The sequence below is a fragment of the Staphylococcus sp. URHA0057 genome (assembly GCF_000620265.1).
Lineage (GTDB): Bacteria > Bacillota > Bacilli > Staphylococcales > Staphylococcaceae > Staphylococcus > Staphylococcus pasteuri.
In genome coordinates this window covers 57,672-106,519 of sequence record NZ_JHVS01000010.1, presented here as the reverse complement: position 1 = coordinate 106,519, position 48,848 = coordinate 57,672, and the positions used below count along the sequence as shown (strand labels likewise).

General features: G+C 31.2%; 43 protein-coding genes and 1 pseudogene (1 of these 44 only partly in view). 24 read left to right on the top strand and 20 right to left on the bottom strand.

All coding sequences use genetic code 11. The features are described from left to right. Positions 1-282 (top strand): IS3 family transposase (locus tag N524_RS0107490; RefSeq protein WP_029056153.1); only part of this gene is annotated, 282 nt, incomplete at its 5' end. Between the two features lie 104 nt (positions 283-386). Here the strand turns inward: N524_RS0107490 and N524_RS0107485 are convergent. Further along, positions 387-767, bottom strand: coding sequence for a GtrA family protein (locus N524_RS0107485; protein ID WP_017637712.1), 381 nt, complete (start codon positions 765-767; stop codon positions 387-389). Between the two features lie 2 nt (positions 768-769). After that, a complete protein-coding gene (locus N524_RS0107480; protein WP_029056152.1) occupies positions 770-2,302 on the bottom strand; it encodes a hypothetical protein in 1,533 nt (510 codons plus the stop codon). A gap of 190 nt (positions 2,303-2,492) precedes the next feature. On the opposite strand from N524_RS0107480, the gene N524_RS0107475 reads away from it, so the two are divergent. The 3 genes from N524_RS0107475 to N524_RS0107465 all read left to right on the top strand — a co-directional run bounded on the left by N524_RS0107475 (position 2,493) and on the right by N524_RS0107465 (position 5,788). Then, entirely contained in the window at positions 2,493-3,638 is a 1,146-nt protein-coding gene (locus N524_RS0107475) for a glycerate kinase (RefSeq protein ID WP_029056151.1), read from the top strand. A 36-nt stretch (positions 3,639-3,674) separates the two neighbouring features. Beyond that, on the top strand, positions 3,675-4,358 hold the full coding sequence (locus tag N524_RS0107470; protein WP_017637587.1) for a hypothetical protein: 684 nt from the start codon (positions 3,675-3,677) through the stop codon (positions 4,356-4,358). Positions 4,359-4,582: 224 nt separating this feature from the next. Then, positions 4,583-5,788, top strand: a complete 1,206-nt coding sequence (locus N524_RS0107465; RefSeq protein ID WP_029056150.1) for a multidrug effflux MFS transporter — start codon at positions 4,583-4,585, stop codon at positions 5,786-5,788. Between the two features lie 70 nt (positions 5,789-5,858). On the opposite strand, the gene N524_RS0107460 is transcribed toward N524_RS0107465, so the two are convergent. Beyond that, the gene (locus N524_RS0107460) at positions 5,859-6,335 is read right to left on the bottom strand and encodes a GyrI-like domain-containing protein (protein WP_017637585.1); all 477 of its coding nucleotides are present in this window, start codon (positions 6,333-6,335) and stop codon (positions 5,859-5,861) included. Positions 6,336-6,500: 165 nt separating this feature from the next. Here N524_RS0107460 and N524_RS0107455 point away from each other — a divergent pair, with 165 nt between their 5' ends. After that, complete coding sequence (locus N524_RS0107455; RefSeq protein ID WP_029056149.1) at positions 6,501-7,118, top strand: C39 family peptidase; 618 nt, start codon at positions 6,501-6,503, stop codon at positions 7,116-7,118. A 54-nt stretch (positions 7,119-7,172) separates the two neighbouring features. Here N524_RS0107455 and N524_RS0107450 read toward each other — a convergent pair whose 3' ends face one another. Next, complete coding sequence (locus N524_RS0107450; protein ID WP_029056148.1) at positions 7,173-7,982, bottom strand: metallophosphoesterase; 810 nt, start codon at positions 7,980-7,982, stop codon at positions 7,173-7,175. A 349-nt stretch (positions 7,983-8,331) separates the two neighbouring features. On the opposite strand from N524_RS0107450, the gene N524_RS0107445 reads away from it, so the two are divergent. After that, positions 8,332-9,735, top strand: coding sequence for an amino acid permease (locus N524_RS0107445; RefSeq protein WP_029056147.1), 1,404 nt, complete (start codon positions 8,332-8,334; stop codon positions 9,733-9,735). Between the two features lie 133 nt (positions 9,736-9,868). Next, a complete protein-coding gene (locus tag N524_RS0107440; protein WP_029056146.1) occupies positions 9,869-12,067 on the top strand; it encodes a cation:proton antiporter in 2,199 nt (732 codons plus the stop codon). Between the two features lie 61 nt (positions 12,068-12,128). On the opposite strand, the gene N524_RS0107435 is transcribed toward N524_RS0107440, so the two are convergent. Further along, positions 12,129-13,958, bottom strand: coding sequence for an APC family permease (locus N524_RS0107435; protein WP_029056145.1), 1,830 nt, complete (start codon positions 13,956-13,958; stop codon positions 12,129-12,131). Positions 13,959-14,211: 253 nt separating this feature from the next. Here N524_RS0107435 and N524_RS0107430 point away from each other — a divergent pair, with 253 nt between their 5' ends. Then, on the top strand, positions 14,212-15,711 hold the full coding sequence (locus N524_RS0107430; RefSeq protein WP_029056144.1) for a serine hydrolase FLP: 1,500 nt from the start codon (positions 14,212-14,214) through the stop codon (positions 15,709-15,711). 151 nt (positions 15,712-15,862) lie between these two features. Next, positions 15,863-16,675 carry a membrane protein insertase YidC gene (yidC, locus tag N524_RS0107425; RefSeq protein WP_029056143.1) on the top strand — a complete coding sequence of 271 codons (813 nt, stop codon included), beginning with the start codon at positions 15,863-15,865 and terminating at the stop codon, positions 16,673-16,675. Between the two features lie 75 nt (positions 16,676-16,750). On the opposite strand, the gene N524_RS0107420 is transcribed toward yidC, so the two are convergent. From N524_RS0107420 to N524_RS0107405, 4 genes are all read right to left on the bottom strand, one after another. Continuing rightward, entirely contained in the window at positions 16,751-17,602 is an 852-nt protein-coding gene (locus N524_RS0107420; RefSeq protein WP_029056142.1) for an NAD-dependent epimerase/dehydratase family protein, read from the bottom strand. Positions 17,603-17,643: 41 nt separating this feature from the next. Continuing rightward, on the bottom strand, positions 17,644-18,117 hold the full coding sequence (locus N524_RS0107415; RefSeq protein WP_029056141.1) for a DUF1440 domain-containing protein: 474 nt from the start codon (positions 18,115-18,117) through the stop codon (positions 17,644-17,646). A gap of 171 nt (positions 18,118-18,288) precedes the next feature. Further along, positions 18,289-19,221: a 2-dehydropantoate 2-reductase gene (locus N524_RS0107410; protein ID WP_029056140.1), complete on the bottom strand. Its 933-nt coding sequence runs from the start codon at positions 19,219-19,221 to the stop codon at positions 18,289-18,291. A 163-nt stretch (positions 19,222-19,384) separates the two neighbouring features. Beyond that, the gene (locus tag N524_RS0107405; protein ID WP_029056139.1) at positions 19,385-20,788 is read right to left on the bottom strand and encodes an MFS transporter; all 1,404 of its coding nucleotides are present in this window, start codon (positions 20,786-20,788) and stop codon (positions 19,385-19,387) included. 592 nt (positions 20,789-21,380) lie between these two features. Between N524_RS0107405 and lrgA the strand changes: the two genes are divergently transcribed. Continuing rightward, positions 21,381-21,827: an antiholin-like murein hydrolase modulator LrgA gene (lrgA, locus tag N524_RS0107400; RefSeq protein ID WP_017637574.1), complete on the top strand. Its 447-nt coding sequence runs from the start codon at positions 21,381-21,383 to the stop codon at positions 21,825-21,827. Between the two features lie 2 nt (positions 21,828-21,829). Next, positions 21,830-22,531 carry an antiholin-like protein LrgB gene (lrgB, locus tag N524_RS0107395; RefSeq protein ID WP_017637573.1) on the top strand — a complete coding sequence of 234 codons (702 nt, stop codon included), beginning with the start codon at positions 21,830-21,832 and terminating at the stop codon, positions 22,529-22,531. Between the two features lie 75 nt (positions 22,532-22,606). Here lrgB and N524_RS0107390 read toward each other — a convergent pair whose 3' ends face one another. From N524_RS0107390 to N524_RS0107375, 4 genes are read right to left on the bottom strand one after another with little or no spacing between them, the layout of a single operon-like run. Continuing rightward, positions 22,607-23,296: an ABC transporter permease gene (locus tag N524_RS0107390; RefSeq protein WP_017637572.1), complete on the bottom strand. Its 690-nt coding sequence runs from the start codon at positions 23,294-23,296 to the stop codon at positions 22,607-22,609. A gap of 2 nt (positions 23,297-23,298) precedes the next feature. After that, the gene (locus tag N524_RS0107385; protein WP_029056138.1) at positions 23,299-24,252 is read right to left on the bottom strand and encodes an osmoprotectant ABC transporter substrate-binding protein; all 954 of its coding nucleotides are present in this window, start codon (positions 24,250-24,252) and stop codon (positions 23,299-23,301) included. Positions 24,253-24,273: 21 nt separating this feature from the next. Further along, complete coding sequence (locus N524_RS0107380; RefSeq protein ID WP_029056137.1) at positions 24,274-24,909, bottom strand: ABC transporter permease; 636 nt, start codon at positions 24,907-24,909, stop codon at positions 24,274-24,276. Next, the gene (locus N524_RS0107375; protein ID WP_029056136.1) at positions 24,909-26,183 is read right to left on the bottom strand and encodes a betaine/proline/choline family ABC transporter ATP-binding protein; all 1,275 of its coding nucleotides are present in this window, start codon (positions 26,181-26,183) and stop codon (positions 24,909-24,911) included. Before N524_RS0107375 ends, N524_RS0107380 begins: the two co-directional genes overlap by 1 nt. A gap of 494 nt (positions 26,184-26,677) precedes the next feature. On the opposite strand from N524_RS0107375, the pseudogene N524_RS12810 reads away from it, so the two are divergent. Beyond that, a pseudogene (locus N524_RS12810) lies at positions 26,678-27,457 on the top strand ((S)-acetoin forming diacetyl reductase). Positions 27,458-27,544: 87 nt separating this feature from the next. Here the strand turns inward: N524_RS12810 and N524_RS0107365 are convergent. Further along, positions 27,545-28,147, bottom strand: coding sequence for a YdeI/OmpD-associated family protein (locus N524_RS0107365; protein WP_029056135.1), 603 nt, complete (start codon positions 28,145-28,147; stop codon positions 27,545-27,547). Between the two features lie 178 nt (positions 28,148-28,325). On the opposite strand from N524_RS0107365, the gene N524_RS0107360 reads away from it, so the two are divergent. Continuing rightward, a complete protein-coding gene (locus N524_RS0107360) occupies positions 28,326-30,026 on the top strand; it encodes an APC family permease (RefSeq protein WP_029056134.1) in 1,701 nt (566 codons plus the stop codon). 122 nt (positions 30,027-30,148) lie between these two features. Next, the gene (locus N524_RS0107355; RefSeq protein WP_029056133.1) at positions 30,149-31,504 is read left to right on the top strand and encodes a carboxylesterase family protein; all 1,356 of its coding nucleotides are present in this window, start codon (positions 30,149-30,151) and stop codon (positions 31,502-31,504) included. Between the two features lie 43 nt (positions 31,505-31,547). Here N524_RS0107355 and N524_RS0107350 read toward each other — a convergent pair whose 3' ends face one another. Together N524_RS0107350 and N524_RS0107345 are read right to left on the bottom strand one after the other, a co-directional pair. Continuing rightward, positions 31,548-32,717, bottom strand: a complete 1,170-nt coding sequence (locus N524_RS0107350) for an MFS transporter (RefSeq protein ID WP_029056132.1) — start codon at positions 32,715-32,717, stop codon at positions 31,548-31,550. Positions 32,718-32,852: 135 nt separating this feature from the next. After that, positions 32,853-33,077 (bottom strand): hypothetical protein, encoded by a 225-nt coding sequence (locus tag N524_RS0107345; protein ID WP_029056131.1) that lies wholly within the window; start codon positions 33,075-33,077, stop codon positions 32,853-32,855. Positions 33,078-33,446: 369 nt separating this feature from the next. On the opposite strand from N524_RS0107345, the gene N524_RS0107335 reads away from it, so the two are divergent. Both N524_RS0107335 and N524_RS0107330 read left to right on the top strand, forming a co-directional pair. Then, entirely contained in the window at positions 33,447-34,124 is a 678-nt protein-coding gene (locus tag N524_RS0107335) for a response regulator transcription factor (RefSeq protein WP_029056129.1), read from the top strand. Positions 34,125-34,221: 97 nt separating this feature from the next. Next, a complete protein-coding gene (locus tag N524_RS0107330) occupies positions 34,222-35,586 on the top strand; it encodes a HAMP domain-containing sensor histidine kinase (protein ID WP_225880637.1) in 1,365 nt (454 codons plus the stop codon). Positions 35,587-35,674: 88 nt separating this feature from the next. Here N524_RS0107330 and N524_RS0107325 read toward each other — a convergent pair whose 3' ends face one another. Next, positions 35,675-36,463, bottom strand: a complete 789-nt coding sequence (locus N524_RS0107325) for a CPBP family intramembrane glutamic endopeptidase (protein ID WP_037555644.1) — start codon at positions 36,461-36,463, stop codon at positions 35,675-35,677. A gap of 34 nt (positions 36,464-36,497) precedes the next feature. Continuing rightward, positions 36,498-37,253, bottom strand: coding sequence for a CPBP family lipoprotein N-acylation protein LnsB (gene lnsB / locus N524_RS0107320; RefSeq protein ID WP_029056126.1), 756 nt, complete (start codon positions 37,251-37,253; stop codon positions 36,498-36,500). Between the two features lie 207 nt (positions 37,254-37,460). On the opposite strand from lnsB, the gene N524_RS0107315 reads away from it, so the two are divergent. The 3 genes from N524_RS0107315 to arsB all read left to right on the top strand — a co-directional run bounded on the left by N524_RS0107315 (position 37,461) and on the right by arsB (position 40,766). Next, on the top strand, positions 37,461-39,038 hold the full coding sequence (locus tag N524_RS0107315; protein WP_029056125.1) for an FMN-binding glutamate synthase family protein: 1,578 nt from the start codon (positions 37,461-37,463) through the stop codon (positions 39,036-39,038). A gap of 121 nt (positions 39,039-39,159) precedes the next feature. Further along, a complete protein-coding gene (locus tag N524_RS0107310; protein ID WP_029056124.1) occupies positions 39,160-39,477 on the top strand; it encodes an ArsR/SmtB family transcription factor in 318 nt (105 codons plus the stop codon). After that, positions 39,477-40,766 (top strand): arsenite efflux transporter membrane subunit ArsB, encoded by a 1,290-nt coding sequence (gene arsB / locus N524_RS0107305; RefSeq protein ID WP_029056123.1) that lies wholly within the window; start codon positions 39,477-39,479, stop codon positions 40,764-40,766. The genes N524_RS0107310 and arsB overlap by 1 nt, the downstream gene beginning before the upstream one ends. A gap of 49 nt (positions 40,767-40,815) precedes the next feature. On the opposite strand, the gene N524_RS0107300 is transcribed toward arsB, so the two are convergent. Then, complete coding sequence (locus N524_RS0107300; RefSeq protein ID WP_029056122.1) at positions 40,816-41,283, bottom strand: YehR family lipoprotein; 468 nt, start codon at positions 41,281-41,283, stop codon at positions 40,816-40,818. Positions 41,284-41,442: 159 nt separating this feature from the next. Here N524_RS0107300 and N524_RS0107295 point away from each other — a divergent pair, with 159 nt between their 5' ends. Together N524_RS0107295 and N524_RS13570 are read left to right on the top strand one after the other, a co-directional pair. Continuing rightward, positions 41,443-42,519 (top strand): M42 family metallopeptidase, encoded by a 1,077-nt coding sequence (locus N524_RS0107295; RefSeq protein WP_029056121.1) that lies wholly within the window; start codon positions 41,443-41,445, stop codon positions 42,517-42,519. 24 nt (positions 42,520-42,543) lie between these two features. After that, the gene (locus tag N524_RS13570; protein ID WP_183998749.1) at positions 42,544-42,714 is read left to right on the top strand and encodes a hypothetical protein; all 171 of its coding nucleotides are present in this window, start codon (positions 42,544-42,546) and stop codon (positions 42,712-42,714) included. A 72-nt stretch (positions 42,715-42,786) separates the two neighbouring features. Here the strand turns inward: N524_RS13570 and N524_RS0107285 are convergent, their stop codons facing one another. Continuing rightward, the gene (locus tag N524_RS0107285) at positions 42,787-43,605 is read right to left on the bottom strand and encodes an SDR family oxidoreductase (protein ID WP_029056120.1); all 819 of its coding nucleotides are present in this window, start codon (positions 43,603-43,605) and stop codon (positions 42,787-42,789) included. Between the two features lie 247 nt (positions 43,606-43,852). On the opposite strand from N524_RS0107285, the gene N524_RS0107280 reads away from it, so the two are divergent. The 3 genes from N524_RS0107280 to N524_RS0107270 form a co-directional block, all read left to right on the top strand. Continuing rightward, complete coding sequence (locus N524_RS0107280) at positions 43,853-45,391, top strand: AbgT family transporter (RefSeq protein ID WP_029056119.1); 1,539 nt, start codon at positions 43,853-43,855, stop codon at positions 45,389-45,391. 243 nt (positions 45,392-45,634) lie between these two features. Further along, entirely contained in the window at positions 45,635-47,167 is a 1,533-nt protein-coding gene (gene ppx, locus N524_RS0107275) for an exopolyphosphatase (RefSeq protein WP_029056118.1), read from the top strand. Between the two features lie 58 nt (positions 47,168-47,225). Further along, a protein-coding gene (locus N524_RS0107270; RefSeq protein WP_029056117.1) for an RNA degradosome polyphosphate kinase crosses the window boundary here: on the top strand, positions 47,226-48,848 show its 5' portion. The gene runs 543 nt beyond the window's last position; the window shows 1,623 of its 2,166 coding nt (coding positions 1-1,623); it begins with the start codon at positions 47,226-47,228; the stop codon falls past the right edge of the window.

The following is a 48,848-nucleotide window of genomic DNA, read 5'->3' as shown; positions in this document are numbered from 1 at the left end:
TGGCATTATCAAAATAGAAACTATATTGAGTCATTAAAAGAACATGATGTATTTCAAAGTATGTCTAGAAAAGGAAATTGCCTAGATAATGCCTCAATGGAAAACTTCTTTGGGTTATTAAAACAAGAAATGTATTATGGACAATCATTTGAAACATTCCAAGAATTAGAACAATCTATTCATAAATATATCAATTTTTATAACAATACAAGAATTAAAGCAAAATTAAAAGGCTTGTCTCCTAAGCAATATAGGAAACAAACCTTTAAAATAGTATACTAAACCAGAGTACAACTTTTGGGGTTCAGTACAAAATAGGTCATCTTAGTGCTTTTTATTTCGGGATTTATGTCCGTCTATTTTAATTATGTATTTCATTTTTAGCATTAATCTTTTAATATCCATTTAGATAAAATAAAGGTTATAGGTATCGTAATGATTAATCCCGCAAATGGTGCAATTTCTGACGGGAAATGAAACCACTGTACAAAAACATATAATAGTAAGGTTTGCATTCCCATATTCACAATTTGTGTCAGTGGAAAACTTATAAATTTACGTAATGTTGGTTTCACTTTATACACAAAATAACAATTTAAATAGTAAGAAATGATGAAACTAACTAAAAATCCAGTAATATGACTAATTAAATAATTCACATCTAGTAATTTTAATAATAGTAAATAAACGATGTAGTAATTTAATGTGTTCAAGCCACCGACTATTATAAATTTAATAATCTCAATATGCGTTTGAGTTAATTTCATACTTAATCTCCTTCAAGTCTCGCCAAGCTTGAACCATAAGGTACTATTTTCAGCTTAACATTCTGAGGTATATCATAATACATTTTAAATGATTTGTGTTGCATATTAGAAGTTGGTGTTGCCTTATTTAAGATATTTTCAAATGGTAACCTCTCTAACACGACAACATGTTTGTATCGATGTGTATCAAGTTGTTTGTTTATCACATCAATGCGTTGAATATTATTAAAATATATCACACTCATTGTAACAATAAAAATAAATGCCAATGCTATAGAAAATCCTTTTAAACCAATCCATATTGACTGACACTGTATTTTATATTGAGAAATTAATAATAATAAGTACAAACACCACAATACATAAATAGTATAAAAATTACCTGCCCCTAATGGAGATACTAATAATAACGGCAATGTTACCAGTGGTATCGATCCAAGTGCATAATAACCTAGATTCCTTATAACTTGTTCTTTAAAAATAAAACGAACTGAAATTACTAATGCTATAAAAAACCATCCACATATGAATGTGTTTAGCAACGCAACCGCTAATGAAACTTTTAATAGATTAAATTGAAGAAAATCATAAACAAAAAGTTTATAAAAAGGCAATATCGCTATACTTAATATTAGAAGTATCTTCCAATATAATTTCGTATGAGCAAACAACTGATTTTTAATAAGAAAACCAATTGTGATAAATCCAATCATACTTACAATTAAAAATTGATCGATAAATATATATTCTGGTATTTGCTTTAACAATGTATAACCTATTTTATGCTTTAACCCGAGTTTATCTGAGAAACAAAAATAACTATCTCCTCCTCGATAAATGCTAATGTAAATAGGATTGATAAACATTAACATGGCACCAATTAAACTCAACATAAAACCTATAATTAAATAATAATTAAAATTACGATGTCTTATCATAAATACAATATTACCAATAAGTAATATCAATATATTGTAAAGGGTTATATTTTCTACAAAAAATTGCCCTATCAATGTACAAATCAAGAATAAGACTATCCATTTTGTTGATAGCATTTCTAATTTATATATCGTTAATACGACAATAAATAATATAAATACAGAGATTAAAGTACTTGGCACATATCTAAAAAACCCATCAAAGCCCCCGTATGTTTCTCTGTAAATCACTCTTGGCATTATTAATAGTAATATAAATGATACTACGATATAAAAATTGAAGTGTTGCTGTTGTTGCTGTTGTTGCTGTTGTTGCTGTATTAGTGCTAGTAAATAGACAAGTCCAAATGAAATAATCGCATATAATATGTAGCGTAAAATATTAATCTTCATAGCTGTCATTGCTAATAAATGACATAAATACCTTCCATCCGTATATTCAATCATTTCTCTATAATTAGATGCTTTATTTACAACAGACCATTTAAAATCATCTGCTGACAAAGGCGTTAATATACTGATTAATAAATAAAATAAAAAAATGAAAATACATCCAACGTATAATTCATTCATTCTAAACTTTATCATGTTGTACATTTCTGGTTGTTCTCCCTACTCCTAATAATTACTAAGTTATTTTATTATACTATTATATAATAAAATTTTCATATAGACGTTTCCATAGTAGCAACGTTATCTCATATATAAATACTTATATTTTGTCTTTTGTTTTAACCTGACCTCTTATAAAATAAAGATAAATAAAACGATGAGGAAGTGTTGATTCATGAAAATAGTCATCGCACCAGATTCTTTTAAAGAAAGTATGTCTGCAAGACAGGCAGCCGAAGCTATACATCAAGGCTTTTCAAAAGTATTACCATCTTCAACGGTTTATGATCTGATTCCCATGGCCGATGGTGGTGAAGGTACTACTGAAGTTTTAATGGAAGCATTAAAGGCAAGTACTATTGAAGTTGATGTTAAAGATCCACTCCTTAGAGATATATGTGCACGGTACGCTTATGCACAACACAATCAAACTGCGATCATTGAAATGGCAGCCGCTTCAGGGTTAGATTTATTATCTACGAATGAGAAAAATCCAATGACAACTAGTTCTTATGGTACTGGACAACTTATCAATCATGCTTTAGAACAAGGCGCTAAAAAAATTATACTTGGCATTGGTGGCAGTGCTACAAATGATGGTGGTGTCGGCATGTTACAAGCATTAGGCGTAAAATTTTCAGATTCAAATCATAATAGTATTGCCCCAGGAGGCATTCATTTGCTTGATATAGATAATATAGATATTTCACAGTTAAATCCAAAACTTAAAGACGTTGAAATTAAAGTAGCTTGTGACGTCACTAACCCTTTACTAGGAGACAATGGGGCTACTGCCATTTATGGCCCTCAAAAAGGCGCAACTGCAAAGATGATACCAAAGTTGGATACCGCATTAAGTCATTATCATGATAAGATAAAATTACAACTAGAAAAAGATGTCAAAGATGTACCTGGTGCAGGTGCTGCTGGCGGTATGGGGACTGCATTACTGGCTTTCCTAGATGTAGATTTAACTAAAGGCATTGATGTTGTCTTAGAAGAAACCCGTTTTACATCTAGAATTGAAAATGCCAATCTTGTAGTAACTGGTGAAGGAAAAATTGATAATCAAACAATATTAGGTAAAACGCCTATTGGTGTTGCTCAAGCGTCAAAACAAATCAATATTCCAGTTATAGCCATTGGAGGAAGTTTAGGAGAAAACTACGAAGCTGTTTATGATTATGGTATTGATAGTGCCTTTAGTATTATGAATCAACCCAGCGACCTTAAAAATGCTTTAGATAACGGATATGAACTTTTAACTAAAACAGCCCACAATATAGCCCGTACACTAGTGTTAAATTTGCCATTAAATTAATAATCCAGAAATGCCATTAAAAATGAGGTGGACAGTATGAAAAGAACTGATAAGTATAAAGATTCTTATCGATATGATGATCAATATCAAAATCATCGTAGACAAAGTGAAGAACGAGATTATAGAAACCAAAGTCAATATGATGATCGACGTGAATACAATGAAAACGAATATGAACAAAATCCAGAACGCTATTACAACGGTAGAGATTATAGAAGAGAACAAGAGCTACAGGAAGAAAATCAAAAAACACGTAAATCTAAAAAATGGTTGATAGCCATTATCGTTATTCTGTTAATTATTGTAGCTATCTTCGTAACCAGAGCTGTATTAAATCATAATAATGATAAAGTTAGTAATGATCCTGACGTATCACAAAACTATAAAAAAGAAGTCGAAAGTCAAAACGATGATATTAATAATAAAGTTGACTCAGCTAAAAATGATATTAAACAAAATAAAGATAGCCAATCACAAATCAACCAATTACAACAAGACATCAATAATTTAAAACAAAAAGAAGAAACAAACGCAGATTCTAAACTGACTAAATTTTATCAAGATCAAATTGATAAACTGAAAAATGCTAACACTGCTCAACAAAATAATGAAAATCAAAGTAAAGTAAACAGTATGTTACAAGATATTAATACAAAGTTTGATAGCATTAAATCTAAAATTGAAGAATTAATAAATGGCTCTAGCTCAAACGGTCAATAAATAATGTTGTAATAATTTAAAACCAAAATAACAGGCTTGTATTCCCTAATTTGATAGGTATATACAAGCCTGTTAGTTATTACATTTATATTCACTGCACGCTTTAAAAGCAAAATTTTCCCCTTATAAATAATATTGATGATATAAAAAGTGAAATAACTACATACAAATATGTGTAAAACGTATATAATTTGTTCTATAAATTCTTAAAAAGGAGAACGCTTATGCAAAATTCAAGTGCCAAGCACTTTCCATTCATATTAATTATCATTTTTGGGGTGATGACGACTTTTGGTCCCTTATCAATTGATATGTATTCACCATCATTGCCAAACGTTCAACATGACTTTGGCTCAACAACTTCAGAAATTCAATTAACTACATCGTTTGCGATGATTGGCTTAGCACTTGGGCAATTCTTCTTTGGCCCGTTATCAGATGCTTTTGGTCGCAAGAAAGTCGCATTAACCATTTTAGTTATATATTTACTTGCATCTTTAATTGCTGTTTTTACAACTAGTCTATATTTCTTTTTATTCTTAAGATTAATTCAAGGATTAATGGCAGGCGGTTCTATAGTTATAGCCAAAGCTTCAGTTGGAGATAAGTTTAGTGGTGACGAGATGGCTAAAATGTTAACTTCACTTATGGTAGTTAATGGAATTATTACAATTATAGCGCCATTACTTGGCGGTTTTGCTTTAACGATATCTACTTGGAGAAGTATCTTTATCATCTTAACTATTATTACACTTATCGTCATTATTGGTGTATTTATGAAGATGCCACCATCAAATAAAGCTGAACAGACTACATTAAACTATTCACGAATATTTAAAGACTTTGGTACATTATTAAAAAAACCATCCTTTGTTATTCCAATGTTGTTACAAGGTTTAACTTATGTCATGTTATTTAGTTATGCATCTGCATCACCATTTATTACGCAAAAAGTTTATAATTTAACACCTCAACAATTTAGTGTTATTTTAGCCGTTAACGGTATAGGTTTAATTTTAGTAAGTCAAATCGTAGCATTATTAGTAGAAAAATTAAGCCGATATACTTTACTTATTTACTTAACTGTCATTCAAATTATAGGTGTAATACTGATTATTATTACATTATCTATGCACTTACCTATTTGGTTACTTATCATAGCATTTTTCTTAAATATAAGCCCTGTAACGTCTATAGGACCTTTAGGCTTTGCATTAGCTATGGAAGAAAGAACTGGAGGTAGCGGTAACGCTTCAAGTTTGTTAGGATTATTCCAATTTATTCTTGGTGGTGTTATTTCTCCTTTAGTTGGACTAAATGGCGAATTTGATCCGACACCGTATTTAGTTATTATTTCAATCACAGCAATCTTGTTAGTGTTATTACAATTCATTTATTTCAAACTTAATCCAACAAAATACCGTTCTTAAACTAAAAACGCAAATGTAAGGCATTAGTCAGGTTTAATATCTATTCTATGCCAAACACTTGCGTTTTTTATTATTTATTTTGCTCTATTGGTAACCAAAGTTCAGTTACATAGTTATCGTCTTGAGTATCGCCATTAGGATACAATTCGAAAAATGGCGCCTGTTTTAACTGAATATGTTCCTTAGGCAATAACTCATTATGAATGTGACGCATCGCATGTCTAATAGAATAAGGCACTTTACCTACTGCATTAACAACAAGATAGTCATTATCCTCTAACTGGTACGTTTCTAATCCATCATTAGGTGTTTTGTCACTAGGAACACCAATCATATAATTCATTTTTCCATCCTGTTGTGGTATACATAGACCAACTAAGCCTTCAAATGATTCATCACTTTTCTCTGACAATCTACAATCTAAACCTATTGTCGTCACATCTTCCCAAAAGTCCGGGATATTACTTTGTGCATGTCCCCCACTCTTAAATTGGCGTTTTACACCAATAAGATTAATAGCTTCCATACTTTTTATTTGATAATTCATTTTTGACTCCCCTTAAAAAATTCTGCTTTCTACTATTTATAACCTTTCTGATTCTGAAATAACATTAAAATGAACATTTCCAAACAAATAATTATCCAAAATATAAAGACTCAGTATATAATATTGAATACTATATAAACGTATATCAGCTTAAGGAGATTACCGATGAACAAAACGATTCTACCTGTTAAACCCATTAGCCAATTGTTTCCTATCCCTATGGTCATGGGATGTGAAGGCGTATCTGCTTCAATGATGTTTCAATTTAATCAACAGCCTATTAAAGCAACTGACATAATGAAAAATTGGCCAACACACCCAAATAACCCTTATAAAGGTTATGTAGGCAATCATTTGCTAGTTAAATTTGGCTACCATCAAACCATTTTTCCAGAGGCTTTTGTTCCATTTTTACAAAAATATAATTCAAATGTCATTAACGGTACAGGTACAAGTTTAGCTGAATTGGAAAAAATTATTGACCAACAACAACCAGTAGTCATGTATCATACGAGTTTAGGCGCTAAACCAATGCGTCGTAGTTTTAAATTTGATGGTTATAAAATTCGACTTGTATCAAACATTCATGTCACACTTCTTATTGGCTATGATAAAGACAATTATTACTACATCGATCCACTTTGGAGTCATATCAGTAAAGGAATTGTATTCCCTGCTATTATTCCAAATAGTAAACAAATCATTAAAATCAAAAAATCAAAAATGGAACGAAGTTTTAATGCACCAGGCCGTATGTGTCTATATATTAAACCTAATAACTAAATCTCCTTAATTTATACCGTCATCATATTTTCATATAAATAGATTGACGGTATTTTAAATGATAAAGTCAACCAAAGTATGATTTATTTCCTGAGAAATATCATCTGTACGCCATTGACGCGGATAACCTAAACAAGGACAAATATATTGTATGTTATTTTCAATTAAATTTTTTCTAAAATGAACATGCCCCATAATACTATACTGAATATTGTTTTGTTGATAAATATGGTTAAAATCACTTGTTCCAATATATGCATTAAAGAAATCAAAAATGCGATGAGGTGTTGGCACGACAAAGGCTGGATGCGTAACGATATGAGTAACTAGAATAACTTGTCGATCGCCTATTGCTGCTATATCCTGTTCAACTTGATTAGCAGCTTGTAATGAACGCTCTCTATCTGATAGATTACAATCTATTCTTACTTTATCTTGCCAAGTTGCACCATAATGTTTTCCCTTTTGTAATTTTTCCTTTGAAAATTTTGTATCGGCAAAGGAATAATCGTACCATCCTGTATGACCAACAATTGCCCAATTTTCATTAATCATATAAGGGCTCTCGATTAAACAATCTTCTTGTTGTTTAAATATTTCAAAAATCTCTTTAGAACTTTTATCTGTACTATCCGACCATAAATCATGATTACCTGGTACAAATAACACAGGCATTTCAAGTTTATTTTTCAAATCTTTAATAAATTGGATAGATTGACGATAATCATTTGAAATATCACCTGCAATAATAAGCAATTCGATTTCTCTCTTCATTATTACATTTACTAATGTTTCAAAATAATATTGTGAATTTAATTTTGGGTTTCGATCAACATGTAAATCAGAAATAGCCCCTATTTTCATTTTAGATTCCTTCTTCATATATTTTTCATTGCTATTCATTATTACACATCCTCATTTATATTTAAAATGACATTGTTTGGAACTTAATTTCACAAATCATTTCAAAAATGATTGACTTATCATTATAATAGTTATGTTTTCCGTAATTAATAACTAATGGTACTACCCCTGATTTACAGAATAATGTGATTTTTCAAAAAATATAAGTAATAATTATCATACAAAGCTTAATAAATGTATTTACTTATATTTTAAAAATTAATTGCTTTATTCCAAATAGTTCTATAGTATTAATTTAAAGAAAACGCTTTCATAAATTGTTTATTTTGCTTTCCTGAGGAGGAAAATTATGGCAAGACAACTGCATAGAGAGTTGAATAATAGACATATCCAATTAATTGCAATTGGGGGAGCAATTGGTACTGGACTATTCTTAGGTTCCGGACAAACGATTGCATTGACCGGACCTTCACTATTATTCACGTATATGATTATTGGAATGATACTTTTTGCATTTATGCGTGCTTTAGGGGAATTATTATTAAGTGGTACACACTTTAATTCTTTTGTAGATATAGCTAATGAATATATCGGACCTTTTGGTGGTTTCGTCATTGGTTGGACCTACTGGATTTGTTGGATTGTTTCAAGTATGTCTGACCTAACAGCAATGGGGCAATATTTTGCTTTTTGGTATCCACAAGTACCCCATTGGTTAACCGTGTTATTCATAGTTTTAATCTTGATTTCATTTAATTTATTAGGTGCTAGATTATTTGGTGAACTAGAATTTTGGTTCTCTATTATCAAAGTTGTAACTATTGTAGCCATGGTAATTGTAGGTTTAGTATTAATCTTCTTTTCTTTCAAGACACACTACGGGCATGCGTCTTTTACTAACCTAGTTAAACATGGTGGTATGTTCCCGCATGGTATATTTGGGTTCTTAATGTCATTCCAAATTGCTGTCTATTCATTTATTGGTATTGAGTTGATTGGGGTTACGGCTGGGGAAACTAAAGATCCTCAAAAAACGATTCCAAAAGCAATCAATAATGTACCTATTCGAATTTTACTATTCTATATTGGCGGTCTACTTGTCATTATGTCTGTCATTCCGTGGAATGGTATTGATCCAGATAGCAGTCCATTCGTGAAGTTATTTACATTGATTGGTATCCCATTTGCTGCCGGTATTGTTAACTTTGTAGTTTTAACTGCAGCAGCTTCTGCAACGAATAGTGGTATTTATTCAAATAGTCGTATTCTATTTGGTTTATCTAAACAAGGCTTAGGACCGAAAGTGCTAAGTAAAACAAATTCAAATGGTGTTCCATATTTATCTATGTTCGTATCATCATTTACTTTATTAGTTGCAGCATTACTTAACTTCATCTTTCCAGATGCCATTCAATTATTTATATATGTCACTACACTATCAACAGTATTATTCTTAGTAGTTTGGGCAATGATTATTGTTTCTTATATTATTTACGTTAAAAAGAATCCTCAAGAACATAAAAATAATAAATTTAAATTGTTCGGTGGACAAGCAACTGCCTATGTCGTATTAGCATTCTTTGCATTCGTATTTATATTATTATTCTTTAGTGATGATACTAGAGCGGCTATCTTTATTTCACCATTCTGGTTTATCTTCTTATACTTTTATTATAAAAAGTACAAAAATAATGCTAAAGAATTAGCTGAGAAACAAAAATCAGCTGATAAAAAACATACTGAAAACCTATAATCTTAAGATTAATATAGAGTTAGCAAAGTTGATTTTGCTAACTCTATTTTTTTATATAACTTTGAAATTTACAAATTTTAAATGGGATATTTCATGTTAAAATAATACTTATTATTGATATAAGGAGATTAAGATGGAATTACTTGAAGCATTTTTAATATTTATATTTGCTGTTATATTAAGTGCAATCATTAATAATCGTTTTCCTAAAATTCCCACAGCGTTTATTCAGATTGCACTTGGTGCAGCCATTTTCACCTTACCTATTCCTATTCATTTTGACTTTGATTCTGAAGTGTTTATGATGGCTGTCATTGCACCATTATTATTTGTAGAAGGTACTCATATTAAAAGATCAAAATTAATGGAATATAGAACACCTATCATATTGATGGCAATGGCATTAGTATTCACAACAGTTATCGGTGTCGGCTACTTTATACATTGGATTTGGCCCGAGCTACCAATGCCTGCCGCATTTGCAATTGCAGCAATACTTTGCCCAACTGATGCTGTAGCCGTATCTGCTATAACTAAAGGAAAGATTTTACCAAAGGGAGCAATGTCTATTTTAGAAGGAGAATCTTTACTTAACGATGCTGCTGGTATCATTTCTTTTAAAATTGCTGTTACTGCCCTTGTTACTGGTATGTTCTCGGCAGTCAGTGCAATTGAACAATTTATAGTATCAACAATTATAGGGATATTAGTTGGTGTCATTCTTGGTATTTTAGTAGTGCAGTTACGCGTCTTTTTAACTGCAAATAAAGGTTTTAAAGATAATAATACTCTCACTTTTATTCAGTTACTTACACCATTCGTTATATACTTTATTGCCGAAGAATTACATGCCTCTGGTATTATTGCAGTTGTGTTTGCCGGATTAGTACATGGTTTAGAACGAGATAGATTACTTCGTGCTCAAACAGAATTACAAATTAACTATTCCCAGATTTGGAATACATTGAGCTATGCATTAAACGGTTTTGTATTCGTCGTTTTAGGGTTTATCGTACCTGAAGTAGTTATAGAAATTGTGAAAGTTGAACCAGATAATCTTAAATTTTTAATCGGTATTACATTGCTTATTTCATTAGCTATTTATAGCTTCCGTTTCATATGGGTCTTCTTATGGTATAAAGATTTTTATTATCCTAAAAATATACAACGTTATATTGAAGATGAAGAATTAGCAGAAGAAAAGCCACCAAACCGAATACTTTATTCATTTATCATGACTATGTGTGGTATTCATGGGACGATTTCTGTATCAATGGCTTTAACCTTACCTACAATGATGAGTCACCATCAAAACTTTGTATATAGAAATGATTTATTATTTATCGCATCATTAATGGTTTTAATTAGCCTTATACTAGCTCAAATCGTCTTACCTCTTATTACAAAATCGGAAACCAAAGATACTAAACAAGGTATGACATATCAAGCGGCTAAAATACTTATCATTCAATCTGTCATACAACAACTGAAAAAGAATGCTAAAGAAAATGAAAACATTGATTATAGACCTTTATTCAATCAATATTTCACTGAGCTTTCGTTCTTAATTAATGTAGAACCAGATAACAAAGATACTAAAGAACTACACAGATTAACCAAAATTGCTGAAGAAGAAGAAACAGCAACCTTAGAACGTCTTATTAATAAAGGGAAAATTACATCTCAAGAATTATCTAATTACCGAAATATTGTAGAGTTGAGTAAATCCTATAAAGAAGCATCGTTTATCACAAAATTCTCACGTTTCTTTAACATGATTTATTTAAGATTCAAAGCGAGAAAGAACTATAGAAAACACGCTGCCCATACCCTTTCTTCAGAAGTGCAAAATAAAAATAAAGATAAAGTTAACTCAACTCATCATGAGAAAATATCAGTTGAACAAAATAATGAAAGACACAAACCTTCAAGAGATCAAATTGAAGAAAGACGTACTGAAATGTTGAAGTCCTATAAAAATGAACTAAAAAGTGTACAAAAAATTATGCGCGTGGTGAATCATCAAATCACACTTAGATTACACAAAGAACAAAACAGTTCAAATGTGCTTGAAACATCACTTGTTGTGAACCAATATTATAATTTGATACGTACATTACGTAAAAGACAAAGTACCACTCAAAGTAGAAACAATAATGCAATAACTAATTTTTCTTCAGAAACACAATTGTCTTTACGTTTACACGCAATTTATACCGAAAGAAAATTTTTAGATGAATTAATTAAGCAACAAAAAGTCACATCAGAAATTGCTAAACAACTAAGAGAAAATATTAACTACAATGAAATTATTATTGCTGAAGAATCATAAATAAAAAAACCACAATGACTATTTATTCACTTATCTGAATATCAGTCATTGTGGTTTTTAATTATTTTTTAAGTTTAAATGGAATTGTACAGAGGATGACGTTTTTCTGATAAATCAAATGCATTTTTAAGCGTAAGCTTGTTTGGTTGTGTAATAGATGATGCCATGGTTTCTTAGGTATAAATTCTGGCACAACAACCGTGATTAAATAATTTTGATTTTCTGCTTTACGGTGAATTTTATCGATAAATCTAGAAATCGGTCGTATAATACTTCTGTATTCGGAATGTAAAATAATAAGCCGTACATCTGGATAATGTTGTTTCCATTTTTCTTGAAATGCTTTTTCATCCTCATCACCAAATGATACATGCACTGCAATCACATCATTATTAGCTAACATTTGAGCGTAATAAATAGATTTGTCTACTACAGTCGTAATACTCATAATAGGTACAATGGCTAAACTACGATCTACAACTGGTACATCGTATACATCTTTATCTGATCGCAATTGTTCAGCGACATTACGATAATGCATTTTAATTCTTACAAAGATTGATACAAAGAATGGTAAGAACAATAATATTGGCCAGACATGTGTAAATTTAGTAATTAAAAATATCATAAATACAACAAATGTAATTGTTCCACCTAGTGTATTGACTGCTAGTTTCGCTTGCCAACCCTTTGGTCTCTCTCTAAACCATTTTAATACCATACCAAATTGAGCCAGTGTGAATGGAATAAATACACCAACTGCATATAATGGAATAAGATTTTCAGTTTTACCTTTGAATAAAATAATTAATATAATAGCAAAAATTCCTAATACTAAAATTGAATTAGAATAACCTAATCGGTCACCTCTGACTGTAAACATTCTAGGCATATACTTATCTTTTGACATAGACGCAGCTAACATTGGAAATGCAGTAAAACCTGTATTAGCAGCCAATACTAAAATCATTACAGTTGTTGCTTGTACAAAATAAAAGGCCACATTATCACCAAAAATTTGTGATGCTAATTGTGATAATACTGTCGTTTCAGTTTGCGGCATAACACCATAAACATAAGCTAATCCTACGATACCAACTAAAAGGAATGCTAAAATACTTCCCATCGTTACTAATGTTTTGACTGCGTTTTTAGCAGCTGGATCTTTAAAATTTGTAACAGCATTTGAAATAGCCTCTACCCCTGTTAAAGAAGAAGCCCCTGAAGAAAATGCTTTTAATAGTAAAAAGAGTGTTACACCATGTACTGATGTTCCAATTGACGATTGCATATGTGGTTGTATATCACCAGTAGCAACACGCCATGTACCTATCACTATTAACACAACTAATCCTATGATAAATAAATATACTGGGTAGGATAATAAAGTCGCTGATTCAGTTAACCCTCTTAAGTTCAATATCAAAATAAACAAAACTAATAGACAAGCTATTAATACCTTATGATGATATAAACCTGGAAATGCAGCTACAAATGCATCGGCTCCAGAAGAAATACTTACAGCTACGGTTAAAATGTAGTCAACCAGTAAGGAACCTCCAGCAAGTAATCCCCACTTCTCGCCTAAATTCGTTTTTGACACCATATATGCTCCGCCACCTTTAGGGTATGCATATATAATTTGTCTATACGATAATATAAGTGCTGCTAATAAAATCAATACACCTGCAGCAATTGGTAATGTATACCATGAAGCGACTGCCCCAACGACTGATAACGTAATTAGTATTTGCTCCGGCCCATATGCAACAGAAGATAAGGCATCTGATGATAATATCGCTAGTGCTTTGAATTTAGTAATCTTTTCATTTTTTAAGTCCCTATTCTTTTTAGGACGCCCAATTAAAAGTCTTTTAATTTGATTAAACATAACTCCAATACCTCTTTGTATGTTGATGGATAAACTATACTCCCAACACAGTCAGTTGTATAGATTCTCCCTTAATATTTTTAAGGTTTATATACAACATAATTGTTATATTACACTTTTATTTATGTGTATTCTAATGATTAACCATTTTTATTGCAAGCACTTTAACTCGCTAAAATATTTCTAAACCTGCTATAATAAATTACAATTAATAAAACTTTATGCAACATATTTTAAAAAGGGAACTCTAACTATGAAAAAAAGGCCATTTATCATCACTCTCATTTTTACGATAGTTATACTTATAATCGTTATTATTACGAAACATTTTTTAGCTTATAATAAAAGCGAAACATTACTAACGAAATCATCACAAAACTTTATTGATACAATTGTACAATCAGACATGAAAGCTGGAGATATTCCAGGTGCTTCAATTTTAATAGTGCAAGATAATAAAGTCTTTTTAAATAAAGGATATGGCTATGCAAATGTTGAAAAGAAAATAAAAGCAAAACCAACAACAAAATATGAAATTGCTTCTAATACAAAAGCTTTTACAGGGTATGCCATATTAGATTTAGCACATAAAGGAAAGCTTCATCTCAACGATAAAGTATCCAAGTATATACCTGGATTCTATATGACATATAATGATAAAAAATATGATATCACTATCAAGCAACTTCTGGGGCAAAAGAGTGGCATTCCTTCGAACATTACTAGTGAGGATCAAACCGAGCAATATGGTGATTCAATCAACAATTTAGTTAATAGTATCAAAGGAAAAGAATTAAATCATAAACCTGGAGATACATTTGAATATTCAAATATGAATTACGATGTATTGGGGTTAGTTATACAAAATGTTTCTAAGGAATCTTATCAAACCTATATTAAAAAGAATATTTTAAAACCGCTTCATATGAATCAAACATCATTTAAAACTACAAATACAAAGCATAAAAATGAAGCAGTTGGCTATGAACAAGCCAGTGGAGTTATTAAACAAAGTGCTCCATCGTTCAATATTGGAGACACACCTTCAGCTTATTTAATGTCGAATACTAGAGATTTAGAACATTGGGTTAAAATGCAATTATCACCTTCTAACAAAACAAAACGTATTGTTAATCAATCACATCAAACTATCAATGAATCAAGAGGTGAAGATAATGCAAATGGTTATGCTGCAGGTTGGTTTACCAATTCAAATAATAATTATGTATATCATATTGGGACGCTAGATAACTATTCCTCAATTATATTACTCAATCCTAAGAAGTCGTACGGTATCGTTATTTTAGCAAATTTAAAATCTACCAAAGTATCACAACTAGCAGATCACTTGAATGCACAAGTCATGAACCATAAACATTATACGACTATCGAAACTAAGATAGAACAAGCGTATGACATAAATATTGTTATTACTATTTTATCGGCATTAGGTATTTTAATTAGCTTATATTTTATTTTTAAACGTTTATTTGCTATCAAAAATGGCTTATATAAAGTTCAAAGAAGTAAAGCTTCTCTCTATGCCTTTATAGCATTAATGTTGGTATTCGTATTAATCAGTGTAGCTATTTATTTAATTCCTTATTTTGTATTAGGAAATAATAGTTGGTCATTTGTGATGACATGGTTACCTACCCACGCCAAATTTGCACTGTTTAGCTTTTACGGTTGTGTTATTTCAATAACTATTTTACTCATTATTATTATTTTAAGTAAAAAATCCTATAAATAAGTGACACACTTACGTTCAAATAGTTAACAGTTACGAATAATTTGATAAAACGCCCTCTTATTTCTGTTATATTAAACATAAAATATTTGTGTTATTGCAAAAAGTTCATACCTTTACACGAAAGCTATATTTTATAAAGAGGAAGTCATTTATGGCCAAACGTATATCAATATTATTAGTTGTAGTTTTATTTTTAACAGGTTGCGATTATTCAAAATCTGACAATCGTGCTGGTGTTTTTTATAATACATTCGTCCAACCTATGGATAAGTTACTGCATTTATTAGGTAGATTATTTAACGTGAACTATGGGCTAGCTATCATAACAATAGTACTCATTGTACGTTTTATTCTATTACCATTTATGCTTATTCAAGTTAAAAATATGCATATCATGCGAGAAAAAACGAAAGTAGTTCAACCACAAATAGATAAAATTAGAGAAAAAATTAAAAATGCATCTTCTCAAGAAGAGCGTAATGCAGCTAATCAATTATTAATGAAAAAGTATAAACAATACGGTATTAATCCATTTAAAAATGTCGTTGGTTGTTTACCAATCGTGATACAAATTCCTATATTAATGGGACTATATATGAGTTTGAAATATGCCAGTAGTGATGGTATTACTAAATATCCACATTTTTTATGGTTTAATTTAACAGAGCCGAATATTGTGATGACTTTAATTGCTGCTTTAATGTATTTTATTCAGCCATTAGTCAATTCTATTCATTATCCTAAAAAAGAACGCAAAACCTATTATGTCATGATGGTGTTATCTCCTATATTTATTACTTATGCATCTTTAACATCTGCATCTGCTTTAGGCCTATATTGGTCTATAAGTGCTGCATTTTTAATTATTCAAATGCATTTTGCCCATCGTCATTATTCAAAAGTAGGACAATTAGAAGCTGAACAACTTAGAAAGTCATTAAACACTAAAAATGATAACCCTTAAATAACTAATCAAAAAATAAAAGCGACTTAATGTCACCTATATAAAAGGTAACATTAAGTCGCTTATTTTAAATTACTATTTGATAGGATTCATACCATCTTTCCAAGTTGAATAAATTAATTTACCACCTTGGGCTTTAAATTTATCATTTGTGATACCACGTTCAAATGGTTGTGCTGGTTGAATATCAATTTCAGGATCAACATTTAATTGTTGTTTATACCATTCAGCAAAGTCAGAACCTTTAACTGGTTCGTCATCAGCAACGTTATAAATACCATTATCAAAGTTTAACGCTTGAATTGATGTTTCAACTGCATCATCAAGATGAACAAATGAAGTAACGCCATCTGACAATGTTACTTTACCATCGATAAATTGATTATAAATCATTCCGTCTTTTCCATACCAAGTACCTGGTCCGTATAACCAACCAAATCTTAATACGACATATTCGTCCATGCGAGATGTTTCTTCTTCAAGACCAATAACACCATCAACTGTAATTTTACGATCACCTGTTGAATCTAAATCTAATGATGTTTCTTCAGTTGCAAGACCTTCACCTGCTTCATAAACGAAACCAATACTTTGTGCAATGACTTTTTTCACATCATATTTTTGAGCAGCATCAATTAAATTTTTTGATCCTTCAACACGTACTTTAGTATTCGCAGACATATCAACATTTTTTAAATCTGTGATTTGATTGATAATGATTTCTGGACGGAAATCTGCAATAGCACTATCAATAGTATCGTATTTTAGAATATCTCCAATATATGCTTTTACATTAGATGATTCTAATTTTTCTTTACCATTTTCAGATGTAGTAAATCCAGCTACATCATGTCCTTCTTCGATTAATCTTTTAGTTAATTTTGTTCCGATTAAACCTGTCGCTCCAGTTACAAAAATTTTACTCATATTCTCACCTTTTCTTTATTTTTTCTATTAGGGGGATATTTTTACTTGTTAGATGAGTGTACAAAATCTATCGTATTCATCCAAATAATATGCCCAAGTAATTCAGATAATCTTTCTTCTTTAGGTAAATCTTCCACTTTTGGTGTCAACGATAATTTAGGTAATAAGTATTCATGGAATGCTATATTAACTATTATGCCAAAAATAGAACCGTTTAAAGCTTTCACTTGTGGACACTTCTCAGCAATCAATGTATAGCTTATTGCATTTACAATGGAAAAGCCATAATGCACACCCATAATTGTTAAAGGTATGTCATTTCCGTTGTAGTGATAAGTAGCATTTTTAATGTTTTCGGGTAAGCCAAGTTGATTCAATAATGTCATTGGTGGCGGTTCTTCATCACGTTCAGGTGTTCTAGGTGGCATTAATGCTTCCCAGCCCATTTTGACAGCTCCACCTAAGAAACCACCAACAATACCAGTTATTAATACATTTTTATATGAAATATTCATATATGCATCTCCTTAATTCAACATTTTAATTTATTTACCCTATCATGATATTTTAAGTCATTCATCATCAATTATTTCAATAATTGATATATTTACTATTGATTCAAATCCTAAAAAATAAGCTTATAAGCAAAAATTTCTATACGCTTATAAGCTTAAAATATACTTCATCTATTGGGCGTCTAATTTATTTTCTTTAGCATGAATAAGATTAGCAACAAATTGATTTACTGGCGCATCAATACCGTTCTCAACACCTAATTTAGCTACAGCACCATTAATATAATCTATTTCTGTTTTGCGATGATTATTAATTAAATCTTGATACATGGATGGATAATGAGGACCGACTTTGTCATTGATATCGAGTAGATATTCGAATATTTCATCTAGATTTAAATGAACATTATCAATAGTTGCCACATGAACAATTTCCTGGGTAATTTTATAAATAAGATTTTTCGCATCGTTACTTTCATTTAATGAACCCATATTACATTCTAAAATAGTACATAATGCATTCGCTGTTCCATTGACACAAATTTTCTTCCAGATAGACTGATGCAAATCTTCACTCAACACACCATTTAAACCAGCTTGATTTAATATTTCAACAATGGTTTGAGCATTGTTATTTCCTTCAGTCACCACTCCACCTACTTCAACTGGGCCACTACCTAACAAGTGGGTACAACCTGGACTTTCTATTCCTGCTGTCCAAGTTGTTACACCTCTTACAATTTGCGATGTTTTAACATATTGTTCAATTAAACGTTCATGTTTCAAACCATTCATAGTACAAACAACAATAGACGTTTCACTTAAATGCGGTTTGATATAATCTAGGACATCTTTTAGTTGCATCGATTTTGGAAATAAAAATACTATATCATAAACATCATTATTAGGTATGTCTTCATGACTATACATTGGTATGTCTAAATGACAACGTTCTCCATTTATATCAATATGCAAGCCATTGGTTTGAATCGCTTTAACATGAGTCATCCAACTATCAATTAATGTCACATCAAAACCTTGTTGAAATAGTTTAGCACCAAATCCACATCCTAAAGCACCTGAACCTGCAATAGCAATCTTCATTCAAATCCCTCATTCCATGATAAAGTTAAACTTAAAATACTATTTAATTGCTATAACGTCAACGTGAATAGCAAAATCTTCATAATTTTCTAACATTAATGAGTATAAATAAAGATCGAGACATGCTTTTGTCTCGACCTTAATAATAACGTTTATTCTATTCTTATAAATTTGTTTGTTTCTTAGGTACTAATAATAAAATGGCAAAGAATGCAATTAGTGCGATGACTGCATTTAAGACAACGCCCATAAAGCCACCTAATGCCATATTCATTTGCGAAGCAAAAGAACCATATATTGTTCCCGAAATAGCTACGCCAAATGCATTACCTAAAGAAGAAGCCATTTTATAAACCCCTGAAGCAACACCTACTTTATCATCAGGGGCTTGTGCAACAGCTGTATCAGTTGATGGTGTCGCATAAATACCAAGTCCTGTACCAAATAATAAATATCCGATAACACTTGAAGTAATGTACCAAGGTTCTGGTAAGAAAGTTAAAGATAGTAAGACTAATCCAATAGCTGTTATACCACTACCCATTAATAATGGTCGTTTCGGACCTAGCGCTTGAAGAATCTTCTCACCTACACGAATCATAATTAATACAGCGATTAAATATGTAAGAGAAATTACACCTGTTTGAGATTCATTAAAATCAAGTTGCTGCTGGTAATAAGTGTTTACTACGATTAGCGTACCACCTGCAACACCATTTAACATAAAGTTAGAAACAGTAGCTCCACTGTACCCTTTATTAGCAAATAAGCTAAAGTCTACTAAAGGATATTTAATTTTATTTTCGTACATAATAAATCCTATTAGTGAAACAAAAAATACTACGATTAAACTTATAATAATTGGTGAAAATAATCCTAATTTAGAAGATTGTGTAATAATAACGTTAATACTTAACATACAAATAATTAGTATTATTAAGCCAACAATATCAAATTTCTTTGCTTCACCATTTTTAGTGATTACTGGTTCTGCTTTCGTTTCTGGAGTGTGTTTAATTAAATACATAGACAATAATGTCAATACAATTGATACAATAAAGATGGTTCTCCAACCAAAGTGTGTGGACATTAGACCACCAAATAGCGTACAAATACCACTACCACCCCAAGATCCAATTGACCAATAACTTAATGCTCTTTGTCTTGCAGTTCCAATATAATATTCGTTAATAATAGCTAAGGTTGCAGGCATAATACATGCTGCTGATAAACCTTGAAATATTCTACCTGCAATTAAAAAAGGTATTAACGGTGTAATAATAATTAATAAAGACCCAATAATATTTAATATTAAGCCAATGTATGCAACTTTTACGCGCCCATACTTATCTGCAAAATCACCAGCACCTACAATGAATAGTCCTGACATTAAGGCTGTTAAACTAACAGCTATATTAATAGTGCCAATATCACTTTTAAATGATGTTTGTAATGGCACAACTAAATTGACTAATGATTGTGCAAATAACCAGAAAGTAATAACACCTAAAATAATACCTAGAAGAAGCCTATTGTCTCCTTCAAACTCCTTTGAAGTTTTGTTCATAAAATATTAATTCCTCCTACAAAACACTTTCCATATTCTACTTACTCATTTTAAATCGATTTATGTAAAAGTTTTTACTTAAAAAAACAACTGCTTTCCCTTTTCTATTTCTCTATTTGCTTGATTACTTTTAGATCGATTTTATCAGTTTTTTACAATACCCTTTAATTTCTTTTAATATTTAGAATATTTGTATATATGAATACATATTTTACACCAATTACTTTTATTTTTCCATTACATCTTGAAGTATATATTTTTTAGTATTATCTTTAAAATAGGTAAGCGCTTACTATATAATAATAAATGAATTTGTCGAAACTTACTAAAAAATAAAAGGATAAATTTTTTGAAAATTGTCACGAAAACGACGAATTCAATGTACAAATTAATATGAATTATATTGTATAATTGCTCGTGAATTACTTCACAAAAGATTCGTTTGAACTTTGCAATTGATTTTTTTATTTTTTAAAACTAAATAACTTTATCTTTTAGTTTACGTTTTAAATTAGTAAGTGAATCCTATTTTTGACAAATCCAAACGTTCTTACCGAATCCATATACAAATAGAACAGGAGGAATGTATGTTATGGCTAACTCATCTTCTACAAAAGAAAGAGTTCAACATACATCTGGAAGAGTGTACAATTTCTTCCAACAAGCTTTAACAATTGCAGTTATTTTGTTTATCTCTAAGATTATTGAAGCATTCATGCCTATCCCAATGCCCGCTTCAGTAATTGGTTTAGTTTTATTATTTATCGCTTTATGTACTGGAATTGTTAAATTAGAACAAGTCGAAACAGTAGGAACTACTTTAACTAATAATATTAGTTTTTTATTCGTTCCAGCCGGCGTTTCAGTAATCAATTCATTACCTGTATTAAGTCAAAGTCCGATATTGATTATTTTATTAATCATTTTATCTACAATCTTTTTATTAATTTGTACTGGTTTCGCTTCTCAATTATTAGTGACAAAATCATTGTTCCCTAGTAAAGAGAAAAATGAAGAAACTAGTCGTATAGGAGGTTAATCATGGTAGAACATTTAGGTATTAATACTCCATATTTTGGTATTTTAGTTTCCCTTATTCCATTTGTAATTGCTACATATTTTTATAAAAAAACGAATGGATTTTTCTTACTTGCACCTTTATTCGTTAGTATGGTTGTAGGTATTGCTTTCTTAAAATTGACAGGAATTAGTTATGCAAACTATAAAATAGGTGGAGATATTATTAATTTCTTCTTAGAACCAGCTACGATTAGTTTTGCAATTCCTTTATATAAAAAACGTGACGTATTAAAAAAATATTGGTTACAAATATTTGGTGGTATTGCTTTAGGTACTATCGTTGCACTTATTTTAATCTATCTAGTTGCAACTTTATTCCAATTCAGTAATCAAATTGTTGCTTCAATGTTACCTCAAGCTGCAACAACAGCAATCGCTTTACCTGTATCAGAAGGTATCGGTGGTATGAAAGAACTTACATCATTAGCAGTTATTTTAAATGCTGTAGTTATTTCTGCATTAGGTACTAAAATTGTAAGATGGTTCAAAATTTCAAACCCAATTGCACGTGGTCTTGCTTTAGGTACTAGTGGTCACACATTAGGTGTAGCTGCTGCTAAAGAATTGGGAGAAACTGAAGAATCTATGGGTAGTATTGCAGTTGTTATTGTAGGTGTTATTGTAGTAGCAATCGTACCTATTTTAGCGCCAATATTATTATAGGTTAAACGTAGTGGTAATTTAAAATTAATAGAACAAGGTCAGGGCTATGAAAGTAGTCCTGACCTTGTTTTATATTTATTTAATTTGTTGTGGTTGGTGTTCAAATTTCTTTTTGTTTTTACGTGTTGGATCTAGTCGTTTTTCTAAGAAACGTAATCCTAAATCAATTAAAATAGCTATTAAAGCAATTGGTATCGCTCCTGCTAAAATGAATGTTGTACCGTCTGTTGAGTTAGTTCCACGAATAATAATATCACCAAGTGTTGGTGCACCAATGAATGACCCAATAGCAACAATACCGATTGCAACTACTAGTGCAATACGAATGCCACCTATAATCACTGATAAAGATAATGGTAACTCAATCATTCGTAATACTTGGTTTCTAGTCATTCCCATACCCTTACCAGCATCTTTAATATTTTCATCTACATCTACAATACCTGTATAAGTATTTTTAATAATTGGGAGTAGCGAATATAAGAAAACTGTTACAACAACAGTTGTTGGACCTAGTCCCATAGCTAACATCAAAATCGCAAGCATTGCTATGGCTGGTACTGTTTGAATAATATTAGCAATTGTAATAATAGGCCAAGCTAGTTTCTTATATCGAGCTATGACAATGCCTAATGGAATACCTATAATACAAGCAAACAGTACACCGTAAACAGACATTAATAAATGTTTAAAGAATAATTCCATAAGGTAGCCAAAGTTCAATGAATAATATTCAATAATAGATTGGAATAAATTACCTTTCATAATTATTGACCACCTTTCTTACTATTTTTGTCATCATCAAAATAGTTATGTTTTTTCAAGTATTCTTCTGCAATAATTGCAGGTTCTTTCCCTTTACCGTCAGCTTCATAATTTAACTTTTGCATTTCTTTAGTTGAAACTTTACCTTCTAACTTTTTCAAAGCTGTATCAATTTTTGGATTATCTTTAATCACTTTTTCTGTAGCCAATGGACTACCATCATATGGTGGGAAGAATTTACGATCATCTTTTAAAATTTTCAAATCATAAGCTGCAATACGTCCATCAGTAGAATAACCCACAGCTACATCCAATTTTTTATTTTTTAGTGCATCATATACTAAACCTATTTGCATTGGTCGTGCACTTGCAAATTTAAATCCGTAATCTTTAACGAAGGCTGGATATCCATCTCCTGCTCTATTCATCCATTGTGTATCCATACCTAATTTCAAGTCGTTTTTATGTTTTTCTAAGTCTGAAACTTTTTCTAAATGGTATTTTTTAGCTGTTTCTTTTGTCACCATAAATGCGTACGTGTTCGCAAATCCTAATGAATTATAATATTTTTGATCATATTTTTTCTTGAAAAGCTTTTGTGATTCAGACATCGCTTTTTTAGGATCTTTTGTTGGTTTTGCATTTAACACACTAGTTAATTCTGTACCTGTGTATCTTACAGCTGACATATTAACGTCGCCGCGTTGCAATGCGTTATGTTGAATAATACTTGATCCTAAGTTCCCAATGATTGTCGGCTTGATTTTGCCTTTAGTTTCATGTTCAATCATTAGTTTCTCCATATTTGCAATAATCTTTGTTTCACTTGTTTCAGTAGTCGTGATTTTAACATCATCTTTTGAATTGCCGTCACCTAAACCTGGTAAACTACATCCAGATAATACTAAGAGGGACAAGGCAATAAGAATCACTGTATATTTAATATGTTTCTTCATATTGTTACATCCTCCCTTTTCTTATCTAGATACTTTTAATCCTTTAGGTACCGCCCATTTTTCAACTAATGATAATAGCATGTCGACAATTAATGCTAACAATGTAACTAAAATAGCTGCACTAATAATCATAGGTGGTTGATATAAATTTAATCCATTGAATACTAAGTCTCCTAGTCCACCAGCACCAACATAACTCGCTAAAGTAGCCCAGCTGATGACATAAACACTTGAAAGTCTAATGCCACTAATAATTAATGGTAAAGCTAGAGGCAATTGGACATCTTTCATTAATTGAAATTGTGTCATACCCATACTTTGTCCAGCTTGTATAACATTTTTGTCTATATTTTTGACACCTAATACAGTATTATTCAATATCGGTAATAATACATAAATAAATAATGCAACAATGGCAGGTGTCTTACCTACTCCGAAAATAGGTATCATAATGGCCAATACAGCTAAAGTCGGTATCGTTTGAAGTACGCCAGCTATCGTTAATACAACATTAGCAGTTTTAGTCGTTTTAGATAATAAGATGCCAACAGGAACAGCTACGACGATTGCAATTAATAAAGCAATGATAGAAATATAGAAATGTTCAATCGTCTTTGATACGAGCTGGCTTCCATATTCATTCAAAAATGCTTTCATTATCGTTCATCTCCCGCTTCATCCTTATTCATCTTGTTTATAGAAGATGTATTCACATGTTGATGAGTGTCGTCTTGAGTGTGAAGATTATTTAAAGATTCATTCCCATTTGAAATGTTTGTCTCATTGGGCTCTACAGATTCTGACACTTCAGTATCACCGTCGCCCCAAATGGAGTCATATACGATATCAACTAAGTTTGCACGTGTGATAAGACCTATTAATTTATTGTCATTATCAACAACAGGTATGTTTCTCACATTACGTTTTAAAATAGTTCTAACTGAATCTTGTAATTTGGAATCAATATGTACTTTATAAATATCACGTTGCATTGTATCAATCAGTTCTTTTTTAGCTCTTAAACCTTGATTAATATCTTCTATATCTAAGAAACCAAGTAGTTTGTCATGGCTATTCACCACAAATATGGTATCTACACGTCTCTCACGCATGATATTAACTGCATCATTCAATGAATCATCTGCATGAACAGTAACAGGTTTAATCATGGCACCTTCAACTGTTTTCATATTTGGTCTATCTTGGATCAATCTGTTTTGACCAATAAAGTCTTTAACGAAATCATTGGCTGGGTTTCTTAATATATTATCTGGCGTATCAAATTGCACAACTTTACCTTGTGACATGATGCAAATTTTATCTGCGAGTTTAATTGCTTCATCCATGTCATGTGTAACGAAAATAAATGTTTTACCTAATTTTCGTTGTAATTCTTTAACTAAATCTTGTAACGTATCTCGAGTAATCGGATCAAGCGCACCAAAAGGTTCATCCATTAAAATGATATCTTGTTCAGCAGCGAGTGCTCTCACTACACCAATACGTTGTTGTTGTCCACCAGATAATTCAGCTGGATAGCGATCTAAATATTCAACTGGTAAATCAACAAGTTGAATTAACTCTTTTGCTTTTGCATCTTTCTTTTCTTTAGACCACTTTAATAATTTAGGTACTAATACAATATTTTCTCTAATTGTCATATGCGGCATTAAACCAATTTGTTGAATAACATAACCGATACTTCTTCTTAATTCCACGGGATTCATATGACGAACATCTTTGCCATTCATCTGGATTTCTCCATCAGTGGCCTCAATCATTCGGTTAATCATTCTTAATGCAGTTGTCTTACCACTACCACTCGTCCCAATAAATGCGATAAACTCTCCTGATTCAATATCAAGTGATAAATTATCAACTGCCTTTTTATTCCCAGAGTAAATCTTGGTTAAATTCTTAATACTTAACATGATTATTTTCCCCTTCCATTAAGTAAAAAATGGCGAATATCACTATACAATTTAAGAGACCAGCAGAACAGTTGTTAACTAATAAATAATATTGGTTGAACAAGCGTACGATGGTCTTTACCTTCAATGTTTAATTTTAAAAAGATGTCATTATGTTACTGCTATGTGTATAACATTGGCTTTAGGTTTCTATGTATGCATATTCGACAACGATATAAATATATACCCTATATAATTTTAATAAACATATTGCGTTTTTACAAAATTCATTTATTTAAACTTAACAAATTTATAAAGATATTCATAATTTTAATTTGAATTACAAAACGATAAACATTGTATTTCTAGCTTAAAATTATGAATTGTGAAAGTTATTTTAATAATTAATGACAATAAATCGAAAAGTATTTTTATGTTACACATTTATGAATACCTAATGTTCTTTTGTGATATTTTGAACTTGTATTAAAAAATAATAAAAAGAAGGGTTAAAAATGAATGAACAAAATAAAGTAGCAGTTGTAACTGGTGGCGCACAAGGTATTGGTTATCAAATTGCTAAACGTTTATTCTCAGATGGTTTTAAATTGGCTATTGTAGATTTCAATGGAGAAGGTGCAAATCAAGCAGCACATGCTCTATCACAAGATGATTCAAAAGTAATCGCAATCAAAGCTGATGTTTCAAATCGAGACGATGTATTCAATGCGATGAATCAAACAGTAGAACACTTTGGAGACTTACACGTACTAGTAAGTAATGCAGGTTTAGGTCCTATGACACCTATTGATTCTATTACCCCTGAAGACTTTGACAAAGTATATGGTGTCAATGTGAAAGGTGTACTATAGGGTATTCAAGCAGCACATGCTCAATTTAAACAGTTAGGTCATGGTGGTAAAATTATTAACGCCACATCACAAGCTGGCGTTGAAGGAAATGCAGGTTTATCACTTTATAGTAGTAGTAAATTTGCAGTGAGAGGTTTAACACAAGTTGCTGCGCGTGATTTGGCAAATGAATCTATCACAGTAAATGCGTATGCGCCAGGTATTGTCCATACACCAATGATGGAAGGCATAGCTAAAAAATCAGCTGAAGAAGCTGGCCAACCTGAATCTTGGGGATGGAAACAATTTACTGATCAAATTGCTTTAGGAAAACTATCCCAACCAGAAGATGTATCCAATGTTGTTAGCTTTTTAGCTGGTAAAGATTCAGACTATATTACTGGCCAAACAATCATCGTTGATGGTGGCATGAGATTCCATTAATAATCATTGGCATTGTTTAAACTCTTACTATATAAAAAGACTAAGCGAAGTTAGCAGTATATGATTACTGTTAGCTTCGCTTAGTTATTACTTATCATGCATACCTTTACCTTCAAGGATATGATTAATATATTTATCCACACGCTTTTGTCTAGTATCTGCGCGTTTTGCTTCTCCGATATGATGTAAATATTGTCGTTGTCTCCCAGGTGTTAATTGTTTAAATGCTTCTTTTAACTCTGTCATTTTATCAAATTGTTGTTGTAGTTCATCTGGAACTTCATAGTCCTCTGTTTTCTTTAATTTTACTTCTTTACCTGCTTTTTCAATGTCTATCGCTTGTTTCACATAATCAATAATTTCTTCTTTTCGTGATTGAATATCTTCTAATTTTTCAAATCGTAACTGTCTTGCAGATTGTACGTTTTTCGTTTGTTGAATTAGCGTGTTGTAACTGTCTTCTATTAATGCACCTTTGAAAAACATAACCGCAACATATTCTTTAAACCCGTGTATTAAAACAACGTTTTTATTATTAATTGTGTAACAAGGGTGCATCCATTTCATTGTTTCTTCTAAATCATCAAAATTTACAATGGTCTCTCTTAAATAATTGAATTCATCTTTCCATTGACTATCCTTTTTTAAAAATGCTTCCACATCAGCATTGATATTTTTTTGACTACTCATTTGTTTGCCCTACTTTCTACTTTTTCCAGTGATTTATTCACTATTATATACCAAAATATTTAAAACACTATTTTTATACATTTATACAAAAATTACAATATATGCATTTGACTAATATTTTAACTAGCGTATAATAATGGCGTAGTATTTTCAGAATATAAAAGAATGAGGAGTCAATATGGCAAATAAAAATGAAACAGAATCGAATAACAGCAAGATTAATCTGCCCCAATTAGTGTTACTCGGACTAGGATCATTAATTGGTTCAGGTTGGTTATTCGGTGCATGGGAAGCATCTTCTGTTGCAGGCCCAGCAGCTATCATTTCTTGGATTATTGGATTCGTAGTTATAGGAACAATTGCTTATAACTACATAGAAATTGGAACTATGTTCCCACAATCGGGTGGTATGAGTAACTATGCTCAATATACACATGGTTCACTACTTGGTTTCATAGCCGCTTGGGCAAACTGGGTATCACTAGTAACGATTATCCCTATTGAAGCAGTATCTGCTGTTCAATATATGAGTTCTTGGCCTTGGGATTGGGCTAAGCCAATGAGTGCCTTAATGAAAGACGGTTCGATAAGTACTTCTGGTTTATTCGCCGTTTATGCTATTATTATCATCTTTTCATTATTAAACTATTGGTCAGTAAAATTACTAACTTCATTTACTAGCTTAATTTCATTCTTTAAATTAGGTGTACCATTATTAACAATTATCATGTTAATGGTATCTGGATTTGACACTGGTAATTATGGTCATTCTGTAGGTACATTCATGCCATACGGAAGTGCACCAATATTTGCTGCGACTACAATGTCTGGTATTATCTTCTCATTTAATGCATTCCAAACAATCATTAATATGGGATCAGAAATCAAGAGTCCTGAGAAAAATATCGCACGTGGTATTGCAATTTCATTAACTATTAGTGCTGTACTATATGTTATTTTACAAAGTACATTTATCACTTCAATGCCACAATCAATGATTCATGAACATGGTTGGAGCGGTATTAACTTTAACTCTCCATTCGCTGATATGGCTATTTTACTAGGATTAAATTGGTTAGCTATTTTACTTTATATTGAAGCTGTAGTATCACCATTTGGTACTGGTGTATCATTTGTTGCTGTAACTGGTCGTGTGTTACGTGCAATGGAAAAAAATAGTCACATTCCTAAATTCTTAGGAAAAATGAATGAAAAATATAAAATCCCACGTGTTGCAATTGTCTTTAATGCTATTATCAGTATGGTAATGGTGACATTATTCCGCGATTGGGGTACACTAGCAGCCGTTATTTCAACTGCAACATTAGTTGCTTATTTAACAGGTCCAACAACAGTTATCGCATTACGTAAAATGGGACCTAAGATGACGCGTCCATTCAGAGCTAGAATTTTAAAATTCATGGCACCACTGTCATTCGTACTTGCTTCATTAGCTATTTATTGGGCTATGTGGCCAACGACTGCAGAAGTTATTTTAATCATTATTTTAGGTTTACCAATTTATTTCTTCTATGAATATAAAATGAATTGGAAAAACACTAAAAAACAAATCGGCGGAAGTTTATGGATTATCATTTACCTAATCGTACTTTCTTTCCTATCATTTATCGGTAGTAAAGAGTTCAAAGGTTTAAACTGGATTCACTATCCATGGGATTTCTTAGTTATCATTATTGTTGCCCTTATTTTCTATCAATTAGGTGCAATTAGTTCATTCGAAAGTGTCTATTTCAGACGCGCTAAGAAAATGAACAGCAATATGGGTGATAAACTTAAGAAACGTAAACGTCGTGAAAGACGCGAAAAAATCGCCGAAAAACGTCAAGAACAACAAGAAGAGCAAGAACAAAATAAATAATATATTGAAAACTGCTAATGACTAAAAATAGTCTTTAGCAGTTTTTTGTATGTTGTTAGAAGTTATCAATCATTTATTATATAGTGAATATATAGTACGAATTGAGAGGACGAGTGGTGTGTATGGTGAACGTGAAAACAAGCAATGGAGAAATTAATGGTATTCATAAAGATGGTATAGATACATTTCTTGGTATTCCGTATGCCACCTTGTCTAATGGACGTTTTAATCATTCTAAAGTTTATAAACAATGGTCTGAAGCTATACATGCAACACATGTTCAAAGTATTCCTCCTCAACCTTATAATCAACTTGAAGACTTTTTCTCAAATGATGATGACTACCATTTCAATCAATTTTCTCAACATGAAGAGTGTCTATATTTGAATATATGGCGACAGCATCACCATTCTGAATCACGTCCAGTTATTATTTATTTTTACGGTGGAGGCTTTATCAATGGTCATGCTAATGCCGAATTATACTCTCCTAAAAATGTTGTAAAACAAGAAGATGTCATTGTCATCACTTTTAACTATCGTTTAGGTGCATGGGGATTTTTAGATTGGTCTTATATCAATTCTAATTATGATTTAAATAATGGCTTATCTGATCAACTAAATGTTTTAAAATGGGTTCACCAAAACATTGAAGATTTCGGCGGTGATCCTAACAATGTCACATTAATGGGACAATCAGCAGGAAGTATGAGCATTATGGCTTTAATGCAATTACCTCATACTTATCCATACTTCCATAAAGTAATGTTGCTAAGTGGCATCTTAAACTTAGATAGCCCAACAATAGGGTATGATAAAGCTCAAAGATTTAGTAACTTAATCTCAAAACAATATCCTAATGTCTCAATAGATGCATTATCGACTGACGATATATTAAATATCATGATGTTAGATCAAACATCGCGAGGTAATTCAAAAGGATTGGAATTAATATATGCACCCATTCAAACAGCTGATATGGACTTTAATAATGCTAACTTTTCAAAACCCATCTTCGTTTCATATACGAAAAATGAAGGTGATATTTATATAAAAAATGAATCACGCAAACTAACTACCGAACGATTTGTTGAAGCCATGTCATTTAATAAAGTTAATATCGATTCGACGGAAGCGATATCTGCCAAACAGCAATCAGATTGTATTACCAAGTATATTTTTCAACAGCCAGTACATCGTTTCTTAAATGACATGAAGCATAACCCACATATATGGTTAGCTTGTTTCAAGTGGTATCGTACTGATAGTAAGTACTATAAAAGTGCATATCATATTTTAGATATGATTTTTTGGTTTGGTAACTTGAATATTTTAAAAGCGCATCAATTATCTGTTACACAGCATGAAACAAAGTTAAGCTCGAAAATGATACATGATTTATGTTACTTTGCTACACACAGTAAAATGCCTTGGACCCCTTATAATGAAGACAATAAAAGACCATTTAAATACAAATAAAAGCGTCTCCTCTTTTGGGAGACGCTTTTGTTTACTTAAAAATTTAATTTTTAGCAAAATGATTATTTTTTAATGCTATAGTAACAATTAAACCTAAAAATCCAATGAATGCACTCGTATAAGTCACAAAGTGAACTGACATATTTGATACAACGAGTCCACCTATAATGCCACCCATTCCTATTCCGGCATTCAAACTAGACATGTTCCAACTCATCACTTGACTTGTGTCGCCTTCAACTTGTTCGATAAGACCACTTTGTACGGCAGGATTAGTACTCCATTGCATAATATTACATACAAATAAACCAATTAATAACATAATAGTACCTGATAATATGAAGTTCAAAATAAGCATCATTACAATAAATATCGTAATTGAAATAATCAACCAACGCTTACTTGTCCATTTATCAGCAAAAATACCACCTAATGATGTACCAATGACACCAGCAACACCATTAATTAATAATGCGAGTGATACAAATGACATTTCGTGACCATTTGATAATATAAGTGGATTAATATATACAAATGTGACTGAGTTTGCAACTAAAATCAAGAATGTAATTGTTATAAATTTAGCAACTTCACCAGGACGTAATACTTTTGATATGACTTGATTGCTATGATTAGTGTTTGAGTTATTAGAATGACTTAATTCATTCTCTTTAGGTAGGAAAAACATCATTAAAATTCCTACAATAACACTGATAACAACTATAAATACAAATGTAAATCGCCAACCTACCATATCACCTATTAATGTTCCTACAGGCACTCCAAACACATTTGCTCCGCTAAAACCTGAATAAACGATTCCTATCATTTTCCCTCGATTTTTAGCTGGCGTTAACATTGCAGTGAGCGCTAGTACTTTAACAATAATTAATGAGGCCGCTGCAGATGAAAGAATTCGACCTATAACTAATATCGTGAAATTAGATGCGACTGCTATAATTAAATTCCCTATAATAAAAGCAATTAAGGTCCATAACAGGACTGATTTAGCTTTAAAACGTTGTGTTACTTTAACAAGTATTGGCCCACAAATCGCAAAGGTTAAAGCATATAAAGTCACTAGTTGACCTATTACGGCTTCTGATACATGTAAGTCCTGACTCATTAAATTCATAATTCCAGCTACCATCATCTCAACCATTCCAACGATAAATACACTGAATATGAAGGTGATGATACGCATCAACGACATAATATATCCCCCTTCCCTATAAAAATACAATATTTGTAGCATCAAAAAAACAGCTACAAACCCATTTAATTTGATTAGTAACTGTTACATTATATAATATAAATTAATACTTTTGTTTGTCAGGAATTTAAAATTTTAAAATTTGTCTTCACCAATGGCATGATTAATGATTTCCAGTACACCCATTAAAACAATTGCCCCCATAACTCCGCCATTAACTATATAAGCATTATGTAGTAACGTTTCCATACCAAAATCTTTATGCCATGTATTTTCAATAAACACTAAAATACATCTAGTTACATCATATATTACTAAAATTATTAATATAAAAGACAACAGATAACCTAGGACTTTCATTTTATATTATCCCCCATCTTTAGTTTATTATCGTATTTCTCTTTAATTTCACCAAAATAGATTAATAAAGTATTAATAAAAGAAATACCACAAATGACGTATGGTCCCTCTAAGAAGTTAAAGAAAGTTAAATTGAAATACTCTCCCAATTCTCTCACGAATAATAGTGTTAAGACTGAGATTATAAAAACACAAGAAGTCACTAGAACTTTTTTCATTGTTAACATCTCCTAAACTTATTATTTAATTTCATGTTATGACATATAAATAAAGCTTCATTTATTTTAAGTTTAAATTTTCCTTAAATATCGAAAGTTTCATAGTTTAATTATTTAATAACGCGTAAACTATAACTGTGAGGTGGATAAAATGACTTCCAAAATACTAATCATTGAAGACGATAAAGATATTCAAGAATTAATCAAACTTTCTTTAACAACTAAAGGTATTTCATCAATAGATACAGCAGATGATATAGAAGAAGGATTACACTTCATAAACCAACATACATACAATGTCATACTGTTAGATTTAAATTTAAAGTCTGAAGATGGATATGAATTAATGAAGTATGTTAACTTATCTACTACTTCAGTTATAGTCGTTACTGCTAAGGAAGAAAATATAGAATTATATAGAGGTTTTGAAAAAGGTGTTGTTGATTATATTAAAAAGCCCTTTGATCCAATGGAATTATATTATAGAGTGTCTCTTCATTTAAAAGAAACACCAAATGATTTATATAAACAAGGCCATTTATTTGTTAATTTTAAAAGTGGCTCAGTTCAAATTAATGGTCAACCTGTTACATTAACTGCTCGAGAATTAGACTTACTTTTCTATTTTATTAATAATAAAAATCAAATTTTATCTAAAGATCAAATTTACGCAAAAGTTTGGGGATATGAGACGTCCGTTGATGATAATACGTTAATGGTACATATTAGAACGTTACGACGAAAAATTGAAAAAGATCCTAATCATCCAGAATTTATAAAAACATTACGTGGAAAGGGATACATATTTAAGGATAATAATTATGAATAAACGATTTATATTAAAGTTTTTTAAATACTTAACAACATTTTTGACACTATCTTTCGTCATAATTATTATCACTATAGTATTAATGATTAACTTATTAATGAGCGCATCATATTCTGACATTAAAAGTATCGATCCTGATTATTTTTTATCCAATAAGATTAAAGACATTCCTTATACACATTTAAATAATTTGGCCAAAAAGGAAAATGCTGAATTATATGTTACTAATCATAAGGGAGATATTCTCTACCCTAAAAATTTTAATAAGAAAAATGTTAAATCTTTAATTTTGAATAATATTAATTATGCCAATGCGATTCCAACTTCTAAAGAAGAAAAGAATTATATTGTTTATATATACAAAAATAATCATCAGTCCTCTGTAAAAAATGCTAAGCATATTAAAACACATCAATTACTTCAAAGTATTACGACACATGACTATAATAAATACAACTATAACTATCAAAACAACAAAATTGGATTCTACAAAAATTCTAATCAAAACCCAATTTCAAGTAAATCATTTAGTCAAAATGATATAGCGAATAAACTTATTGATATTCCTAAAATTTTGATAATTGCCTTAATCATCAATGTAGTATTAGCGTTAATCACTTCCTATTTAGTTTCAAGAAGGCTAACTAAACCTTTAGGTTATTATATTGATTGGATTGGTAATCTATCTAAGGAAAAACTGCATCAACCAAACACTAAAGGTAATATTAAGAAGTATAGTAAAACTTATCCTGAATTACACAAATCATTAACATCATTAAATCAACAATTACTTCAAGACAAAATATACCAAAATCAGATTAACTATTATAAATCAAAATGGATTTCTCAAATTTCACATGATTTAAAATCACCACTAACGTCTATCTATGGTTATTCAAAAATAATTGAAGTTGATGACTCAAATAAAAAATATTTAAATCTTATATCAGAAAAAGCTAAATACATGGAAGATTTGATACAAAGTTTAAATAAAGATTTTGATAACGAAACAAATCAAATGAAACATGATAAAGAAAGTTTTCCAATTCAATATACAGTAGAAAAATTCGTTTCCTCTATTGGTTATGACAATATAGAACTCTCTTTTCTATTTGATCAAGAAGAAACTTTTTATGGTAATAAATTATATTTTGAAAGATGTCTTATCAACTTAATAGAAAATAGCATTGAGCATAATAATCTGAATCCAAAAATTAATATATTGTTTGATAAAATTGAAAATACTCTTTTAATTGATTACAAAGATAATGGTCAAGGATTACCAAGTAATAAAAATGATATTTTCAAACCTGGTTATAGTACTAAAGCGACCAACAAAGTTAATCATGGTTTAGGATTAACCATTATCAAAGAAGCTATTGATTATCATAATGGCAGTATTCATATTATTCCTACAACGAACGGCGTACATTTCAAAATCAAATTAATTTCACAGATATAAAAAAGCCAACTAATGATTTCAATTAAGTTAATCATTAGTTGGCTACTTGATTATTTAAAGCTCTAAATCATATTAAACAATCGCCTAACTATAAAGTAAATAACATCGCTACAAAGGCGACACTATTATTAATTACATGTAATGTTATGGTCGCTGCTAAGTTACGATTAGTAAAGTGATACGCTGCAACAAAACAACTTGCCATAATAATATATGGCCCTATTTCAAATGGTGACTGTGCATCTGTTACGTGCACACTTGCAAATATTAAAATGGACAACACATACATAACAACATAAGTTAATTTTTTACCCAGTTCATGAATTAATAAATGTCTAAACAGTAATTCTTCTACTATGGGTGTAACGATCACAATGTCTAAAAACAAGATTGGCCACATCCAACCTGATGTAAACATTTGTGCTAACATTTTATTATTTTCGGTATCATCAAATTGATATTTTTCAGGTAAAAATTCAACCATAGCTCCATACAAAATATTTAATACATACATAACAACAATAATAATCGCAATTGTTGCGAAATGTTTTTTCAAATCTTTAAAACGTTGTTTAGCTAAGGGAATTAATGTTTTTCTGTGCATTAAATAAAATAATAACAATACTAATGCCATACCAATCAAGCCAAATACAGTAGCAAAATTGGTTATAAGATTATTGATTTTATGATCTGACTTCATATGAAGTGAATTCGATATAATAAAAGCAATTAACATACCAATCATTGGTAATAAGAATTGCGCTAATATAATATAGGCAGGAATAAGCCAAAAATCTCTTTTAACTACCTTCTTTGATGCAAATTCATTCTGTAATTTATCAGAATCTAATAGTTGTTGAGTAGTTTCATTTTCCATAAAATTCTCCTTTAAATCTTCTTTAATTTTATTACTACATTAATAAGAATTTCACTGTAAAAACGATAAAAATAATGAGTTGGATACCTGCTTGAAATAAATAAGCTGCTGCTAAATTCATTCCAGATTTAAGATACACAAATGTTGAACCTATAGCAATAATCAAATAAGGCAACATTTCCATTATATTTATCATATCATACACATGGACAAGCACTTCTATGAATATAGAAAGTATAATCACTATAACAATATGCCACTTTTTCCTTAATTCATGAATTAATACGTGTTTATAAATAAGCACTTCAATCATAGGTCTTAAAACAACCATTGATATAAAGGTAAAGAATAATGCAGATGGATAGTTAAATAAACCTTCTACTCTACGTTCATATTGTGTTGGTCCAAAGTTTAATATACCTAGTAACCATGTTGCCATTAACAGACCTAATAATACAACGACGATAGAAATCATAATATGTAAGGTGTATTGTTTCGCATAATGAAACTGTCTTTTCATAACTTGTGCTATATCAAATTTATGCATTACAAAAAAGGCAAATAATGTTAAAAACTGAGCTAACACGAATCCCACGCTTAAACTAAGATTATATAAAAATTGTGCCGGTGGTCTTTGCGTTACCATTGCCGTTAATCCTAATGTCCCAAATACTGTACCAATAGGAATTAACATTTGAAATAATATGTATATAGGTATGATTAAAAAATCTTTTTTCATCATTTGGTTTTGATTCCATACGTCACGTTGTAATTGGTTATATTGGCTCATGTGTCACCTCCTAAATCGCATTTTATCACAATTACTTTATCATTTTATAATTCAGTTGAATACACTAATTAAAATAAATTGTCTCACATAAATATTTCATAAACTAAAATAATTTAAATTCTACAATATAAATTTAACCGGTTTCATTGTAAAACATTAAGAATGGTGTATCATAGTGTTGGAGTAATGATTAAGGGGGGCATATTAATGAGTGTACTAACGACGATGCAGTTCATTGTCAACATCATTATTATGATTTTTTTATTGGGTGCATTATTATTAGGTATCATTTGGCTAATCAAGGATAAACGACAAACACAACACAGTGTATTAAGAAATTATCCGTTACTTGCACGCATTAGATATCTTTCAGAAAAAATGGGGCCTGAATTAAGACAATATCTATTTTCTGGTGATAATGAAGGTAAACCCTTCTCTCGTACAGATTATAAAAATATCGTATTAGCTGGAAAATATAATTCAAGAATGACTAGTTTTGGTACTATGGAAGATTATAAAGATGGATTTTACATACAGAACACAATGTTTCCACTTCAAGCAAATGAATTAAAAGTGGATAATACCACACTACTTTCAACATTTATTTATCAAATTGAGAATGAACGTTTATTTAGTAGAGATGAACATCGTAAAAGTAAGGAAGTGGATCCTTATTATTTAACTGATGAACACGCTGTCGTTCTCGGAGAACATCTTGCGCATCCTTATAAAATCAAACGATTAGTTGGTCAATCAGGAATGAGTTATGGTGCATTAGGTAAAAATGCTATTTCTGCCTTATCTAAAGGATTATCTAAAGCAGGTACATGGATGAATACAGGTGAAGGTGGTTTGTCAGAATACCATCTTAAAGGCGATGGAGATATCATTTTCCAAATTGGACCTGGTCTTTTTGGTGTAAGAGATAAAGAAGGTAATTTCAGTAAAAAAGAATTTAAAACACTTGCTGAACGTAAAAATGTACGTGCTTTCGAATTAAAATTAGCTCAAGGTGCCAAAACTCGTGGCGGTCATATGGAAGGTGCAAAAGTAAACGAAGAAATTGCTAAAATTCGTAATGTTGAACCGTTCAAGACAATCAATTCACCAAACCGCTTCGACTTTATTCATAATGCTACTGATTTATTAAATTGGGTAGATGAAATCCAACAATTAGGCCAAAAGCCAGTTGGTTTTAAAATAGTAGTGAGTCGTGTTGAAGAAATTGAAAACTTAGTCAAAACTATGGTTGAACTTGATAAATATCCAAGTTTTATCACTGTTGATGGTGGTGAAGGTGGTACTGGTGCCACATTCCAAGAATTACAAGATGGTGTAGGTCTTCCATTATTAACTGCTCTACCTATTGTTTCTGGTATGTTAGAAAAATACGGTGTTCGTAATAAGGTGAAAATCTTTACATCTGGAAAATTAATTACACCTGATAAAATTGCAATCGCTTTAGGATTAGGTGCTGACTTAGTTAATATTGCACGCGGCATGATGATAAGTGTAGGATGTATTATGAGTCAACAATGTCATATGAATACATGCCCTGTAGGTGTTGCGACAACAGATCCTAAAAAAGAAAGAGGATTAATTGTTGATGAAAAACAATATCGTGTAACCAATTATGTAACAAGCCTTCACGAAGGATTATTTAATATTGCAGCAGCTGTTGGCGTATCAAACCCTACCGAAATTACTGCTGAACATATTATTTATCGTAAAATGGATGGTGGCACACAAACTATTCATGATTACAAATTAAAGTTAATATCTTAAATAAGTTCAATATATCGCGATCACTTCAATGTGGTCGCTTTTTTAATGTCATTTTCTAATATAAACCTTCATAGACATATATCTATATATATGATAATCTATATTTAATTTGGAGGTTATCATGAATTATCAACAATTAGCAATTTCATTAAAAGTATTATCAGATGAAAATAGATTAGAAATTTTAGATATTCTATCTTGTGGTGAATTATGTGCGTATGACTTATTATCATATTTTCATTTTTCTCAACCAACGTTAAGTCATCATATGAAAATCTTAGTCACACATCAATTTGTCACCACTCGAAAAGAAGGAAATAAACGTTTTTACCAATTAAATGATGCGTTTTACACTCAAATACTTAATCATTTAAACCTCATTAAAAATAATAATGAACAATGTAAATGTCATTCAATGAAATTAGGTGATAGTCAATGATGAGTATCCTTGCTATTGCTATATTTCTAATAACCCTCTTATTTGTTATTTGGCAACCTAAAGGATTAGATATCGGAATAACCGCTTTAATAGGTGCTGTCATCGCAATTATTACAGGCGTTGTTAGTTTATTAGATGTCGTTGAAGTCACTCAAATTGTTTGGAATGCAACACTTACTTTCGTGGCTATTATATTAATCTCCTTAATATTAGACCAAATCGGCTTTTTCGAATGGGCAGCCGTTCACATGGTACGTGCATCAAATGGAAATGGTCTTATGATGTTTATTTTAATTATGGTTCTGGGTGCTATAGTTGCAGCATTTTTTGCCAATGATGGTGCAGCATTAATACTAACGCCCATCGTACTTGCTATGGTGCGTCATTTAGGTTTTAATAAAAAGATTATCTTTCCTTTTATTATTGCCTGTGGATTTATCGCTGATACGACGTCTTTACCCTTTATAATTAGTAACTTAGTCAATATCGTTTCTGCTGATTACTTTGGTATTGGTTTTACTGAATATATGGGGCACATGATTATCCCAAATATATTCTCATTAGTCGCAAGTATAGTTGTTTTATGGGCTTATTTTAGACATTCTATACCTAAACGTGTAGATATCTCACATATCAATAAACCAAAAGATGTTATTAAAGACCATCGTTTATTTAATATTTCTTGGATCGTTATTGTTATTTTAATGATTGGCTATTTTGTTAGTGAGTGGATGCAAATTCCAGTTTCAATTATTGCTGGTGTTATTGCGATAATATTCCTAATACTTGCTAGCAGATCCTCAGTAGTAAATACAAAACAAGTCCTTATAGGTGCTCCGTGGAATATCGTCATCTTTTCAATAGGCATGTATTTAGTCGTATTCGGTTTGAAGAATGCCGGCATTACTACTTTATTGGCACATGTTTTATCAATGATTTCGAACCACGGATTATTTGCTAGTATTATGAGCATGGGATTCATATCTGCAATTCTCTCTTCTATTATGAATAACTTACCTACAGTATTAATTGATGCTATAGCAATTGGACAATCAGGTGTTTCTAGCACAATTAAAGAAGGAATGGTTTATAGTAATGTTATTGGCTCTGATTTAGGTCCTAAAATAACACCTATTGGTTCGCTAGCAACATTGTTATGGTTACATGTACTGGCACAAAAAGGCATGAAAATTTCTTGGGGAACCTATTTTAAAACAGGCATTCTCATTACTCTACCTGTATTATTCTTTACATTACTAGGTCTCTATTTAACATATTTTATTTTTTAACATAAAAATGGCAACATTGAACACGTTTCGCTCAATGTTGCCATATATTTTAGTCATCATGATCAGTCATATTACTTTTTTCTTTTAATCCATTACGTTTCATCTGACTAACCGTTTTATCAAGACTCACTTTATCATTTTTACCTTTAACTGACACAAATCCTAATTTTTTCTTCAATTGATCTATATCTGCTTTTTTATAATCAATATCAATATGTTCTACGGCTTTATCATTTTTATAATCTATTTTGAATGATACACCTTTATTACCTTTAAATGCTTTTTCATCTTTTTTTAATATATCTTTGGCTTGTGCTTTATCTATACCTAAATCTTCATATTTTAGTGTTCCTAATGTAGATTGTTTAAGTACTTCATCACCTTTATACGTTAAAGATGTAATAACTTGTTTACCATTAACGTCCCCTTCGAACGTTTTAGTCTGTTCTTTACTACACGCAGACAGTGTAATGACACTTAACGCAATGACTATCAAAACTGAAACTAATTTCTTCATATGGTCGCCTTCTCTCGCCTGTTTCTTAAATTAATTATACTATTATTTTTGTTATTGTTGGTATTACTATACTCTTATTTAACACAAAATTCTAATAATATATCACACCATTATCGCTATGTTAAACTATACATAATACGTATTTGGGAGGATTGTAAAATGAGTGATTCAGTTCAATTACTTAAACAATTAACATCAGCAAATGGCATTGCAGGTCGTGAAATGCAAGTTAAATCATTAATGAAAAATCATTTATCAACTGTTAGCGATGCTATTATTGAAGATAATTTAGGCGGTATTTTCGGAAAGAAATCAGCTACCAATGGTTCAAAATCTATTTTAGTTTCTGGACATATGGATGAAGTAGGATTTCTAGTGACAAAAATTGATAAAGATGGCTATTTATCTTTTAATCCAATCGGTGGTTGGTGGAATCAAGTCATGTTATCTCAAAAAGTGACTGTTACCACAGATGATGGTAAAACTCTAAGAGGTATCATAGGTTCGAAACCACCTCATGTGCTTACACCAGAAGAACGTAAAAAAACTGTAGATATTAAAAATATGTTTACTGATATCGGTGTAAGTAGTAAAGAAGAAGCTGAACAATTAGGTGTATCTGTAGGAAATATGGTAACGCCATATAGCGAATTCGAAACACTAGCTAATGAAAAATATATGACAGCTAAGGCTTTTGATAATCGTTACGGCTGTGCATTAGCCATCGATGTACTTAATGCGTTAAAAGACGAATCAATCGACATTAATTTATATTCAGGTGCTACTGTACAAGAAGAAGTTGGACTACGTGGCGCAAAAGTTGCAGCCCAAACGATTCAACCTGATTTAGCTATTGCAGTTGATGTAGCCGTTGCTTTTGATACTCCTGGAATGTCAGGCCAAACGAGTGATAGTCATCTAGGCGGTGGTCCAGTTGTTATTATGATGGATGCATCTAGTATTGCTCATGAAGGTTTACGTCAACATGTTAAAGATGTGGCGCAACAACATAACATTGAAGTACAATGGGATACTACACCTGGCGGAGGAACCGACGCTGGAAGTATACATGTAGCAAATGAAGGCATTCCAACTATTACTATCGGTATCGCTTTACGTTATATGCACTCAAACTTTTCAGTTATCCATAAAGATGATTATGAAAATTCAGTTCGTCTCGTTACTGAAATCGTGCGTTCATTGAATGATGATACTTATAATAATATTAAATGGTAATATCTTAGGAGGCTTGATTAATGTATGAGGTTATTCGGAGAGTTAAAATGTTCCAACTGTCATCGTGAAATCAAAGATGATGAAAATATTTTCATAAAAGTACAAGCTAAAGATTTACATAGCTATACTAATTTAGATGGTTGGTCTAACGAACAATACAAATTATGCGAAACATGTGCTAAACAATTAAAGTAAAAAGCAAGCCAAGATTTCTCAGGAAATATGAGAAATCTTGGCTTTTCTATATAATATGGTGTTTTCAACTATTTATTTAATAGATTTTTTCCAACTATCATCACTTAACATTTCACCTGGCCAAGTGTATGCCATGACGCCACCATCAATACGAATTGTTTCTCCTGTAATAAATGAACTATCATCAGAAGCTAGGAAAGTTACTAATTTACCTACTTCGTCTGGTGTACCTAATCGACCTAATGGTGTAACCCACTTTTGATTTTCACGGAATGTTTGACCCGCTTCATCTTGTGCAGTTCCCGCTAAGTTATCTACTAACGGTGTCTCAATAGTACCTGGTGCAATTGCATTGGCACGAATATTTTCACGACCATATTCAATTGCGATTGATTTAGTGAAGTTAATCACTGCACCTTTTGCAGCGTTATATCCTGAGCGATATAAGTCGGCAGCTTGACCAGAGAATGATGCTGTATTAATAATTGAACCGCCTTGATCCATCATTAATGGCAATAAGAATTTAGTTACTAAGAACGTACCTCTCATATCTACGCCCATAATCTTATCAAATACTTCTACTGGATATTCATGAATTCGTCCAGCACCATTATCAACACCTGCATTGTTAAATATCACATCAATACGACCATATTGTTGCTTCATATCATTCGCAAATTGTTCCACTTGTTGTTCATCTGAAATATCAACTTTATATGCAGTAGCTTGACCACCATTTTGTTTAATATCTTCAACAGTTTGATCTAATTCATCCGCAATATCTAATGCTAATACATGAGCACCTTCTTGAGCTAAAACTTTAGCAGATGCTTGACCTATACCAGTACTTGCTCCTGTCACAACGGCTATTTTATTTTCTAAACGTTTCATGTTGTTTCACTCTCCTAATATTTTTCATGAAAAATGAATCTTAATATTATATTTCCACTTCCTATAAAGGTCTAAACGCCGTTATGACAATGATAGCGCTTTATTCAAAAATTCTTTTGAACGAGTTTATTAAATTATCTTTTTAAACTAAATAGTTTTATTATCAATTTCAATTTCAGAAAATTCTTATCATTACATGTAATGTTTGCTATACTTTTAGATAATTTAACTTAGGAGTGGTTCATGAATGGCAACAAATGCAAAAGAAAAACCATCAATCGTTAGTAAATTTTTAAATGGTGTAGAATGGGTCGGTAACAAATTACCTGATCCAACTGTGTTATTTTTCTTAATGTGTGTAGGTCTCGCAATCATCACTTGGTTTGTTTCACTATTTAATGTTTCTGTTAAACATCCTGGTAACGGTGAAACCATACATATCAAAAGTATTTTAAGCCATGACGGTTTTGCGATGATTATGAATGATGCAATTAAAAACTTTTCAGAATTCCCGGCACTTGGTTTGGTATTAGGTGTCATGATTGGTATTGGTGCTGCTGAAAAATCTGGTTATTTTGATAAACTGATGATTTCTGTAGTAAATAAAGCGCCAAAGAAGTTAATCGTGCCTACTATCATTTTAATAGGTATTCTTGGTAGTACGGCTGGTGATGCAGCAACTATTATTTTGCCGCCTTTAGCTGCAATGTTATTTATTAAAATTGGTTACCACCCTATTGCTGGTTTAGCAATGGCTTATGCGTCAGCGGTTGGTGGGTTTGCGGCAAATTTAGTTGTTGGTATGCAAGATGCACTTGTGTATTCATTTACAGATCCTGCTACTAAAATTGTATCTAAAAGTATTCATACAAATGTCGCAATGAATTGGTACTTTATTGCTGCAAGTGTTGTCGTATTATTACCTACGATTCATTTTGTAACTTCAAAGTTAATTATTCCGAGACTTGGTAAATATGATGATTCAGATGCACATGAAGATATGGAAGAAACGTCTTCTCATATTACACCTGTCGAACGCAAAGCATTATTTTGGGCAAATATGAGTTTTATAGCTCTCATCATATTATTAATCATTTGTGCAATACCTGAGCATAGCTTTTTACGTAATGCTAAAACAGGTAGTCTTTTAGATGACGCACCATTAATTAATGGTGTTGGACTGATTATTTTAGTAGTATTCTTAGTTCCCGGCGTCATTTATGGTGTATTAAGTCGTGAAATTAAAAACACTAAAGATTTAGGACAAATGATTACAGATTCTATGGCATCTATGGGTTCATTCATAGTAATCGTATTCTTTGCGGCACAACTACTTGCGTTCCTTGAATGGAGTAACTTAGGTGTTATTACGGCTGTTAAGGGTGCTAAACTTTTACAACATCAAAATGGAGTCGTCTTAATACTCGGTGTCATTTTCTTAAGTGCTTTAGTCAACATGCTTATTGGTAGCGCCTCAGCTAAATGGGGTATCTTAGCACCTATCTTTGTTCCAATGTTAGTTTTAGTTGGTTTCCATCCAGCGTTTACACAAGTTATTTATCGTGTGGGCGACTCTATTACTAATCCAATTACTCCTATGATGCCTTACCTACCTCTATTATTATCATATGCACAAAAATATGATAAAAACATGAAACTCGGTACACTTTTATCTAGTCTTATGCCATACTCCATTGCTTTAACTATTGTATGGACATTATTTACACTCATTTGGTTCTTCCTTGGAATTCCTGTTGGACCTGGTGGACCTATTCATGTGAAATAATAAAAAGCGTTAAAATAATAACAAAAGTCACTTTCATTTATAAATGAGGGTGGCTTTTATTGTTGTAGAAAATGATGATTTCTCCTCGCTATATAATCTATTTGTAAACGCATTTTATAAGTTAATTAAAATCTTCAAAAATTCTATGGAAAATGTCTGAAAAATCTTTTCATTTTATATATCTCATGTAAAATAAAATTAAACAGGGGTATATTGTTTGGCCCATAAACATAGGAGGCAGTGATGGAAGAACGTATTGGATTAATAGATATTGGTTCAAATACTATTAGACTGGTTATTTTTGGATTTGATAAAGCAACAGGCTTGAATGAAATCTTAAATATTAAGACACCTGCACGTCTAAGTCAGTATTTAACTAAAGATAATGATATGAATGATGAAGGTATTCAAGTACTAACTGAGGCACTAAGTAGCTTCAATAAAGTAGCAACTAAATTTAAAGTAGATGAATTACACCCTATTGCGACGGCAGCCATTCGTCAATCAAATAATCAAAAAGATATTATTAAAAAAGTCAAAAAAGATACTGGTGTAGAAATTAAAATCGTACCAGAAGAAGACGAAGCATTTTACGGTTATTATGCTATTACTCACACTACTGATATTGAAGATGGTGTATCCGTAGATATAGGCGGTGGCTCTACTGAGGTCACTTTATTTAAAGACAAACAATTAAAAGAAGCACATAGTTTTCCTTTTGGTGTTGTTTCATTAAAACGTCAATTTTTCGGGGATAAAGATCATAATGACAAATCAGCAATCAAAGGCATGGAAAAATTCTTATCAGAACAATTTGATCAATTAGACTGGTTGAAAGATCAGAAAGTTGCATTAGTCGGTGTTGGAGGGTCTGCACGTAACGTTGCGCGAATACATCAATCAGAACATTCTTACCCTATCGGTGGCGTTCACAACTATACGATGTCAGATAAAGATATCGAAGAAGTCTTTGACCTTATTCGCAAAAGCTCTAGAGATGAACTTACTAATTTAGACGGCTTAAGTCGTGACCGAGTAGACATCATCTTACCTTCCGTGTCAGTGTTTAAAACACTTTATAAAAAAATTGATGCGACTCAATTTACATTTTCAAGAAAAGGTATTCGCGAAGGTTACATTATGAATGCGATACGTCAACGCTACCCAGAAGAATTTTCAAAAGAGAATGTTAGAAAAGATGCATTACGTCAACTAGCCAACGAATATCATATTGAAGAAGGTAGTGCTAACCGACGTCTTAAATTAGCAGAATCATTGCTTACACAATTACTTAATCATTCAGATCTTAAAGTTAATGACAATGACAAAGAATTATTTGTTGAAGGTGCTTATCTTTATTATCTAGGTAGTTTCATTGATTCAGATTCTAGTTCTCCACATACGTATTATCTTATCGCGAACTCAATGATTAATGGCTTTTCACATAAAGATCGTGTGAAATTAGCTCTATTAGCGAGTTTCAAAAATAAGTCATTACTTAAATTTTATTGTAAGGAAACTGAGTGGTTTAACAGTAAAGAAACGGATACCATTCAAGCTTTAGGCGGTATTATCAAATTTGTGAATGCTTTAAATATTTCTCACACGAGCTTTGTCGAAGAAGTTGAACTCAAACCTAAAAAAGACGATAAGTATGAACTATTTGTCTTCTATAAAGGCGAACCTATTGCTGAAGAATATCAAGCAAACCGTCAGAAAAAACATATCGAAAAGATTCTTGATGGTAAAGTAACGATTACCTTTACAAAATCTTAACAAACGTATGATACTTTTAGACTACGCAAATATATAAACAATGAGGTGTGTTGAGGTTATGCAAACTCAATTGGGAGAAAAGGATATTAATTTACCACAATACTATAACAACCGGGAACTAAGTTGGTTAGACTTTAACTACAGAGTCTTACAAGAAGCTTATGACAAGAACAACCCTCTACTTGAAAAATTAAATTTTGTATCTATTTTCAGTTCAAATTTAGATGAATTCTGTATGGTTCGAGTAGCTGGACTTAAAGATCAAGTTGAAATGGGATATGACAAACCTGAAAATAAAGCACAAATGACACCTCAAGAGCAGTTAAACGCGATAAAAGTTAAAAATACTGACTATGTAGCAATTCAGTATAAGCGTTATAATGAGTTGATTGAAGAATTACGTCAATATGATATTGAAATGGCGAAACCTGAAGATTTATCAGAAATGCTAAGCGAAAAATTAGAAAAAGAATTTAAAACAAGAATTCTACCTACTCTTACGCCTTTAGGTATTGATGCTTATCACCCATTTCCAAAATTGAATAATAAAAGTTTGAATATTTTCGTAGATATAGATACAGAAGATGCGATTAATTCAGCAATTGTCCAAATTCCATCATTAATTCCTAGATTTATTACACTTAATGAAGGTCCAAAGCAATTTGTTTTAATGATTGAAGATGTTGTTACTTACTTCATTAACTACTTATTCTCTGGTTATGAAGTTTTAAATACATTTACCTTTAGAATAACTAGAAATGCTGATTTAACTATTCATGAAGACGGTGCAGAAGACTTACTTATTGAAATTGAACGTTTCTTAAAAGAACGTCGTAGTGGCGCTGCAGTAAGATTGGAAGTAGATGGACGAACTGCTGAACGCGAAGATATTAGCTGGATTATGGAACAATTAGAAGTAGAGGAAAATGACATCTATTTCGTAGACGGTCCGTTAGATTTAACATTCTTATTTGGTTTAGTAGATCATTTATCTAATAAACTTTATTACTTAACATATGAGAAATACACGCCACAAGTGCCTAGATCTTTAGGTTATAACAACGTGTATCAACTAGCATTAGAACGAGATATCTTCTTCCATCATCCTTACGAATCATTCGAACCAATTGTAGACTTTATTAGAGAAGCAGCAGATGATCCAAGTACTATAGCAATCAAACAAACATTATATAGAGTTAGTAAAGACTCACCTATTATTAAAAGTTTAAAAGAAGCTGCTGAAAAAGGTAAACAAGTAACAGTATTAGTAGAACTAAAAGCAAGATTTGATGAAGAAAATAATGTCCATTGGGCACGTATGCTTGAAGATGCAGGATGCCATGTGATTTATGGTATGACCCATTTAAAAACACATAGTAAAATCGCACTCGTTGTTAAAAAAATCGGTAACGAATTGACTTCATTTGTCCATTTAGGAACAGGTAACTATAACGATAAAACCGCTAAACTATATACAGATATGGGAATTATTACGACTAATAATGATATCGCAGAAGATGCTATTAACTTCTTTAATTATTTAAGCGGCTATTCAGTTAAACCAGATTATAAAAAATTAATTGTCGCACCTTTCGATATACGAGATGTTTTCATCGATAGAATTGATAAAGAAATTAGCAGCCATTTAGAACATGGTAATGGTAAAATCATGATGAAAATG

What these genes read in the sequence shown, in the direction of transcription:
- N524_RS0107485 (WP_017637712.1), bottom strand. Translation starts at nt 767, where the DNA reads ATGAAATTAACTCAAACGCATATTGAGATTATTAAATTTATAATAGTC.
- N524_RS0107480 (WP_029056152.1), bottom strand. Translation starts at nt 2,302, where the DNA reads ATGTACAACATGATAAAGTTTAGAATGAATGAATTATACGTTGGATGT.
- N524_RS0107475 (WP_029056151.1), top strand. Translation starts at nt 2,493, where the DNA reads ATGAAAATAGTCATCGCACCAGATTCTTTTAAAGAAAGTATGTCTGCA.
- N524_RS0107470 (WP_017637587.1), top strand. Translation starts at nt 3,675, where the DNA reads ATGAAAAGAACTGATAAGTATAAAGATTCTTATCGATATGATGATCAA.
- N524_RS0107465 (WP_029056150.1), top strand. Translation starts at nt 4,583, where the DNA reads ATGCAAAATTCAAGTGCCAAGCACTTTCCATTCATATTAATTATCATT.
- N524_RS0107460 (WP_017637585.1), bottom strand. Translation starts at nt 6,335, where the DNA reads ATGAATTATCAAATAAAAAGTATGGAAGCTATTAATCTTATTGGTGTA.
- N524_RS0107455 (WP_029056149.1), top strand. Translation starts at nt 6,501, where the DNA reads ATGAACAAAACGATTCTACCTGTTAAACCCATTAGCCAATTGTTTCCT.
- N524_RS0107450 (WP_029056148.1), bottom strand. Translation starts at nt 7,982, where the DNA reads ATGAAAATAGGGGCTATTTCTGATTTACATGTTGATCGAAACCCAAAA.
- N524_RS0107445 (WP_029056147.1), top strand. Translation starts at nt 8,332, where the DNA reads ATGGCAAGACAACTGCATAGAGAGTTGAATAATAGACATATCCAATTA.
- N524_RS0107440 (WP_029056146.1), top strand. Translation starts at nt 9,869, where the DNA reads ATGGAATTACTTGAAGCATTTTTAATATTTATATTTGCTGTTATATTA.
- N524_RS0107435 (WP_029056145.1), bottom strand. Translation starts at nt 13,958, where the DNA reads ATGTTTAATCAAATTAAAAGACTTTTAATTGGGCGTCCTAAAAAGAAT.
- N524_RS0107430 (WP_029056144.1), top strand. Translation starts at nt 14,212, where the DNA reads ATGAAAAAAAGGCCATTTATCATCACTCTCATTTTTACGATAGTTATA.
- yidC (WP_029056143.1), top strand. Translation starts at nt 15,863, where the DNA reads ATGGCCAAACGTATATCAATATTATTAGTTGTAGTTTTATTTTTAACA.
- N524_RS0107420 (WP_029056142.1), bottom strand. Translation starts at nt 17,602, where the DNA reads ATGAGTAAAATTTTTGTAACTGGAGCGACAGGTTTAATCGGAACAAAA.
- N524_RS0107415 (WP_029056141.1), bottom strand. Translation starts at nt 18,117, where the DNA reads ATGAATATTTCATATAAAAATGTATTAATAACTGGTATTGTTGGTGGT.
- N524_RS0107410 (WP_029056140.1), bottom strand. Translation starts at nt 19,221, where the DNA reads ATGAAGATTGCTATTGCAGGTTCAGGTGCTTTAGGATGTGGATTTGGT.
- N524_RS0107405 (WP_029056139.1), bottom strand. Translation starts at nt 20,788, where the DNA reads ATGAACAAAACTTCAAAGGAGTTTGAAGGAGACAATAGGCTTCTTCTA.
- lrgA (WP_017637574.1), top strand. Translation starts at nt 21,381, where the DNA reads ATGGCTAACTCATCTTCTACAAAAGAAAGAGTTCAACATACATCTGGA.
- lrgB (WP_017637573.1), top strand. Translation starts at nt 21,830, where the DNA reads ATGGTAGAACATTTAGGTATTAATACTCCATATTTTGGTATTTTAGTT.
- N524_RS0107390 (WP_017637572.1), bottom strand. Translation starts at nt 23,296, where the DNA reads ATGAAAGGTAATTTATTCCAATCTATTATTGAATATTATTCATTGAAC.
- N524_RS0107385 (WP_029056138.1), bottom strand. Translation starts at nt 24,252, where the DNA reads ATGAAGAAACATATTAAATATACAGTGATTCTTATTGCCTTGTCCCTC.
- N524_RS0107380 (WP_029056137.1), bottom strand. Translation starts at nt 24,909, where the DNA reads ATGAAAGCATTTTTGAATGAATATGGAAGCCAGCTCGTATCAAAGACG.
- N524_RS0107375 (WP_029056136.1), bottom strand. Translation starts at nt 26,183, where the DNA reads ATGTTAAGTATTAAGAATTTAACCAAGATTTACTCTGGGAATAAAAAG.
- N524_RS0107365 (WP_029056135.1), bottom strand. Translation starts at nt 28,147, where the DNA reads ATGAGTAGTCAAAAAAATATCAATGCTGATGTGGAAGCATTTTTAAAA.
- N524_RS0107360 (WP_029056134.1), top strand. Translation starts at nt 28,326, where the DNA reads ATGGCAAATAAAAATGAAACAGAATCGAATAACAGCAAGATTAATCTG.
- N524_RS0107355 (WP_029056133.1), top strand. Translation starts at nt 30,149, where the DNA reads ATGGTGAACGTGAAAACAAGCAATGGAGAAATTAATGGTATTCATAAA.
- N524_RS0107350 (WP_029056132.1), bottom strand. Translation starts at nt 32,717, where the DNA reads ATGTCGTTGATGCGTATCATCACCTTCATATTCAGTGTATTTATCGTT.
- N524_RS0107345 (WP_029056131.1), bottom strand. Translation starts at nt 33,077, where the DNA reads ATGAAAGTCCTAGGTTATCTGTTGTCTTTTATATTAATAATTTTAGTA.
- N524_RS0107335 (WP_029056129.1), top strand. Translation starts at nt 33,447, where the DNA reads ATGACTTCCAAAATACTAATCATTGAAGACGATAAAGATATTCAAGAA.
- N524_RS0107330 (WP_225880637.1), top strand. Translation starts at nt 34,222, where the DNA reads ATGAGCGCATCATATTCTGACATTAAAAGTATCGATCCTGATTATTTT.
- N524_RS0107325 (WP_037555644.1), bottom strand. Translation starts at nt 36,463, where the DNA reads ATGGAAAATGAAACTACTCAACAACTATTAGATTCTGATAAATTACAG.
- lnsB (WP_029056126.1), bottom strand. Translation starts at nt 37,253, where the DNA reads ATGAGCCAATATAACCAATTACAACGTGACGTATGGAATCAAAACCAA.
- N524_RS0107315 (WP_029056125.1), top strand. Translation starts at nt 37,461, where the DNA reads ATGAGTGTACTAACGACGATGCAGTTCATTGTCAACATCATTATTATG.
- N524_RS0107310 (WP_029056124.1), top strand. Translation starts at nt 39,160, where the DNA reads ATGAATTATCAACAATTAGCAATTTCATTAAAAGTATTATCAGATGAA.
- arsB (WP_029056123.1), top strand. Translation starts at nt 39,477, where the DNA reads ATGAGTATCCTTGCTATTGCTATATTTCTAATAACCCTCTTATTTGTT.
- N524_RS0107300 (WP_029056122.1), bottom strand. Translation starts at nt 41,283, where the DNA reads ATGAAGAAATTAGTTTCAGTTTTGATAGTCATTGCGTTAAGTGTCATT.
- N524_RS0107295 (WP_029056121.1), top strand. Translation starts at nt 41,443, where the DNA reads ATGAGTGATTCAGTTCAATTACTTAAACAATTAACATCAGCAAATGGC.
- N524_RS13570 (WP_183998749.1), top strand. Translation starts at nt 42,544, where the DNA reads ATGAGGTTATTCGGAGAGTTAAAATGTTCCAACTGTCATCGTGAAATC.
- N524_RS0107285 (WP_029056120.1), bottom strand. Translation starts at nt 43,605, where the DNA reads ATGAAACGTTTAGAAAATAAAATAGCCGTTGTGACAGGAGCAAGTACT.
- N524_RS0107280 (WP_029056119.1), top strand. Translation starts at nt 43,853, where the DNA reads ATGGCAACAAATGCAAAAGAAAAACCATCAATCGTTAGTAAATTTTTA.
- ppx (WP_029056118.1), top strand. Translation starts at nt 45,635, where the DNA reads ATGGAAGAACGTATTGGATTAATAGATATTGGTTCAAATACTATTAGA.